This is a genomic window from Sphingomonas sp. UYEF23, assembly GCF_040546165.1.
Classification (GTDB): Bacteria; Pseudomonadota; Alphaproteobacteria; order Sphingomonadales; family Sphingomonadaceae; genus Sphingomonas; species Sphingomonas glacialis.
This window is the reverse complement of sequence record NZ_JBEPNG010000008.1, coordinates 1-55,004: the sequence shown is the minus strand read 5'-3', so window position 1 is coordinate 55,004 and position 55,004 is coordinate 1. Positions and strand designations below refer to the sequence as shown.

Below are 55,004 nucleotides of genomic sequence, written 5' to 3'. Positions count from 1 at the left end.
GCCTTCCTGCAGCGCGGCGTCGGCGATCCGCAGATCCTGCGATTCGAGCCCGCGCGTCGCGTCGAGCAGCAGCACGACGACTTCGGCGAAGTCGATCGCGTGGAGCGCGTCGGCAACCGACAGCTTCTCGAGCTTGTCTTGAACGTTGGCGCGCTTGCGCATGCCCGCGGTATCGATCAGCCTGACCTTGCGCGCATCCTCGCCATGTTCGCGCTCGGGGTCGTGCCAGATCCAGTCGACCGCGATCGAATCGCGCGTAATGCCCGCCTCGGGGCCAGTGATGAGGCGCTGCTCGCCGAGGATCTGGTTGATCAGCGTCGACTTGCCCGCGTTAGGCCGGCCGATGATCGCCAGCTTGAGCGGCGCGTCGGGGGCATATTCCTCATCTTCGTCGAGGCCGTGCGGGATGTCTTCGCCAGCGGCGTTCTTCTCGGGCTCGATATAGGGAAGCAATGCGTCGAACAGTTCGACCAGCCCCTCGCCATGCTCGGCCGACAGTTCGACCGGATCGCCAAAGCCAAGCGACAGCGATTCGAGGATCCCGTCGGCACCCGCCTTGCCCTCGGCCTTGTTGGCGACGAGGATCACCGGGGTTTTCGAGCCGCGCAGCCAGCGCGCAATCTCTTCGTCGAGCGGCACCAGCCCGACGCGCGAATCGAACATGAACAACGCGACGTCGGCCTGCGCCACCGCCGCCTCGGTCTGCTGGCGCATCCGGCCGGGCAAGGACGCGGCGTCCTCGTCCTCGTAGCCGGCGGTGTCGATGATACGGAAATTCAAGCCGACAAGCGTCGCATCGCCCTCACGGCGATCGCGCGTCACGCCGGGGCGATCGTCGACCAGAGCGAGCTTCTTGCCGACAAGGCGATTGAATAGCGTCGATTTGCCGACGTTCGGCCGGCCGATAATCGCGACCACGGGGGTTTTGGACATGCGCGCTCCTTACGGCACGCGCAACGTTTCGTCACCCCCGCCCGGTACTACCGGGTAACAGGTCAGCGATAGGCTGCGACGCGGCCTTTTTGATCGAGCACATAGAGCGTCGAATTCGACACGATCGGCGGCAGCGTGAACGGCGTCTTGTTCTCGATCACCGTACCGACCTTGCCGCTGTCGACCGAGGCCGAGACGATCTGCCCCGCCGAATTGGTCAACACCAGACGCCCACCCGCCAGCACCGGGCCGAACCACGTCACCGGGTTGGCCTTCTTGCCTTCCTTGAGCGTGCCGTCCTTCTTGGTCTTCTCGCTCATGTAATGGCGCAGCTGGCTGATCCACCGCACCTTGCCCGTCGCACGCGCGAGGCAAACCAGCCGCGCGTCGTCGGTGACGATGAACACCCACTCACCCGCGACCCACGGGGTCGAGATGCCTGCGAAATTCTGCTCCCACAGCCGCTGGCCCGAATCGATCTCGATCGCGACCATGCGACCGCCCTGCCCGACCGCATAGACGATCCCGCGGTCGATCACCGGATCGGCATCGACATCGGCGAGCGACGAGACCGAGGTCGAGATCGTCGAGCGCGACAGCGCGTCCTGCCACAGCGTGCGGCCGTTTTCGTAGCGATAGGCATTGAGTTCGCCCGAGGAGAAGCCGGCGACGACCGTCCCCTGGCTGACCGCAGGCGCGGCGACGCCGAACACGCCCTGCGTCTCGACCGAACCCGACTGGTTCCACACCACCGTGCCATCGGCCTGCGACAGCGCGAACAGCTGATTGTCCTGGCTCAGCACATAGACTTGGCCATTGGCGACGGTCGGAGCCCCGCGCAGCGGCGAGCCCGGCTTGACGCGCCACAGCACCTTGCCCGTCGCCGCCTCGAGCGCGACGACGTCGCCGAGGCCGTCGGTTGCGAACACCTTGCCCTCATCGAAGCTCACGCCGCCACCGAAGCGCGCGCCGCGTGCCTTCTTGTCGGCCTTGGCCTTCTCGGTCTTGGCGATGTCGGTCGCCCAGACCTTCGCGCCCGTGGTCGCGGAGAAAGCGTGGATCGTCGCATCGACGTCGATCGTATAAAGCCGCCCACCGGCGACGACGGGCGCCGCACCGAGCCGCTGGCGGTTGCTGCCGCCGTCGATCGCGGCGGTCCAGACGCGCGAAAGATTGGTGCCGAGGGCAACCTGGCCAAGCGCCTTGGACGGATTGCCGCCCGGCTGCGCCCAGGATTCGTTCGCCGTGGCGGGCGGCACGAGCACTTCGACGCCCGCGATCGTCTTGTCGGCAACGACGTCGTTCTCGCTGGCGAGGATTGCGATCCGCTGACCGAGCACCGGGGTCTTCTTCTTGCCCTTGAACGCGGCGCAGCTGCTCAGCGCAACGGCGGAGACGGCGATCAGGAGATAGCGGTTGGTCATCTTCATTGCGATTTTTGTTCCTTAGCCCCGGCCACAGCGTCGACGCCCAATATACCCGCCATCTGAACCGCACGTTGCCGGATCGTTTCGGGCATATCGGGGTTTTGCGCAATCTGTCCGTAGAGCGTCCCCGCCAGATCGCGCCGGCCCATCCGCAGATACGAGATCGCGACGAGCTCGCCCGCGCTGCCGAACCACGGATTGCCCTTGACCGCGATGCCGCGCAGCCGCGCGACGACGACGTCGGGCTTCACCGTATCGAACTCGGCGGTGGTCTGACGGACGAGCGCGAGGTCGCGGAACGGCTGGCCGATCGACGTGTCGCTGGCGACCGCGCCGAACTTGGCGGCGGCACCGCGCAAATCCTTCTTCTGCAGCAGCGCGTCGCCCTGGCTCATCAGCGCGAGCGCGCGATAGCCCTCGCCGCGCGACTGGGCGAGCGCGGTCAGTTCGCCCTGCGCCGCATCGGGCTTGGCGGCGTTGAGATCGTCATACGCCTTGGAGAGCGCCGCGCCTTCATCGGCAGCGACACTTTGTTCGTGCGACTGCCACAGCAGCCAGCCGGCAAAACCGACGAGCGCGAGCACGATCACCGCGATCGCCGCGACGCCGTAACGCCGCGCCGCCTTCGCCATCTGATCGCGGCGCAGTTCCTCGTCGACTTCGCGCAGGAATGCGGCATCGGTATTCGGCGGCACGGCCAAGGGGGAACTCCATCGGATCAGGGCAGGAAGGCGCGGACCTTAGCCGCGCCGCCCGCCAAACAAAAGCGTTCAAAAAACGGGTGCGGACGCTAGTCCTTCGGGGCGTAGATCTGCTCCACGCCGGGGAAGGCCCGCGATCGCACGTCGGTGGCGTACTGGTCTACCGCGGCGGAAATACGACCCGACAGATCGTCGAACTTCTTCACGAAGCGCGCGGTGCGTTCGAACATGCCGAGCATGTCCTCGGTGACGAGCACTTGCCCGTCGCACTGGGCCGAAGCACCGATGCCGATCGTCGGGCAGGCAATGCTGCGCGTGATCTGGATCGCAATCGGCTCGACCACGCCTTCGATCACCACCGCAAAGGCGCCGGCTTCCGCCACCGCTTTGGCATCGGCGACGATCTTGGCGGCCTCGGCAGCACTACGGCCGCGCGCGCCATAGCCGCCGAGCGCGTTGACCGCCTGCGGCGTGAGCCCGACATGCCCCATCACCGGGATGCCGCGCTCGGACAGGAAGGCGACGGTCGGCGCCATCGCCGTGCCGCCTTCGAGCTTCACCGCGGCGGCGCCGGTCTGCTTGAGCAACCACGCCGCGCTCTCGAACGCCTTTTCGGGGCTCGCCTCATAGCTGCCGAACGGCATGTCGATGACGACGACGCTGTGATAGCTCCCACGCACCACTGCGGCGCCATGCGCGGCCATCATCTCGAGCGTGACGGGAATGGTTGAGGGGAGGCCGTAGATCACTTGGCCGAGGCTGTCGCCGACGAGCAGCATATCGCAATGCGGATCGAGCAACTGCGCGGTGCGGACCGTATAGGCGGTGAGCATCACCAGCGGCTCGCCGCCGCCCTGCCCGTCCGCCTTGCGGGCGCGGATCGCGGGCACGGTGAGCCGCTTCATCGGCGCCGGGGTTGGATTGGCGCGACTGGTCGCGGTGTCGATCGTGAAGGTCGTGGACATGGCCAAGGCGAATAGCGCCTCGCGCGATGCGACGCCAGCGCCCCGCATCGGGCGCCGGCGCGGCGTCGTCTTACTTTACCTCAACGCCCTTCCAGAAGGCGAAGCGGTCCTTGATTTCGGCCGCCTTGGGCTTGGGGTCGGGGTAGTACCAGGCGGCATCGGCGTTGCGCTTGCCGTCGACGACGATCGTCTTGTAGCTCGCTTCGCCCTTCCACGGGCAATGCGAATGCGTCGCGCTGTCCTCGAAATATTCGGCGACGATGCTATCGGCGGGGAAATAGTGATTGCCTTCGACCACCACGGTATCGTCGGACTGGGCAATGACGGTGTCGTTCCAGCGTGCAGTCGGCATGGCGGTCTCTCCTAGGCGGTTACAGCCGATAGATAGGTATCGGGCTTGAAGCCTGCCAGCAGCGTCTCGCCCTGCACGAGCACCGGGCGTTTGATCGTCGAGGGGTTGGCAAGCATCAGCGCGATCGCCTTTTCAGCGTCGAGATCGGTCTTGTCGGCGTCGGGCAGCTTGCGAAAGGTCGTCCCCGCCCGGTTGAGCAGCGTCTCCCAGCCGAGCCGATCGACCCAGCCGCGCAAATCGGCCTCGGGCACGCCCGCCTTCTTATAGTCATGGAAATCGTAGGCGACGCCCTGCTCGGCGAGCCAAATGCGCGCCTTCTTTACCGTGTCGCAATTAGGGATGCCGTACACCGTCGTCATGAAGCGTGCCTTCGTTGAAATTCAGGCACGCCAGAGTGCCGCGGGAGACGCCCGCGCGCAACGGCGATATGCCAGCGGCTGCGTGCGGGGATATCCGCGGTGTGTCGCGCCGTGTAGGGCGGAGGCGCTTGGCGGGATAAGGGGATCGGGATGACGGTAGTGGTGACCGGCGCGGCCGGCTTTATCGGCGCGCATGTCGCACGGCGGCTGTTGCAGGACAGCCGCGACGTGATCGGGATCGACAATTTCGAGCCCTATTACAGCGTCGATCTCAAGCACGATCGTCTCGCCTGGGTGCGCGAGGCCGAGGGCGACGCGCGCTTCGCGTTTCACGACGTCGACATCGCCGATGAAGACGCGCTCGAAGCGGCGCTCGCCGGGCATGAAATTACCGGGATTGTCCACCTCGCGGCGCAGGCCGGGGTGCGCTATTCGCTGACGCACCCGCGCAAATACATCCGCGCCAACGTCGCCGGGCATCTCAACATGCTTGAGATCGCGCGCGCGCGGCCGGGCGTGCACATGGTCTACGCCTCCTCCTCCTCGGTGTACGGCGCCAACACATCGGTCCCCTTCCGCCTCGAGGACCGCGTCGATCACCCCGTCTCGCTCTACGCCGCCACCAAGCGCGCCGACGAGTTGATGAGCGAGACCTACGCTCATCTCTACCGCATGCCGCAGACGGGCCTGCGCTTCTTCACCGTCTATGGGCCGTGGGGGCGCCCCGACATGGCGGCGTGGCTGTTCACCGACGCGATCCTCAAGCACGAGCCGATCAAGGTGTTTAACGGCGGCGACATGATGCGCGACTTCACCTTCATCGACGATATCGTCCAGGGTGTGGTCGGCACGCTCGATCGCCCGCCCGCCGATGACGGCCTCGAAAAGCCAGGGGGCAGCTTCGTACCGCATGCGCGCTACAATATCGGCAACAGCCAGGCCGAGCGGCTCGAGGATCTGATCACGACGATCGAGCAAGCCTGCGGCATCGCGGCGATTCGCGACTATCAGCCGATGCAGCCCGGCGACGTGCCCGCGACCTTCGCCGATATCAGCGCGATCGAACGCGACGTGGGGTTTCGCCCGGCGACCTCGATCAAGGACGGCATCCCGCGCTTCGTCGACTGGTTCCGCGCTTATAACGGCGTATGAGGCAAAGCGGGCGAGCCCGTAGCGCTGCTGCAGCACTACGACCGGGCAGCTGCTACACCTGCGCGCAGGTCCAGCGACTGACGGCCGACAACGGCATGACCCGCTCGATGAGGCGATCCGGCAAGGTCTGGGACAATGCTGCAATGCCTGACGAGGATCGCCCCTCGCCACATCCTTCGCAGCTCATCCGAGCCGTCGCTCCCGAACAGACGTTTGCGAGTCCGCGCTCGAGCGAGCCATTACACAGAGCTCGAGAGCAAGCGATCGCGAGAGGGCCGATCTCGAATGATCACAAAACGCCGGACTTCAGAGATTTGATAACGATTTCGGTCCGGTTTCGGGCATCGAGCTTAAGCGCGAGCGAACGCAGATGCAGTTTGACTGTTGTCTCCTGTATCCCGAGCGCTCTGGCGATCTCCTTATTCGCTTCACCCTCGTGCAGCCGCCGCAACACGTCCATCTCGCGATCGGTCAAATTCGTTTCCGCATGCGTCGAAGCGGGCATGTCGGCAGGCGCGAAGCGTTGGCCGGAGAGCATCAACTGGACGGCGGCTATCATCGATTCGGCCGGCATCGCCTTGGGAATGATGCCTGACGCACCATCATTCATCAATTGCACGGCCTCACGCTGGCCGACGAAACCCGACAAGATCGCGTAGCGGCTTGGGTTTCCGTGCATCAACTTCCCAATATCGACGAGGCCATTCACCCCGGGCATGTGCAGATCGAGCAACACCAGGTCGAATGGGCTCTCGCTGACAAGCCTCGTCTTCACGTCGGGCGCGTTCGTCGCGCTTACGACCTGCGCTTCGGGCCAATGCGCCTGCAGCATCGATGCAACGGCATCGAGCACCAGTTCATGATCGTCAGCGATCAGAAATCGCATCGCGCCCTCCCCTACTACCGGGTGAGGTTAAGCCTCACCAATATCGCTTGTAAACGTCCGTCACTTGGCGGCTTGGCGAGCGTTGCGTCAATGTCAGCCGAAATAGCCGATCCCAACGCGTTGGAACAGAGCACGATCGGCAGATCCGGGCGGACTGCCTTGACCCGTTGAGCAAGTTGGTCGCCGCTCATGGTTGGCATGGATCGGTCGGTAACGAGCAGCTGCACAAAATTCGGTACTCTTACTAGAAAGTCCAACGCCTCGCCCGGGCTGGAAAAGCTGACGACTCCCCACCCCCGGGCTTGAAACAAGACCTCTAGGCGGCCGAGTGCGATCGGATCGTCATCGACCAGCAGAACATTGCCAACCGTGTCCTCAGCGAGGCGTGTCGCCTCCTCACCATCCGCCCGACCATGTTCGACACCGTGCGCCGGCAGATCCAGGACAAAGACGCTACCGACACCCGCCGCGCTGAAGATCGCCACGCGGCCGCCAGTCGTCTCGACCAGGTCTTTGACCGACGTCAGCCCGATCCCGCGCCGTCGCCCGCCACATTTGGTCGACACGAACCGTTCGAGTGCGTGATCGAGCACGGTTTGTGGCATACCTTCGCCCTCGTCATGAACGATGATGCGAGCCATCGTTTCGTCGATATCGCTGCCATAGATAAGTCGGGCAGCGGGATCGAACGGGAGCGTCGGGGGCACATATCCAGACAAGCTCTGCACCTCGATTCGCAAGACCGATCCGCTCACGGTCATCGCCTCGATTGCATTCTTGAAAATGTTGGTCATCGAACGCGCGAAGAGGGTTGGGTCGGCGGCAACGAACAGCGGCGCCTCGGGAACCTTGCAATACGATGTCTGCGCGATATCCAGCAACGGCGTCATGACTTCGCATAGCCGCGGCACCAGATCGGTCACGTCGCAAACCTTTTCGGCGGGCGCGGCATAATTGGGTAGCAGCTGATTGAGCACCGATCGCGCCTGACGCAAGGCATCGAAGACTGACATCAACAAGCGGTGCGGCTCGGGCTGGTTGCATTGCTTCTCGAGCAGCGTCGCCGCCGCATCGATCGCGCCCAAGAAATTGGAAAAGTCGTGGGTGACCGTCTCGACCAATTGATCCAAGGCTGCAGCGCGGTCGGCTTCGATGACCCTGCGGCGGAGATCGGCGGTTTCCTTCTCCCGGATCCTGCGTTGGCCGATGTCCCGGGTAGAACAGAGGATGCCGCCATCCTCCAATTGCGTGAGGATGAGATCCTGAAAGACGAGCGTTCCATCGACGCTTCGACCGGTCACCTCGCCGTTCCATCGACCATCGCGCGCGAATTGCGGCATCACTTCCTGGTCGAAGTGAGCCAGGGCATCATTATCATACAAGCACGCCCATGACTGTCCGATCAAATCCTGAGGACGGTCGAATCCGAACATCTGCGCGTGCGCCGTGTTCATATAGGTATAAACGCCGTTGCGATCGGTCATCGCTATGCCTTCGCCGGCAGTATCGATCGCTACCGATAGGCGGCTGACTTGAGCGATCTGGGCAAGCAGTTCGTGGTTCGACGCTTCGAGTTCGGTCGATTTTTGTTCGAGCAAATGTTCTGCGATTTTACGCGCGGCAATTTCTCGCTTCAATTGAAGCTTCAGTAAATCAGCACTGTCGGACATGACGGCGGACCTATGTTACGAGATCGACGACAAACTCCGCGAACCGTTCCGTGCGGGGTTCGGCATCAATACGCTCGATTCGGTAAATATCGCCACATCCGAACGTGTCCATCGTAGCTTCCAGCATCCCTCCGCAAAATGCTGCCATCGGGCGCTGCGACTCATAGCGCAGCACGAGCCGTTGCTCGCCTTGGCGTTCGACCACCTGCACGCTCGGAGGATTGGAATCTTTGTAGAGCTTGCGGACGTCCTGGTGAATCACGCCATGGACTTTTTCGAGGAAATCGAACGGATGCATATCCGGCGGGATGGCGTGACCGGCGACGAGCAAGGGTAATGTTCGACACCCGAACCGGCGGCTGAAATCGTCCCCCGTAATCTGCATCGCCTCCGCAAACGCGCGATGCAGCCGCTCGAACTCGGAAAACGGATACATTCCGACCGACGTGTAGGCAGCACCCGATTCCAGGTTGAGCCGGAGCATCTCTCGCTCGACTGTGGTTTCGCCCAGTTCGCGCTGCGCGAATTCGACCATATGGACGAACAACGCGCCCTTCATCATGTATATATCCATCGGGACAGCATCCCCCACCCGTCGGGTCGATTCAATCTGGCCATCTGGTCAGGTAGGCGAAGCGCTCGACCGTGATGTATACAGTTTCAGCGCGCCACCGTTCCCCCCTCACGGCGCGCAAAAGAGAGGCCTCGGAAAGGAGCCAGCAGTGTTTGCTGGCTCCTTTTTTCATAGTCGAAGCACAACCACTCCATATGGTCAGTATCGCTGACCAAAACGTCACCCAGGTACTGATCTTTTGCGTCATCGGTCATGACCGACTGGCCAATAGTCCATGGTCCGGCCTTTGCGCATCATGCCCCCAGCAGATCGAAACGATGCGAGGGTGGGATGATTAGTCTGTTGATTTTGCAAGTGGCCGCAGCGGGCGTGGTCAGCGACCGCATGCCCAATACGCCGATGGAGTTCCAACGCGACGCCAATTTCAACCGCGTCGTCATCACGGGCTCGGCGTCCGATCGCGGTCAAGCGTTCAACCTGGCCGCGCGAAACGCCGGCCCGGCCGCAGACCGCGCGACTGCCATCGCCAATATGATCAACGTCACGGTTTACGGCAGCAACAACACCGTCGTCGTCCAGGCGCGACAGCAAAATAGCGGGACACAGCAGGCAATCGTCGGCATCAGCCCGTCTACGCTGGGGCAATGATGTCATGAACATCGCTGTCAAACGGCTTCAGGCCCTCGCCCTTCTTGCAACCGCCTCCGCGCTTGGCGCGTGCACGACGATGGCGCCCCCCGCCCCCGCGGTATGTCACCCCGCTCAGCGGCGCGCAGGTCATCGATGATGACACCGCCTATTCGCCGCTGCTGCGTTGCCTGGCCGCGACCTCGGCCAATTCGGTCCGTCCGCGGATCGCCGTGGGCGAGGTGGCGGATTATACCGGGCGGCTCGACGGGCTGAACGGCACCGTCGCCCCGCAGGGTGCCGCGCTGATGGTCATGTCGGCCATTTCCAAGGCCGGATTCCCGCTCGCCGAGCGCCTCGACCTGCGGATCGCGCGGCAGGAGCTCGATTACGCCAACAGCAAGTTGCTCGGGCCCGATGGCAAGCCGACCGACGCCTATCGCCGGATCTATTCCGGGTCGATCGCCGAAGCGGACATGATCGTTCTCGGCGGGATCACCGAGCTCGATTTCAACATCCAGAGCGATGTGGCCGAAATTTCGATCGGACCGGTCGGTGGCGGCGCACGCTCCTACGTCATGTCGGTCGGCGTCGATCTTCGCTTGATCGATGCGCGCAGCTTGCGGGTGATCAAGGTCATCAGCCTGCAAAAGCAGATCCGCGGCCGCGAACTGCGCGCCGGCATTTTTGAATTCATCGGCAACACAACCCTGGATCTCGGCGTCGGACGGCGCCGCCAGGAGCCGGTGCACGGAGCAATCCGGGCGATCATCGAAAAAGCGGTGATCGACCTGATCGCGGGGCAGCGCGGGGCCAATGCGCCCGAGTGCCCCTCTAACGTCCCGACGGTGTCGTACATCGCCGGGTCTCGCCCACAACAAGGTGCTTCAACAGGAGAGAAGAAATGACGAAGTTCAATTTGCTTGCATCGGCTTGCCTTGCCTTTCTCGCGGCGACGCCGGCAATGGCGCAGGTCACCCTGCCGACCCCAACCCCCACGCCGAGCCTGCCGGTCGCCACGCCGGGCCTGCTCAACGTCAACGTCGACCTGTCGACCGGCCAGGCGCTCGGCAGCCAGCAGGTGCTGACGGCGATCGCCAATGTCGGCGGTCCGTCGCTGGTCGACGTCTATCTCGGCCTGCTCAACGGCGCGACGTCGGGTGGCAATACGCAGTTGCTCAATCCGTCCATCATCGCGGCATTGAACACCGTCGGTGGTTCCAGCCTGGTAAACTCGTACCAATCGCTGATCGCCTCGACCGCCCGCAATGTCGATTATGTCACCGGGCAAATCAACAGTGCGAACCAGTCAGCCACGACTAACGTCCGCGCGACGACGGGAACCGCGCTGACCGCCACGGCCGCTGCAATCGGCAACAGCTATTCGATGAATGCGGCGGCCCGCGCCGTTGCCGATCTGACCCAGGGCAATACGGGCACCGGCACCAGCACGCTGAACAGTGTGCTGACCAGCGTTACGACCGCCACCGAGACCGCTGCCTCCATCGGCAACTCGGCCTCGTTCACGTCGCCTCTTTCCGTGCTGGATCTGTCGACCAACCAGAACAACAGCGGCACTCAGACCGCGACGCTGGTCGGCCTTGGAACGACGGTTACCAACGCGACGTCGACTGCCGCCGCGCTCGGCAACTCGCTGTCGGTCGACATGCCAGGCGGCAGCCAGATTGCTGCTGCACAGCGCAACTCCGGCACGATCACCGCGGACCTGACTGGCACACTCACCACCGCGGTCAGCTACACCGGAACCGCGGCGGCGATCGGCAACTCCTCCTCGCTCACCAGCCTAAACAGCGGGCTTGCGGGGAATGTCGGCAGCTCGGTCAACCAGTGGAACACCGCGGGCCAGATCGCAAAGATCGCTGCAACGCTTGGCTCCACGACCAACGCCGCAGTCACCGCAGCCGCAATCGGCAACAGCGTGAGCATCAACGTCAAATTATGCGGTTCCCCACACCGCGCCAAACCGCGGTGTGGGGAATGCTTTTCAGGGGGATTTGCCATGAGCCTGATTCATATTTCAGAAAATGACCCGCTGTTGAGCGCTGTGCTGTGCCAACGCCTCAGTGCACACGGGCATACCATCGTCATGACCCCAGACGGTCATTCGTGCCTGCGCGCGCTGCAATGGATGCGACCCGATCTGGTCATCGCGGACGCCCGGCTCGCCGACATGACCTCGATGGAGTGGCTGGACGCGCTCAACACACGCGGCTTCGGGCAATTGCCCAAGATCATGCTATTTCAGCGGGGCGCAATCCGCGATCGAGTCAGGATCGCCCGGGCAGGTCTGGCTGCCTGCCTTTCCAAGCCGGTGAACTTGGAGAACCTGCTCAGGCAAGTGTTCGTCAGCCTGGACACGCGTCATGCGGCGGCAGCCTGATCATGGCCTTTTGTTTGCGGCTGTGTTGATAGCCGCGAGCGCCCCCCCCGCAGCCGCGCGAGAGCCCACGTCTTGGCGGGCCGATCTCGACGCTGGCGTATCGATCCTCCCCGGGCGCGACACTCAGTGGTCCGACGTCGCGATCTCGCTCGGGCGGGTCGGCCCCGAAAGCGTCACTACGGCGCAGATCCAGCGCGCGCGCCGCTTCGGCCGGAGCGAATATCTGATCGGCGCGCGCCATGAGCACCGGTTCGACGATGCGCTCGACCTGTCCGGTGGCGTTGCGATCGGCACCGGTAACCGGTTCTTGCCAGACTGGCGGGTCGATGCCGGGCTCTCACAACGCGTCAGTCGTACCGCTGCGCACACCGACCTGCTACGGTTCGGCGCGGGGATCGCGCGCTACGGGCAGGGAACGGTCATCACGCTGATGCCCGGCGCGATGCGGTATTTTGCATCGCGCAATGCCTTTATCGGGATCGACGCGATCGCCGTGGACGCGCCCGACGCGCGATGGCGTTTCGGTGCCCGCGGCCAGGCCGGGTTCGACCTCAACCGCCGCCTGGCTGCCCGCGCGTGGCTCGGCATCGCACCGGAAACCGAACGCGGTCGAACGGAAATCGTACGAAGCGCAGCGCTCGGCCTGATCGTCTCCGGAGCCCGACGCCGCAGGTACCGACTGACACTCGCCGGTGAGAATCGCGCAATCGGCCCGGACCGAGTGACGGTCTCGATCGGCATCACACAAGCATTTTGATAGGGAGAGATACCATGATCGTGAGCTCGGTACTCTGGAACTGGGCAGGTTTCCTGATTCTGCTCGGCCTCGTGCTTGTTGCGGTCTCGATCATCGGCCGCCGCATTGGCGACGCCCGACGTCAAAACGCCGCCGATGTCGCCGCCGTCCGGATAGCCTTGTTGATGGGGGGGCTCACCGACGCGGACACCCTTCCACCGCGGCCGTCGCAGAAGGAGCGTCCGGGATGGATCAACGCCGCGCGCGACCTGAGTGACGTCATCGACGGACCTGATCGCAAACGTCTCGAACAAATTTTCACGCGCTGGATGGACGACGCGCAGCGGAACGCCCCGGATCGTCAAGGAGCGCCATCATGACCGAGCCAAGCCTGATCTTTTGGGCGGAGTGCGTCGCCTGGGCCGTATTGATCAGCGTCATGGTTCACGCCGCGCTGTACGTCTTCCTGCTGGTCGTGGCAGCGACCGGCTTTTTCGAGCGGACCAGCGAGCGCGATTCGACTCGGCTCGCGCGCAAGCAGGATGCCGATCTGCCCACCGTGGCGATCATCGCGCCGGCTTTCAACGAGGTGCAGACCGTGGTTGACTCGGTCCGGGCGCTGCTGCGCCAGCACTATCGCGATTATGACGTGATCGTCGTCAATGACGGCTCGACCGACGCCACGCTGGAAGTGTTGCTCGACGCGTTCGATCTTCATCGCCGTGTCGACCAAGTGCCGACGCACCCCCGCATCCGGGCTGTCTTCGTCTCCGACGTCTATGGTCTTACCGTCATCGACAAAGCAAATGGCGGCAAAGGGGATGCGCTCAATGCTGGCATCTCTATTGCCACCGGCAAATTATTTTGTGCGATCGATGTCGATTCCGTGCTGGAGCCTGACGCTCTGCTGCGCGCGGTCCGGCCGTTTCTGGACGACAGCCGGACCGTAGCCGTGGCGGGAACCGTCCGCGTCGGCAACGGCTGTCCGATGCGCAAGGGACACGTGCTCCATGCCGAATTGCCGAGGCAGCTTCTTCCGCTGATCCAGACGGTCGAATATCTGCGCGCCTTCCTGATCGCGCGCTATGCCTGGAGCAGGCTTGGCGCTCTGATGATCGTTTCGGGAGCGTTCGGGGTGTTCGACCGCGAACGCGTGCTGGCAGCCGGTGGCTACCGCACCGACACCGTCGGCGAGGATGCCGAACTGATCGTCCGGCTTCACCGGATTGGACGTGACGAAAAACGGCCGGCGCTCATTCGCTTCGTGCCGGAGCCGGTATGCTGGACGCAAGCGCCGACACGGCTTCGGGATCTGAGTACGCAACGGCGTCGGTGGCAACGCGGCGCACTGGAAACGATCAGCCTGCACCGTGAGATGATCGTGAACCCGCGCTACGGAAATGCTGGGTGGCTCGGCCTGGGTTCGATGGCATTGATCGACGTGCTCGGCCCCGCATTGGAGGTCGCCGGTTATCTCGCAGCCTTTGTTCTCGCTGTACTGGGAGGGATTTCCTGGAGCATCTTCTTCGCGCTGGTCGCTGTCGTATCCGCCTTTGGTTTCCTGCTGAGCGCGGCGGCAATTGCGCTCGAGGAGGTCGAAATTCGTCGCTTCAGCGACCGCTCCGCCTCGCTCCAATTGCTTGGCGCGGCATTCATCGAGAATTTCGGGTATCGCCAAATCAATAACCTGTGGCGCCTTCACGGCTGCTGGGATCACCTCCGCCGGCACCGCGGATGGGGCCAGATGACACGGGCGCCGTTTGCGACATGACTGGGCGAATGCGATTCAGTCTCGGCGCGAGTAGGAGCGTGGATCCGCGTGGTGTCATCGGGTCGTCGCCAGGTCGATGCACTGGCCTGTGAGAGTCCTACGAAGCCGCGCCACGATCGGTTCGTACGATCGGCGGCGAAAGACAGCGGGCGTCAACGTCGCCGACTGCCGTGCTGCGGAACAGAAGCGGTTATCTGGGCGTCAGGGGCGCGACCCTGGCGTCCGAGGCCACCAAGGGTCGGCACCGCGACGCTAGGCGTTGGTTGGCAACGGCATAGGGGCTCTGCAACGGTTCCCGGATACCGAGTCTTGATACAGTGGTGGCCCCGCCGCGCGCTTTGCTGACTGGAACCACGGTTTTCTGCCGTTCCCCGTATCTGCAACAGGTACTTGGCTGGGGCGGCAGGGTTCGAACCTGCGAATGGCGGCATCAAAAGCCGCTGCCTTACCACTTGGCGACGCCCCAATCCGGGAGGGCGGTGCTTTAGGCGGTGAATCCGAGCTTGGAAAGCCCGGATTCGCACGTCACAGCACGCGCTCGAGCCAATTGTGCGGATCGGGCGCGGTGCCGCGCTGCAGATCGATCAGCGCCTGACGCAGACGCACCGTGGTTTGGCCCGGGCCACCGCTGCCGATCTGGAAATCGCCGTCGCGCATTTTCATCGTGCCGATCGGCGTAACGACCGCCGCGGTACCGCAGGCAAACGCCTCGACCAGCCGTCCACTCTCGGCATCCGCGCGGCACTGCTCGATCGCATACGGCGCCTCGCGCACGTCCAGCCCCATATCGCGCGCAAGGATCATCAGCGAATCGCGCGTGATGCCGGGCAGGATCGTACCGGTCAGCGGCGGCGTCGCGATGCTGCCGTCGTCGAACACGAAGAAGATGTTCATCCCCCCCAGTTCCTCGATCCAGCGCCGCTCGATCGCGTCGAGGAACAGCACTTGGTCGCAGCCGTGCCGCGTCGCCTCGGCCTGCGCGATCAGGCTGGAGGCATAATTGCCGCCGCACTTCGCCGCGCCAGTTCCGCCGGGTGCAGCGCGCGTATAGTCCTGCGTCACCCACAGCGTGACTGCCGGCGCGCCGCCCTTGAAATAGGCACCGACCGACGAGGCGATCACGGCGTAGAGATATTCGGTCGATGGCTTCACGCCGAGGAACACCTCGCTCGCGATCATGAACGGCCGCAGGTACAGCGCGCCGCCGTCGATCTCGGGGATCCAGCCAGCTTCCTGGCGGACCAGCGCGCGGACCGATTCGACGAACAGCGCCTCGGGCAACGGGATCATCGCCATCCGCTCGGCCGAGCGGCGAAAGCGCGCGGCGTTCTCGAACGGGCGGAACAGCGCTGCGCCACCGTCAGGCAGGCGATACGCCTTCATCCCCTCAAAAATCTCCTGCGCATAGTGCAGCACCGCCGACGCGCTATCCATCTGGAACGGCGCGCGCGCGACGATCTTGGCATCGTGCCAGCCGTCGCGCTCATTGTAGCGGATAGTGACCATGTGATCGGTAAAGACACGGCCGAAGCCGGGATCGACCAACATCGCACTGCGCTCGTCGAGCGGGATCGGCGTTGCATGCGGTTCGATCGCGAAGACGGGGGCCGAGGTTGCGTCCGAAGGAAGGCTGTGCGCGTCGAGACGATTTTGCTGCATGGAATGCGACATTCTGTTACAATTTGGGGATTGAAGGCGTGTACGGGGTGCGCCAAAGGCGGTCAACAATGGCCACCGCAATCGCCTCCGCCTCACCGCTATTCCTGCGCGAACCCGAAATCCGGCGCGGGATCGAGCTGATGTATTTCGCACAGAGCACGCTTGCGCGCACGACCGAAACCCGCCTTGCGGCGATCGGCCTCGGGCGGGCGCATCATCGCGCGATCTATTTCATCGCACGGCATCCCGATCTCACCGTCAGTGCGTTGCTTGGGCTGCTCGGGATCACCAAGCAATCGCTCGGCCGCGTGCTCAACGAATTGGTCGACCGCGCGATGGTCGAGACGCGCGTCGGCGAACGTGACCGCCGCCAGCGGCTGTTGCGGCTCACCCCCGAAGGCGCCGCGCTCGAGACCGAGCTGTTCGAGACGGTACGCCAACATTGGGCCTCGGCCTATGCGCGCGCCGGGCAGCAATCGGTGTCGGGGTTCTGGTCGGTGCTCGAGGGCATGATCGGCGAGGACGACCTGTCGCGCCTCTCCGGACTGCGCGGCTAAGCACCCCCCACGCGCCGTCGCTTATCCGCGCGCCGCGGCCGCCATTTCGGCGTTACGTCGTGTCGATGCCGCGATCGTTTCCGTAAGCAATGCCTTCAGCGCGTCGCGATCATCGAGCACGTCGAGCCCGCGACGCGTCGAACCGCCCGGACTTGCGACGTGCTCTGCAAGCGCTCCCGGCGCGATCTCGGCCGCTGCGGCGAGCAGCGCCGACCCCTCGACGGTCGCGAGCGCGAGGCGCTCGGCCTGCGCCGCAGGCAAACCATTGGCGACGCCAGCCGCCGCAAGCGCATCGATGAAGCGGTAGAGAAACGCCGGCCCGCTGCCGGCAAGCGCCGTCACCGCGTCGAACTGCGCCGGATCGACCCATTCGACCAGCCCGAGCGGCGCCATCAGCGCGACCACGTCCGCTCGCACAGCGTCGTCGCGGCTCGACGACTCGAGCGCGACCACGCCCTTGCCGATCGCGACGGGCAGATTGGGCATCGCGCGGACGATCGTCTGCGCATCGAACCGCGCCGCCAGCGCGGAGTCCTCGACCCCCGCGAGGATCGAGACGAGTATCGGAACACCCGCAAGCCGCGCGGCAAACCGGCTCGCCACGTCATCGATCTGCTGCGGCTTCATCGCGAGGATGACGGCATCGGGCAAATCGCCACCAGGAAGATCGCGCGACTGCCGCACGCCATCGGGCAAAGCGCGGTCAGCGCGGTTGACGACATCGAACTGGTCGCCGGCGAGCACGCCGCTCGCAATCCAGCGGCGCAGCATCGCGCCGCCCATATTGCCGCACCCGATCATCCAGACGCGACCGAGCGTCACGCTTCGCCTTGCGTCTCGGTCATTGCCGCGGCGAGCGCTTCCTTGGGGGTCTTGCCGCCCCACAGGACGAACTGGAACACCGGATAGAAGCGTTCGCACTCGTCGATCGCGCTTTCGACGAGCAACTCGGCGGCGCCGAGCGACATCGTGCCGCCCTCGCCCTCGATCATTGCAGCGTGGCGATAGAGCAGGATCCCGCTCGACGACCACAATTCGAAATGCCCGACCCAGAGCTGTTCGTTGATCAGCCCGATCGCCTCGTAGATCGCACTCCGCCGGTCATCCGCGACGCGGATGTCGGGGAAAGCGAGGAACTGGATGACGCTGTCTTCCTCGCGCCACAGCGCGCGAAGCTCGTACTGCGTCCAGCTGCCCTTGACCTTGGCGATGACTTCGTCGTCCTGCCGCTCATGCTCCCAGCCGTGCGCTGCGAAATAGCTTTCGAGCATGTCGATCGGTGCGGCATCGTCGCGGTCGAAATCGGCTTCATCGAGCATCACAACACGTCTCCCGCACCCGCATTACAGGATGTAGGGGCCCCGCAACAGGCAACGCACTGGCCCGAGGGCCCAAGCGCCGAGAAATCTGTGGAAAAGATCAGATCAGCCTTCCGCCTTTGGCGCCGTAGCGAGCTTGGCCTCGAGTGCATCGAGCCGGGCGCGCAAGGCATCGGCATCGTCGCGGGCCGCCGCCGCCATCGCCTTGACGGCGTCGAACTCGTCGCGCGAGACGAAATCGAGCCCGCCGATCCACTCCTTGGCGCGCGCGCGTGCGCCGGCTTCGGCTTCACGCCCCACGCCTGCCAGCGTCCCGGCTGCGCCGTTGAGGAGCTTGGCGAAGTCGTCGAAAATCTTGTTGTCGGATTGCATGAGACGAAAATCCAGTCGCGTTAGATCTTGATGATTTGGGTGGTGGACGACGACGGCGCAAGGGTTTCCGCGCCAGGGTTCAAGTCCATGATCCCGTAATTGAGGTAGAAGGCAACAACCAGCCACGCAAGATAGGGCACCAGCAGGACCGCCGCGAGCGGGCGGATTCGCGCGAAGACGAACGCCATTGCGAGCGTCAATGCGAACATCGCGACGACGATGCCGAGCGCGACGGTCACTTGATGCATCCCGAAGAAGATCGGCGACCAAGTGAGGTTGACCGCCAGTTGCACCACGAACAGCAGGATGGCGAGCGTACGCAGCCGCGCGCCGCGCGCATACAGGATCATCGCCAGCGCGAGCCCGAGCAGGATGTAGATCAGCGTCCAGGCGACCGGAAAGGCCCAGTCGGGCGGAGTCAGCCGCGGCTTCACCAACGCACCATACCAGGCGTTCTGCGATCCGCCCGGCGCCAGTCGCGCGGCGGTGAAGCCGAGCAGCAGGACGAGCGGCACCGTCACCACTGCCCAGAGCAGGAACGCCAGCCGCAATTGTTGCTTCGATGCGATCTCTCTCAAGCCCTACGCCCTTCCCGCCTCGATTGCGCCGCGCCGATCCCCGACGTGACGGCCAATCCGGCCATATACGAGATTCTGCCGCATGTAGCTGCTAATTTCAGGGCATTGCGGGCGGAATGTCCCGCGTTGCAGCAATCAGGAATTCGACATTCCCCTCGGGGCCGGTGATCGGGCTCTCGACGATCGTTGCGACCGACCACCCCTGCGCGACGACCCAAGTCGAGACCTCGTCGCAGACGCGCGCATGGATCGCGGGGTCGCGGACCACCCCGCCCTTCCCGACCTCGCCACGCCCGGCCTCGAATTGCGGTTTGATCAGCGCGAGGAGCTTTGCCGCGGGCTTGGCGAAACGCAACGGCGTCTCGAGCACCTTGGCGAGGCCAATAAAGCTCGCGTCGCAGACGATCAGGTCGACCGCCTCGGGGATGTGCACCTCGGTCAAAATCCGCGCGCTGGTCTGTTCGTGCACCACGACGCGTGGGTCCTGCCGCAATTTCCAGGCGAGCTGGTTGGTGCCGCTGTCGACCGCGTAGACCCGCATCGCACCGCGTTGCAGCAAGACGTCGGTAAAGCCACCCGTCGACGAGCCGACATCGATCGCCACCGCGCCCGTGACGTCCCAACCGACGGTATCGAGGCCATGCGCGAGCTTGATCCCGCCGCGCGAGACCCAGGGATGATCGCGCCCGCGCACGTCGAGCAGCACATCGTCGGCGATCGCCTGCCCCGGCTTGTCGATCTTGCGCTCGCCGGCGAAGACCAGGCCGGCCATGATCAGCGCCTGCGCGCGGGTCTTGCTCTCGGCGAGGCCGCGATCGACGAGGAGTTGGTCTGCACGAAGCTTGGGCATTCCCGCTTCCAACGCGAAGTCGCCGCCGACCGCAAGGGGCATCCGAGTCGGAGCGCGCCGGAGACGCGTGATCGCCGCCGCCCGATGCGCCCGATCCGGTCCATCGCAGGACGCCGTCGTTTCGGCGCAAGCCCATTGCCGATCGGATCAGTAGAGATAGCTTTTGCAACAGGGCGTGGCCGCGCGGCGTCCCCCTAGAGCACGGGCGGCCACGTCTCCGATCCTGATCGCTACCGTGCCGCTGCGACGCCCGATTTAATCGAAGAACAGATACGCGGGATCGAACTTCGCGAAGTCCCGCAACGCGTCCCAGTCGAGGATCTCGACCTCGCCCTGTCGGAACGCGACCATCCCGCGTTCGCGCAACTGCCGCAGCATCCGGTTGGCATGGACTGCGGTCAGACCGGTCGCATCGGCCAGATCGACTTGCGTCAGCGGGAGCGGGAACGTCGTCGTCTCGGCCTGCCCGATCCGCTTGAGCCGCGTATACATCTCGCAGAACAGGTGCGCGAGCCGGATCGCCGCGCTGCGCGCGCCGATCGAGACGATCCATTCGCGGTTGATCGCCGCGTCGATCAGCGTCGATCGCCACAGCAATTCGGTGAGCGATGCCGATTCCTTGGTCAGCGCGCGGACGTCGGCATGCGGGAACAGCGCGACGCGCACATCGGTGAGGGCTGCGACCGAATGCTCGAGCCGCTTGAGCGGGTACGAATGCAAGTCGACGAAATCGCCCGGAATGTGGATCGCCAGGATCTGTCGCCGCCCCTCGGGCGTGTCCTTGTAGCGTTCGACAAAGCCTTCGAGCAGCAGCGTGCATTGCGTCAGCGGGGTCTGCTGGCGCACGATGATCTGCTTGGGGCTATAGGTCGCGGTCCGCACGACCGCCTGCTCGAGCGCGGCGCGCTCTTCGGCGGTAATCGTTGGAACACGATGGGTTTTCAGAAACAGATCGGTATACATGGCCCCCTCCGCGGCGCGGGAACATGCGCTGGATGTTTGCGTTTTGTCCAGTCATGGAGACGCGATGTGGCCCGATTACCGTATGACGATCCGATCGAGGCCGCCGCCGAGCATGGCGAAGTGATCCTCGATGGCCCCGACGGGCTCGCAGCGTCGCTAACCCCCACCGCCGCGCGCCGATCGGCCAGAAAGCTCGCCAAGGCGGCCGAGACCGCCGAACGCGACCCCGCCGCCGAAACGCCATAGCCGCGCGCCGGGGTTTTGCGGCGCGTTAACCCGACTGGCGTACACGTTCGGCGATGCCGTTCCGCAAAATCTTCCTGAGTCGATGGAGCGCCTTGTTGTGGGCGGCGGGTATCCTGTGGACAGCGATCGATACGGTCGGGTTCGGTCCTCCGGCAAACCGGGCGGCGACGATGGCGAACGCGTCGGACGATACCGATGCGGCGGGCGTAGCGGTGAACGCGGACGATCTGGCCACACTGGCCAACGCCATGAAGTCCTGAGCGCGCCCAGACCTTGCCGCCGTTAGCGCTTCGGCGCCGGCTTCAAATCGATCGACTGGATGCGCCACGTGCGCTGCGCCGTGGTTGCGCCATCGATATCGCCGCTGCGATGCAACGTGGCCGAGCCGATCTCGTACACCGGGGTTCCACCGCGCTTCAGCCGCGCATAGATCTGGACCGGCACCGTGACATAGCGTTGACCGGCCCCCGCATCGATCGCGCCGGGCGCACCGACATTGGCGTGATATTCACTGTAGCCGTTAAAACCTTCCGCAAAAGCGGCCGCGTCTCCCTTCGGCTCGCGCAGCGCGAGCGCCTGCGCGTACTTCCGTTCGCCGAGGAACGCGTAATAGGTCTGCACGACGTTGGCCGCACCTTGCGCGCTGTCCGGAGTGAAGGGGGCTTCGGAAACCGGCGTCCGGTCGTCGGGCAGTCCGCCCGGCGTTCCCGGCGCCGGCGGATCGAGCGGCGTGCGTTCGGCGCTGTTGCTCCCGGTGGCGGCTGTCACATCGTTTTCGGTCACCGCGTCGGGTTCGGCGATCTCGACCGGCGCGTCCGCGTTATAGGCATCGACGCTTTGCTGCGCGCGGACCGCCGCCGCGTTGATGTCGATGCTATTGGTCTGGCTGGGGGATGTCCCGGAACACGCCGCGACGAACACGAGCGGCAGAGATACGGTCAGCAAACGCTTCATGACTGGTACTCGTCAAACACAAGAGGGTCGGGCCCGATAAACGGCGCGCTCGCGTGCCCGTTCCTCCCGCCCCGTCGCAAAACGGCGAAGCGTGCCAGACACCGGGCATCAGACCCACCCGGGATACAGCCTAAAGAGACCGCGGACGGGAACGCCGATCGGCCCGTCCGCGGCACCCCGTCACGGCCGCAAGGCGGCGTCGTCTCGATCGCTCAACTCGTCGTCATCGTCGGCCGTGTTGCCGTCGAGCTCGTCCTGGACGTCGTCTTCGTCCTCATCGTCGTCGCTCTCATCGGCATCGGGGTCTTCCTCGCCGACTTCATCGTCTTCCATTTCGAGATCGTCGTCATCGTCGTCGCGCGTCCCGATATCGGGGGCGATATCGGTCAACAGCGTGCCGTCGCTCGGCCCGTCGCGGGTTACTTCCAGAATTTCCGCGCGCTGGCTCTCGTCATAGCCTTCTTCGTCGAAACCGTCGTCGCCCGTGCCCTCGCCGGGTACCTGATGTCCACCGATGCTCATCTTCGCTCTCCCGACGCTCCCGCAGGATGCGGGATCGTTTCATCAGCGAACCGTGCAAGCGGGGAACGGTTCCGGCTTTGCCGATTAAACTGCGTCAACTGGGGCGAAATAACCGCCCGCGCTCGACGATCGCTGCGATCACGATACCCGATACGCCCGCCACCAGAAACCCCAGATGGAGCGGCACCGTCGTCCCGTCGAAGCTGCGGCCGATCGCCCAGCCGACGATCGCGCCCATCGTGATGCCGAAGAACCCCTGCACGCTCGACGCGACACCGGCGATCGACCCCATATTCTCCATCGCCATCGCCGACATGTTCGAGGTGGCGAGGCCAAAGCATGCCATCGTGATCGCTTGCAGCAGCACGAAGACGAGCAGCGGTTCGTCGCCGAACCAGCCGACCACCGCGCCAGTGCCCGACGACACGATCATCACTACCAATGCGGTTTGCGAAATGCGGCGCATGCCGAGCGTCATCACGATCCGCGAGTTGAGCAGATTGGCGACCGCCATCGTTCCCGCCGATGCCGCGAACACGCCGCCGAGCCATTCGGGACGGTGGAACACGCGCTCCATGATCGGCTGGATCGACCCGAGATAGCCGAAGATCGCGCCCTGCGCGATCAGTGCGGCGATCGTGTAGCCGACCGAATAGCGGTCCGACAGCGTCTGCCGCCAGCCCGCAAGCGTCGTCTTGATCGACAGCGGCGATCTGTTTTCGGGGCGCAGCGTCTCGGGCATGCGCAAGACGAACCAGATCAAGCACAGCAATGCGCCGCCTGCGATCACCTCGAAGATCAGCCGCCACGATCCGATCAGCAGGATCCCCTGCCCGATGCTCGGCGCGACGATCGGCATCGCCATGAACACCATGAAGGCAAGGCTCGTCACCTGCGCCATCGCACGGCCCGAGAAGCAATCGCGGATCAGCGCGATCGTCACGACGCGGCTCGCGGCAATCGCGAGCCCGCTGAGGAAGCGCACGGTCAGCAGCAGCGGGAAGCTGTTCGCCAGCCCGGCGCAGAGATTACCGATGATGAAGAGGACCAGCCCGACGATCAATACGGGGCGCCGGCCATAGCGATCGGTCAGCGGCCCGTGGATCAGCTGACCGATCCCGAGCCCGATCACGAACACCGTGATGATCAGCGGCGCATCGACGATCGCATCGACGCCGAGCCGGCGGGCGATGTCGGGCTGGGCGGGCAGCATCGTGTCGATACCGAGCGACGCGAGCGCGATCAGCGACGCGATCAGGGGGACGAACTCGACCAGCCGCAGCGGGGGCGAGTCCATCATCGGGCGTTGCGGGGACACAGACATGCCGCGCGCAATGCCCGAGTCGGCCGCGCTGGTCACCCCGCAAAGCGTGCAGCTGGTCCGCACGTCGTTGCAACCGTCGCGGAACGGACATCGAAGCGAGGCATTCTCCAGTCTCCACCTGAGAGGAGCAAGGCAATGAGCATTTTCGGTATGATCAAGGACGCGATCTGGGGCCACAAGCCGGCACCGGTCGAAGCAGCCCCCACCCCGGCTGCAGCTGCGCCTGCCCCCGCCCCTGCGGCTGCCCCGGCTGCGGCTCCCGCGCCCGCAGCGCCTGCTGCAAAGATCGACGTCAACGCCGTCCTGACGCAGAAGGCCGCCGAGAAGGGCCAGCCGCTCAACTGGCAGACCTCGATCGTCGATCTGATGAAGGTGCTCGATCTCGACCCGAGCCACGAAAACCGCGTCTCGCTCGCGCATGAGCTCGGCTATACAGGCGACATCAACGACAGCGCGACGATGAACGTCTGGCTGCACAAGAAGGTGATGGAGAACCTCGCCTCATAAGACGCCTGATCTGACGAAATCATGGCGGATCGCGGTGTTTCCTTTGTGACACCCGCGATCCGCTGCGACCGACTTCCGGCGGTCAGCGACGTTTGCGTTGCGACTTTTTTGCAATGCGCTCCGACACGATTCCCGTGTCCATCGAAACCGCTCTTTCACTCTTCGTCGCCACAAAGCTCTGATGCGCTTACAAAAACCCGTTTGCACGCGATTCACATCGGCGAATACACCCGACCGGGATACGCAACGCGGCGGGGCACTCCCGATGTTGGGCGTTGCGGCCGCGCTTGGCGGAATTGTCGGCGCGGGCTCGCTCGCCTTCAGCGACGATGGGCGCGCCAGAATCGTCGGAGCGGTGAAACCCGTTGCGGTACAGGCCGGCCTCATGCGTGCCCGCGCGCCGCAGCCGGGCGACGCGTGGGGCGGTTGCAACGATGCGCGCGCTGCCGGCACCGCGCCGATCTATGAGGGCGAGCCGGGCTACCGTCCGGAGATGGACGGCGACTCCGATGGCATCGCCTGCGAGCCGATTCGCTAAAGCCGATCCGCGTTTCACGGCACGCAGGAGCGGCCCGCTGATCCCCGCGGGGCTGACGCGGCGGCAAATCGGCGCTATCTTCGCGCTTTGCCAGTATCACGGACGCGTCTCATGCTCGACACCCCCACCGCCGAAGTCCCGCCGCTGTCGCTCGCCGACGAAGCCGCCGATCCTGCTGCCTTTGCCGCGGCGCTGGGCGATTCGTTCGAGCGGTTCGGCTTTGCGGTCGTGTCGGACCACGGCGTCCCCGCCGAGCTGATCGCGCGCGCCTGGGCGATGACCGAGGCGTTCTTCGCGCTGCCCGAGGACACCAAGCGCAGCTATTTCAGCGCGGGCGGCGGCGGCGCGCGCGGTTATACGCCGTTCAAGACCGAGATCGCCAAGGGCGCGACGCATGTCGACCTCAAGGAATTCTGGCATGTCGGCCGCGAACTGGCGAAAGGCCACCGCTTCGAGGCGCAGATGGCGCCCAACGTCTGGCCCGACCAGCCCGAGGGCTTCCGCGAGACCTTCATCGAGCTGTTCGCCGCGCTCGACGTCGCGGGCGACCGGCTGCTGTCGGCGATCGCGCGGCATCTCGGGCTCGCGCCCGATTGGTTCGATCACGCCGTCAAGGACGGCAATTCGGTGCTTCGCCTGTTGCATTATCCGCCCGTCCCCGCCGATGCGGCTGAAGTCCGTGCTGGCGCGCATGAGGACATCAATTTGATCACGCTGCTGCTCGGCGCCGAGGAAGCCGGGCTGCAATTGCTGACCAAGGAAGGCGAATGGCTGCCGATCAAGCCGCCCGAAGGCGCGATGGTGGTCAATGTCGGCGACATGCTCCAGCGCCTCACCAACCACGTCCTGCCCTCGACCACGCACCGTGTCGTCAACCCGGCGCCCGAGCGGCGCGGGCATTCGCGCTATTCGATGCCGTTCTTCCTCCACCCCGCCCCCGATTTCCTGATCGAGACGCTGCCGTCGACGATCACGGCGGAGCGGCCAAACCGCTATCCGACGCCGATCTCCGCGCATGACTATCTGCACGAGCGGCTGGTCGAGATCGGCCTGGTCAAGAAATAGTACGTCACCCCGGACTTGTTCCGGGGCCCACTCCTCCGCTAGCGCAATCGGCGATCGGCGCGCGCTGATCGGGGGATCCCGGAACGAGTCCGGGGAGACGAAGGTGTGATTGCTATGACCAAACCGCTCCGCATCGCGCTCGCCGGGCTCGGCACCGTCGGCGGCGGCGTGATCCGCTTGCTCGACACCAACGGCGCGTTGATCGCGCGCCGCGCCGGGCGGCCGATCGAGATCGTCGCGGTTTCGGCACGCGATCGCAGCAAGGATCGTGGCGTCGATATGAGCCGCTTCGCATGGATCGACGACACGACGGCGCTCGCGCAGGCCGACGTCGACGTCGTGGTCGAGCTCGTCGGCGGGTCGGACGGCCCCGCGCTCACGCTCGCGCGCACCACGCTTGGCGCGGGCAAGAGCTTCGTCACCGCGAACAAGGCGATGCTCGCGCATCACGGGCTCGAGCTCGCGCGCGCTGCCGAAACGGCGGGCGTGGCGCTCAAGTTCGAGGCGGCGGTCGCGGGTGGCGTTCCGGTGATCAAGGGCTTGCGCGAAGGTGCCGCGGCCAACGAGATCGAGCGCGTCTACGGCATCCTCAACGGGACGTGCAATTTCATCCTGTCGAAGATGGAGGCCGAGGGCCGCGACTTCGCCGACGTGCTCGCCGAGGCGCAGGCGCTCGGCTTTGCCGAATCCGATCCGAGCTTCGACATCGACGGCGTCGACGCCGCGCACAAACTCTCGCTGCTCGCCAGCCTCGCCTTCGGAACGCAGCCGGCGTTCGGCGACGTCGCGGCGACCGGCATCCGCCACGTCCTCGCCGCCGACATCGCCGAGGCGGCGGCGCTCGGCTATCGCGTGCGCTTGCTCGGGCTCGCCGAGGCGGGGCCGGCCGGGCTCTTCCAGCGCGTCCATCCGCATCTCGTGCCGGTCAGCCATCCGCTCGCGCACGTCACCGGGGCGACCAATGCCGTCGTCGCCGAGGGCAATTTCGTCGGGCGATTGCTGTTCCAGGGCGCGGGCGCGGGCGATGGGCCGACCGCAAGCGCCGTCGTCGCCGACCTGATCGACATCGCACGGGGCGAATTCGGCCCCGCCTTCGCGATGCCCGCCGATGCCTTGACCGCGCAGGGCCCGGCCGATGCCGGCGAGCGGCGCGGGCGCGCCTATGTCCGCTTCACCGTCGCCGATCGCGTCGGCGTGCTCGCCGAGATCGCCGCGGCGATGCGCGACGCGGGCGTTTCGATCGAGAGCTTGATGCAGCGCGGCGCGCATGCCGATGGTTCGGTGCTGGTCGCGATCGTCACGCACGAGGGGCCAGAGCGCAGCGTGGCGCAAGCGCTCGAGCGGCTGCGCGGGTCGCAGAGCCTGGTCGGGCAGCCGTTGTGGATGCATATCCTGGGGTAAATCCCTCCAGTCCCTGCGCAAGAGACCGTCACCCCGGGCTTGTCCCGGGGTCCACCGTGACGCCAATGCTGTTCTCGTCGTCCGTGCGGCCCGGTGGACTTCGGGACAAGCCCGGGGTGACGACGGTGGTGGGGGCCACTGCCCTCAGGGCAGGATCACCGACTTATGCGGCGTGTCATCGAGCGCGATCGCGACGCGGCCCGATTTGTCGGGCTTCTTCTTGAACACCCGGCCGACCCCGTGCGCAGCGTCGCCGACGAGCATCATGAAATCCTTCGCCTCGCCCGGCCGCTCGCAACAGCTGCCGGGTGCGACGACCTTCTGGATCAGCCGCACGATTTGCGTCCCGCCCTGGAAGAACTGCACGCCGCCGGCACAGCCGCGCTGCATCGTCGCGCACGGCGAACTGTCCTCGACCGCCATCGCGCCGATCCCGGTCATGTCGGGATTCGACGGCTTGGGCCGGTTGAGCACGACTTCTTTGGGATAGGGCAACGTCTGCGACGGCAGCGGCTTGCCGCACACGACGATGTCGTTGGGATCGACCGCCTTGCCGCGCCGCGTGCACGGCTCGCTCGCAACGGGCTGCAGAATCGAGAACGCCGTCGGCGCCGCCGGGGCGGGCACGGCGGGGGTCGCGGCTTGCGCGGCGAGGAGCAGCAGCATCATGAACCCGATACTCCGCTGCAATCATGGCGAATTTCAGGCGATCTTGGCGACCCCCAAGCGCGGCAGCTCGATCGCGGGGCAGCGGTCCATCACGACCTTGAGCCCTGCCGCCTCGGCCCGCGCCGCGGCGGCTTCGTTGACCACGCCCAATTGCATCCACACCGCCTTGGCCCCCGCCGCGATCGCTTCGTCGACCGCGTCGCCCGCGGCGGCGGAATTGCGGAAGATGTCGACCAGATCGATCGGATCGCCGATCTGCGACAGGTCGCGAAACACGAACTCGCCGTGGAGATGCTCGCCGGTGATCTGCGGGTTGACCGGGATCACGCGATAGCCGTGCTCCTGGAGCGTGCGCATCACGCGGTAGGACGGGCGATCGGGCCGGTCCGACGCGCCGACCAGCGCGATCGTGCGGGTTTCTTCGAGCAGGGTGCGAAGCTCGCTATCGCTGGTGATCGGCATCAAGCATGTCCCCCTTGGGCGTTGGCAATCCAGCCGGCGACGTGGCCGGCAATCTGCTTGAACGCCACCGCCTCGGGGCCGTTCCCGGTGACCGGCGGCTGGCCGGCGTCGGAGGCGACGCGCACGCGGATGTCGAGCGGGATGCGCCCCAGGAAGGGCAGCCCCAATTCCTTCGCCGCCGCTTCCGCGCCGCCAGTGCCGAACGGATCGGAGACTTCGCCGCACGACGGGCAGACATAGCCCGCCATATTCTCGATCAGGCCGATGATCGGCACGCCCGCCTTGACGAACAAATCGATCGCCCGCCGCGCGTCGATCAGCGCGAGGTCCTGCGGGGTGGAGACGATCACCGCACCGGTCGGCCGGTATTTCTGGATCATCGTCAGCTGAACGTCGCCGGTGCCGGGCGGCAGATCCATCACCAGCGTGTCGGCCGCGCCCCAATTGGCGTCCATCATCTGCGTCAGCGCGCCCGCCGCCATCGGCCCGCGCCACGCGATCGCCTGATCGGCGGTGACGAGCATCCCCATCGACAGCATCGGCACGCCGAACGGCGTCTGGACGGGGTTGAGCACCTTGTTGTGCGCGGTCGGCTTGAGATCGGCGACGCCCATCAACCGTGGCTGCGATGGCCCGTAGATATCGGCATCGACCAGCCCGACGCGCCGCCCGGCCTGCTGCAAGGCAATCGCGAGGTTGGCCGAGACGGTCGACTTCCCGACCCCGCCCTTGCCGCTGCCGACCGCGATCGTCACGCGCTGCTGCCGCTGGCTGGTCAGCGCGACGCGGACCGTTTCGACCCCCACCACCAAGCCCGCCGCGCGGCGCACCGCGTCTTCGAGCGGGCCGTGATCGGCGGCATCGAGTCCGCTCACATCGACGATCACGCTCGCACGGGCGTCCTCGATTCGGCCCGTCGCGCGGGTGCCCGCGACGAGCGAAAGGGCGGCGTTGAGTGCGGCATCGGGCGAAATCGGATCGGTCATGCGCGCCAGATAGGCGTCATGGACACGCTTGCCACTGTTTTTCGTCGCGAGCCGCCCCTATAAAGGTTGCATGACGATCCTATCGCGCTGGTTTTCACGCCCCTCCCTCCAATCCGCCGATGGCAAGGGCCCGTGGGGCAGCGGCGGCGCTGGTGGCGGCGATGACGACAAGAGCGGCGGTCCGCGCAATCCCTGGGCGCAGCCCCCCGGCGGCAAACCGCGCGGCACCACGGCTGCGCCAAGCGCGCTCGACGAATTCCTCAAGCGTGCGCGCGGCGGCGGCAACGGACCCGGCGGCTTCGGCGGTGGCGGGCGTCCGCGCATCCCCGGCGCGCCGAGCGCGACCAATCTGTGGCTGATCGCAGTCGGCGTGATCGTCGTCGCTTGGATCATCCTCACAAGCTTCCATTCGATCGGGCCGCAACAGCGCGGCGTGGTGACCTTCCTCGGCCGCTATTCCGAGACGCTCGACCCCGGCATCCGCATGACGCTCCCCGCGCCGTTCGTCGATGTCGCCAAGGTCGATGTCGCGGCGATCAACACCGAGACCTTCCCCGATGAAGGCGATGGCGGCTCCGAAAGCGACAAATTGATGCTGACGAGCGACCAGAACATCGTCGATCTCGATTATTCGGTGCGATGGCAGATTTCGAACCCGCAGGACTTCGCCTTCCAGATCGCCGATCCGCGCGGCACGCTGCGCGCGACCGCGATGAGTGCGATGCGGGCGGCGGTCGCCACCGCGACGCTCGACGACGCGATCGGCAGCGGGCGCAACGCGATCGAGGTCAAGGTCCAGCAATCGATGCAGGAGATCCTCGACGGCTATAATGCGGGCATCCGCATCCAGGGCGTCGCGATCCGCGGCGCGCAGGCGCCGGCGCAGGTGTCGGACGCGTTCAAGGAAGTCTCCGCCGCCCAGCAGCAGGCGCAGAGCGACATCAGCAAGGCGCGTGGCTATGCCCAGCAGGTGCTCGCCAAGGCGCAGGGCGAGGCCGCGGCGTTCGACGTGATCTACGCCCAGTACAAGCTCGCCCCCGACGTGACGCGCAAGCGCATGTATTACGACACGATGGAGCAGGTTCTGTCCAAATCCGATAAGACGATCATCCAGGCTCCCGGCGTCGTGCCGTATCTGCCGCTGCCCGGGATTGCCAAGCGCCTGCCCGACGCCGTGCCCGCCGCGCCAGCCCAGGGAGCAGCCCAGTGAGCCGCACTTTGCTCCGCAATCCGATCACGCTTGGCATCGTTGCGCTGCTGCTGCTGATCGTCGCTGCCAGCTCGGTCGCGATCGTTCCCGAGACGCGCCAGGCGGTGATCCTGCGCTTCCAGCAGCCGGTCGCGACGATCAACGAATACCGCCCGAATGAGGTGTTCGGTCGCACCGGCGCGGGGATCAACTTCCGCGTGCCGTTCATCGACCGGCTCGTCTGGGTCGACAAGCGCGTGCTCGACGTCGAGCTCGACAATCAGCCCGTGCTGTCGACCGACCAGACCCGGCTCGAGGTCGACGCCTATGCGCGCTTCCGCATCGTCGATCCGCTCAAGGCGGTGATCTCGACCGGCAGCACTTCGGTCACCGAGCAGCGCATCAAGGATCAGCTCCAGCCGCTGTTCAGCTCGTCGCTGCGCAACGAACTCGGCCGCCGGCCCTTCGCCGCGCTGCTCAGCCCCGAGCGCACGCAGGTGATGGGCAACATCCGCGCCGGGCTGCAGCGACTCGCCTCGCAATATGGCGTGCAGATCGTCGACGTCCGCATCAAGCATGCCGATCTGCCGACCGGAACGCCGTTCGACAGCGCGCTCAACCGGATGCGCACCGCGCGCCACCAGCAGGCGCTGACGATCCAGGCACAGGGCGCCCAGACCGCACAGATCATCTCGGCGCAGGCCGATGCGCAGGCGGCGCAGATCTATGCGGCGGCGTTCAACAAGGATGCCGAGTTCTACGACTTCTACCGTGCGATGCAGTCGTATCGCTACACCTTCGCGCAGGACGGCAAGGGCTCGACGAGCTTGGTCCTGTCGCCCGACAATGCCTATTTGAAGGAATTCCAGGGTCGCCGGTGATTCGACGGTCCCGTAACGGCCCGCCAGCCGTTGATATTCAATCGCCGTTCAGCAACCATGGCTAACAGCTATCGCGTTGCTGCCAATTGGTAGACGAGAGGAAACGACCCTAGTGCGCTACGCCTACGCCATCACCGCCGCCCTGCTGCTCAGCGGGACCGCCACTGCCATCGCGTTGCCATCCGCCGGGGGCGCGCAGACCGCCCAGAACGAACCCGCCGTGATGGCCGCCGCCGCGCCCCGCCCCGGCGCGCCGATGAGCTTTGCCGATCTTGTCGCCAAGCTCCAGCCCGCGGTCGTCAACATCTCGACGAGCCAGCACATCACCCAGGCGCAGCCCGCCAATCCGTTCGCCGGCACCCCGTTCGAGGGTCTGTTCGGCCAGCAGCAGGGCCAGGGCGGCGCTGCTCCCACGACCCGCGAGGCGACTTCGCTCGGTTCGGGCTTCATCATCTCGCCCGACGGCTATGTCGTCACCAACAACCACGTCGTCGCCGCGGGCGCGAAGGGCGCGACGGTCGACTCGATCACCGTCACGATGACCGACCGCAAGGAATATGTCGCCAAGCTGATCGGCCGCGATCCGACTTCGGATCTGGCGCTGCTCAAGATCGACGCGAAGAACCTCCCGTTCGTCAAGTTCGGCGATTCGGATGCGGCGCGCGTCGGCGACTGGATCGTCGCGATCGGCAATCCGTTTGGCCTCGGCGGCACGGTGACCGCGGGGATCGTCTCGTCGCTCCACCGCGTGACCGGCGCGGGTGCCTATGACCGCTTCATCCAGACCGATGCGGCGATCAACCAAGGCAATTCGGGCGGCCCGATGTTCGATCTCAACGGCAACGTGATCGGCATCAACTCGCAGATCCTCGGCAGCACCGGCGGCGGCAATATCGGCATCGGCTTCGCGATCCCCGCGACCGACGCCAAGCCCGTCATCGAAAAACTGATGAAGGGCACCAAGATCGCGCGCGGCTATCTCGGCGTCGGTCCGCAGCCGATCGACGACGATCTCGCGTCGTCGTTCGGCCTTGCCAAGAACAAGGGCGAACTGCTGCGCAGCATCGAGCCGGGCCAGCCGGCCGACAAGGCGGGCCTCAAGGTCGGCGACATCGTGCTGCGCGTCGGCGGCAAGGACGTTAACCCCGACCAGTCGCTCAGCTATCTCGTCGCCAACGTGACGCCGGGCACGCGCGTCCCGCTCGACATCGTGCGTCAGGGTCGCCCGCAGACGATCATCGCGACGATCGGTACGCGTCCGTCCGAGGATGCGCTGCTCGCCAAGGCGAATGCCGATGCCGATAGCGACATGTCGGACGACAGCGACACCCCGACCGCTGGCCAGGCGGCGTCGAACCCGCTCGGCGTGACGGTGGCGACGCTGACCCCGCAGATCGCGCGGACGTTCGGCATCGATTCGTCGGTGTCGGGCGTGGTGATCGGCATGGTCGATCCGGCGAGCGATGCCGGCGCCAAGGGCCTCAAGCGCGGCGACGTGATCGTCTCGGCCAACGGCGTGCCCGTCGCGACTCCGGCGGCGCTGGGGTCGATCGTAATGCAGGCCAAGGCCGCAGGCCGCTCGCAGGTCGCGCTGTATGTGGTGCGCGGGCGTCAGCCGGCGTTCTTCATCGGCGTGAAGCTCAAGAAGTAAGGTAGCGGGACGCGCCCCTCCCCTGATGGGGAGGGGCTAAAGGCGCTTCCGTTGGCCCGCTTTTCGCGCGATAGTTCGCGCAGAATTTCCGCGAGGCTGCATGACCGACACCACCAGCATTTTCATCGGCGCCGGTCCCGGCGGCGCGAACCCGCAGCAGCTCGAACTCAAGCGCGCCAACCGCCACGGCCTGATCGCGGGCGCGACCGGTACCGGCAAGACCGTCACCGTCCAGGGCATCATCGAAGGCTTTTCGCGCGCCGGTGTCCCGTGCTTCGTCGCCGACGTGAAGGGCGACCTGTCGGGCCTCGCGATGGCCGGCTCCCCCACTGCCAAGAACCACGACATTTTCGCCGCGCGCGCCAAGGAGATCGGCGACGACGCCTGGGCCTATGCCGACACGCCAGTGCAGTTCTGGGACCTGTACGGCGAACAGGGCCACCCGATCCGCACCACCATCTCCGAGATGGGCCCGCTGCTGCTGTCGCGCCTGATGGACCTCAACGAAGTCCAGGAAGGCGTGCTGACGATCGCCTTCCACGTCGCCGACAAGGACGGACTGCTGCTGATCGACTTGGACGATCTCCAGGCGATGCTGGTCGATTGCGCCGGGCGCGCCGACGAGCTCACCACCACCTACGGCAACGTGTCGAAGCAATCGATCGGCACGATCCAGCGCGCCTTGCTCCAGCTGCGCAGCCAGGGCGGCGAGCATTTCTTCGGCGAGCCCGCGCTCGATCTCGACGATTTCATCGGGGTCGACGAGAAGGGCCGCGGCATCGTCAACGTGCTGGCCGCCGACAAATTGATGGCGAGCCCGAAGCTCTATTCGACCTTCCTGCTGTGGCTGATGAGCGAATTGTTCGAGCATCTCCCCGAGGTCGGCGATCCCGACAAGCCCAAGCTCTGCTTCTTCTTCGACGAAGCGCACCTCCTGTTCGACGCTGCCCCCAAGGCGCTGCTCGAGAAGATCGAGCAAGTCGTTCGGCTGATCCGGTCGAAGGGCGTCGGCATCTATTTCATCACGCAGAACCCGATCGACATTCCCGATACCGTCGCGGGGCAGCTCGGCAACCGCGTCCAGCACGCGCTGCGCGCCTTCACCCCACGGGACCAGGCGGCGGTGCGTTCGGCGGCGACGACCTTTCGCGCCAACCCCGGCGTCGATGTCGAGACTGCGATCACCGAATTGAAGGTCGGCGAGGCGCTCGTCTCGCTGCTGCTCCCTGATGGATCCCCCTCCCCCGTCCAGCGCACGCTGATCGCCCCGCCCGCGTCGCGCGTCGGGCCGGTCACCGCGGTCGAGCGCGGCGTGATGGTCTCGACCGATCCGGTCGGCAACAAATACGACACGCTGGTCGATCGGCAATCGGCCGAGGAAATGCTCGGCGCCAAGACGCAGGAGGCTGCCGCGGCGGCCGCCGAAGCCAAGGCGAAGACCGAAGCCGACAAGGCGGCTGCAGCACAGGCCAAGGCCGACGCGGTCGCCGCGAAGGAGGCTGAGCGTCAGCGCGTCGCCGATCAGCGCGAGGCGGATCGTCAGGCCAAATTGGCCACGCAACAGGCCGCCGCCGAGGCGAAAGCCGCCGCCAACTCACCCTGGAACCGCGCGATCACCTCGGCGACGCGCTCGGCGAGCTCGGCGGTTGGGCGTCAGGTCGCCAACGAAGTGTCGAAGGCGGTGTTCGGCTCCTCGCGCGGTGCCGCGGGCGGAATCGTTGGCAGCTTGGTGCGCGGCGTGCTCGGCGGGTTGTTCAAGGGCCGCTAAGCGCTGACCGACACCCCTCGTTCCCACCACCCCGGCGAAGGCCGGGGCCCAAGAGCGAGGCGCTGATACCGAAGTGCTGCGCGCGACACTTCCGACCTGCCCTTCTGGGCCCCGGCCTTCGCCGGGGAACAGCGTCGGTTATGCGATAACGCCCGCTGCCGCCAACGCGTCAAGCGCGTCCTCGGACAGCCCCAAAGCCCCCGCCAGCGCTTCGCGCGTATCCGCCCCGGCGCGCGGCGGCGCACGGTCGTAGCTGGCGGGCGTCTCCGACAGCTTTGCCGGGAAGCCGACGACTTGCAGCCGGGTGCCATCGGCACGCGCCATCGCCTGGACGCTCTCGCGATGCGCGACCTGGGGATCGGCGAAAATCTCGGGCAACCCCGCGACCTTGCCCGCAGGGAGCTTGGCCGCCTCCATCGCCGCGACAAGATCGTCCGAGCCCCACTGCGCCACCGCAGGGGCGAGATGCGCGTGGAGCGCCACACGATGCTCGCTGCGCAACGCCACGCTGGCGAACCGCGGATCGTCGCCCAGATCGCTCAGGCCCAGCACGCGCAGGAAATCGCGGAACTGCCGGTCATTCCCCAGCGCGACCACGATCGCGCCATCGGCGGTCTCGTAATCGCGATACGGCACGATATTGGGATGATCGTTGCCGCGCCGCACCGGCACCGTCCCGCCGTTGAGCCAGTTCGACGCCTGGTTCGACAGCATCGCCAGCTGCGTGTCGAGCAACGCACAATCGACATGCTGCCCCTGCCCAGTCGCATCGCGGTGGCGCAGCGCGGCAAGGATCGCGACGGTTGCATAGGTGCCGGTGAACAGATCGACGATCGGCACGCCGACCTTCATCGGCGGACCATCGGCCTCGCCGGTGACGCTCATCAGCCCGCCCATCGCCTGGATCAGGAAGTCGTAGCCGCCTTTGTCCTTGTACGGCCCGTCCTGCCCGAAGCCGGTGATCGAGCAATAGACCAGCCGCGGATTGATCGCGGCGAGGCTCGCATAATCGAGCCCGTATTTGGCGAGCCCGCCGACGCGGAAATTCTCGACCAGCACGTCGCTCTGCGCGGCGAGCCGGCGGATCAGCTCGGCGCCCGCGGGCTGCGCGAGATCGATCGCGAGCGAGCGCTTGTTGCGATTGGCGCAGAGAAAATAGGCCGAATCGCCCGAATCATCGGCGAGCGCGGGCGGCCCCCAGCGGCGCGTATCGTCGCCTTGCCCGGGCTGCTCGATCTTGAGCACCTCGGCGCCGAGATCGCCCAGCATCTGCGTCGCCCACGGCCCGGCGAGCACGCGCGACAGATCGAGCACCTTGACCCCGGCGAGCGCGCCTTGTGTCTCAGGCATCGGCACGCGTCAGCCGCGCGAGCACGACGCCTTCCTGCGTCTGTCCGCCGACCTCGACGTTGAGTTCGGCGACGGTGCCGTCGAACGGCGCGGTCAGGCTGTGCTCCATCTTCATCGCCTCGAGCGTGACGAGCTTCTGGCCCTTGGTGACGCTGTCGCCCGCCGCGACATCGACCGCGATGATGCGGCCGGGCATCGGCGAGAGGATCGCACCATCGGCTGCGGCGCCGGTCGCCGTGCCCCGCGGCTGGTCGAGGCGATAGCTGCGGCCCTCGCCGAGGTAGAAGCTGACGACCTCCTCCTGCGGCGGACCGTCATCGATCATCAGGTCGGCGACGACATGGACGCCCCCGGCATCATCGACGATCCGCGTCTCGGAGCGCGACGGCGCGTTGAGCCGCAGCCCGATCGCGTCGTCCCACACGCCGTGCGCGGGACGCGCGGCAAGCGCCGCCGCCGCATCGCGCAGATGTGCCGGCTGCGGCGCGGGCGGGATCGTCAGCGAGTCGCCGCGCCGCTCGATCAGCCCGGTGTCGATCGTGCCATCGCGGAAGTCCGCGTCCTGGCAGATGCGCGCAAGGAAACCCGCGTTGGTGCGGACCGGCCACACCTCGACATCGCTCGTCGCGTCCCACAAGGCGGCGATCGCTTCCGACCGATCTTCGGCATGGACGACGATCTTGGCAATCATCGGATCGTAGAAGGGCGACACCTCGCCCGCTTCCTCGACCCCTGTTTCAATCCGAGCAAAGCGCGGCAGCCGCAAATGCTCGAGCGTGCCAGTCGACGGCAGAAACCCGGTCGCCGGGTTCTCCGCATACAACCGCGCTTCCATCGCCCAGCCATTGATCGAAAGCTCGTCCTGCCGCTTCGGCAACGCCTCCCCGCTCGCCACGCGCAGCTGCCATTCGACCAGATCGACCCCGGTGATCTCCTCGGTCACCGGATGCTCGACCTGCAAACGCGTGTTCATTTCCATGAACCAGATACGGTCGGCGCGCAGGCCCTCGCTCGCATCGGCGATGAACTCGATGGTCCCCGCCCCGACATAATCGACCGCCTTGGCCGCCTTGACCGCCGCGGCGCAGATCGCCTCGCGCGTGACCGCGTCCATCCCCGGCGCGGGGGCTTCCTCGATCACCTTCTGGTGGCGGCGCTGAAGCGAGCAGTCGCGCTCGAACAGATGGACAACATTGCCGTGGGTGTCGCCGAACACCTGCACCTCGATGTGGCGCGGCGAGAGTATGTATTTCTCGATCAGCACGTCGGTGTTGCCGAACGACGACGCCGCCTCACGCTGGCACGAGACGAGTGCATCGGCGAAATCGGCGGGATCGTCGACGCGCCGCATCCCCTTGCCGCCACCGCCCGCGACCGCCTTGATCAGCACGGGATAGCCGACCGCCGCCGCTTCCGCCGCCAGCCGATCGGGCGACTGGTCGGCGCCGAGATAGCCCGGCGTCACCGGCACGCCCGCCGCGATCATCCGCTCCTTGGCGGCATCCTTGAGCCCCATCGCGCGGATACTGTCGGGGTTGGGTCCGACCCACACGATCCCGGCATCGATCACGGCTTGCGCGAAATCGGCATTTTCCGAGAGGAAGCCGTAGCCCGGATGGATCGCCTCCGCCCCGCTCGCCTTCGCGGCGGCGATGATCTTCTCGCCCACCAGATAGCTTTCGCGCGCCGGCGACGGGCCGATATGCACCGCCTCATCGGCCTGCCGGACGTGGAGCGCAGTGGCGTCGGCATCCGAATAGACCGCAATCGTCCGCACCCCCATCGCGCGCGCGGTGCGGATGATGCGGCAGGCGATCTCGCCGCGGTTGGCGATGAGCAGAGACTGGATCATGCGTGTCTATCCGTCGCCCCGGCGCAGGCCGGGGCCGTTACGATGAGAGGACCGCCGCGCGCCCACGCACAGCGGCTCCGGCCTGCGCCGGGGCGACGGGGGTAGGTCATCCCTCGCAGCCCGTCGTGCGCGACGACCAGGTCAAATTCTGGACCTTCCAGCTGCCGTCCTCGCGCACCAGGTCGAAATGGTCGTAGCCGCAATGGTGGAGCTTGCCGTCGATGCGGAAGGTGTAGGGGCTCCACACCATCGCGATGTCGCCGTCGATCTCGACCGCGGGCGTGCCGAGCCGCTCGTCATAGCGCTCGGGCCCGGGGGCGAAGCGCGCGAGCAACTGCTCGCGAGTTGAGTGCGTAATCTTGCGCGTGCCGTCGGCCTGCTCGGCGATCGCGGTGGCGGTGGCGTCGGTGCGCAGCGCCTGGCCGATCGCCGCCGCATCGCGCGCGGCGATGCCGGCGAGCAGCGCGTTGACCGGCGCCATCACCTGCGCCTCCTCGGTGCCGGGGGGCGGCAGGCCGGTGCCCTTGACGATCGGCTGAACTGGGGTCGTCTGCGACCCCATCTGGGCGGCGAGCAGGAGAGCGAAGATCAGGGACATAAAGGTTCCTTAAGGTCTCGCGAAATGGGGAAGGATGAGGGTCGGATCGGCCATCACATCCGGAACACGCCGAACGCCGGGCGCTCGGGGATCGGCGCGTTGAGCGTCGCGGCGAAGGCGAGGCCGAGCACGTCACGCGTCTGCGCCGGGTCGATGATGCCGTCGTCCCACAGCCGTGCCGTCGCGTACCAGGGATTGCCCTCGTCTTCGTATTTCTGGCGGATCGGGGCCTTGAACGCCTCGGCCTGCTCGTCGCTCCAGCCATCGGCATCGCGGTGGACGGTCGCCAGCACCGACGCCGCCTGCTCGCCGCCCATCACCGAGATGCGGCTGTTGGGCCAGCTGAACAGGAAGCGCGGCGAATAGGCGCGCCCGCACATGCCGTAATTGCCAGCGCCGAAGCTGCCGCCGATCAGCACGGTGATCTTCGGCACGCTCGCCGTCGCCACCGCGGTGACGAGCTTGGCACCATGCTTGGCGATCCCCTCGGCCTCGTATTTGCCGCCGACCATGAAGCCAGAGATGTTCTGCAGGAACAGCAACGGGATCCGCCGCTGGCACGCGAGCTCGATGAAATGCGCGCCCTTTTGCGCGCTTTCCGAAAACAGCACGCCGTTATTGGCGAGGATCGCGACCGGCATCCCCCAGATATGCGCGAAACCGCAGACCAGCGACGTGCCGTAAAGCGCCTTGAACTCATGAAACTCCGACCCGTCGACCAACCGCGCGATGATCTCGTGCACGTCGTACGGCGCGCGCACGTCGCTCGGCACGATGCCGTACAGCTCCTCGGCATCGAACTTCGGCGGCCGCGGCTCCTTCACGTTCGCGGCAGCGCCCGTTTGCGGCTGCAAAGTCGAGACGATATCGCGCACGATCGTCAGCGCATGCTCGTCATTCTCGGCGACGTGATCAACTACGCCAGAGCGCCGCCCATGCGTATCCGCGCCGCCCAGTTCCTCAGCCGAGATCACCTCGCCCGTCGCCGCCTTCACCAGCGGCGGCCCGGCGAGGAAGATCGTCCCCTGCCCGCGCACGATGATCGTCTCGTCCGACATCGCCGGCACATAGGCGCCGCCTGCGGTGCACGAGCCCATCACGCACGCGATCTGAGGGATACCCTTGGCGCTCATGTTCGCCTGGTTGAAGAAGATCCGCCCGAAATGGTCGCGGTCGGGGAAGACGTCGGCCTGGTGCGGCAAGTTCGCGCCGCCCGAATCGACGAGGTAGATGCACGGCAGCATGTTCGCCTCCGCGATCTCCTGCGCGCGGAGGTGCTTCTTGACGGTCAGCGGGTAATAGGTCCCGCCCTTCACCGTCGCATCGTTGCAGACGATCATGCACTGCCGCCCCGAGACGCGCCCGATCCCGGCGATCACGCCCGCGCCCGGCACCTCGTCTTCATACAGCCCGTTGGCCACCAACTGGCCGATCTCGAGGAAGGGCGAGCCCGGATCAAGCAGCCGCTCGACGCGCTCGCGCGGGAGCAGCTTGCCGCGTGCGGTATGGCGCTCGCGGCTCTTCTCGGTTCCCCCGAGCGCGGCTCGGGCGACGTCGCCGCGCAAGCGCTCGACCAGGGCGTGATTGTGCGCCGCATTGGCGCGGAAGGTCTCGCCATCGGCGCTGAGCTTGGTGTCGAGGACGGGGGCGCTCAAAGCGGGCTTCCTGCTTGCGGTATCCGTTGCATATGAAACTGCCTAGCGATCCGCGCCGACGAAGGAAAGCCGATTGGCAGACGCGACGGAGCGCGTATACCGCGACGCAAAGCCGATAGTTGCAGAGGAAACATCCTGATGAAACGCTTCTCCGTCCTTTCGATCGCATTGCTCGCCAGCTCGGCGATCGCCACCGGCGTCGCGGCGCAGATGATCGGCACGCAATCGGGCGTCGACCCAGCGCTGATCGACAAGAGCGTCAAGCCGGGCGACAATTTCGACGATTACGCCAATGGCACGTGGCGCAAGACCGCCGAGATCGAGCCAGCCCGCTCGTCGACCGGCGGCGGCGTCGAGGTCTCCAAGGTCGCCGAGGCGCGCAACGCGACGATCATCCAGGACGCCGCCAAGGCGAACGCCGCACCCGGCAGCAGCCAGCGCCTGATCGCCGACTATTACGCCGCCTATAACGACACCGCCGCGATCGAGGCGCGGGGGATCGCACCGCTCAAGGCGCTCATCGCGCCGTATTATGCACTGCGCGACAAGGCCGCGCTGGCCAAGGTGATGGGCGCGCAGATGCGTGCCGATACCGACCCGTTCAACAACAACAATTACGCCAGCACGACCAATCTGTTCGGCCTGTTCGTCTCGCAGGATCTCAACCAGCCCAAGCGCAACACGCCGTATCTGATGCAGGGCGGCCTCGGCCTCGCCGACCGCGACTATTATCTGTCGCAGACCCCGCAAATGGCCGAGCTGCGCGAGGGCTACCAAGCCTATCTGACGCAGATCTTCGGCCTCGCGGGCCTGAGCGATCCGGCGGCCCGCGCCGCGCGCGTCTTCGCGCTCGAAATGAAGATCGCCGCTGCGCAGACCGACATCGAGGCAAGCCAGGACGCGAGCAAGGGCGACAATCCGTGGGCCCGCGCCGACTTCGCGCGGAAAGCCCCGGGGCTCGACTGGACGGCGTACTGGGCAGCGGCGGGTATTCCCGCGGGCCAGCAGGACTTCATCGCCTGGCAGCCCGATGCGATCACCAAGCTTTCGGGCCTCGTCGCAAGCGAGCCGCTCGCGGACTGGCAGGACTGGCTGACCGCGCACCGCATCACCGCGACAGCCTCGGTGCTCCCCAAGGCGTTCGACGATGCGCGCTTCGCCTTCTACGGCAAGCAGCTCAACGGCACCCCCGCGCAACAGACGCGCGACAAGCGCAGCATCGCGGCGGTCAATGCGGCACTCGGTGACGAGGTCGGTCGGCTCTACGCCGCGCGCTATTTCTCGGCGCAGTCGAAGGCCGAGATCCAGACGATGGTCAAGAACATCGTCGGCGCGTTCGACCAGCGCATCCAGAAGCTCGACTGGATGACCCCGGGGACCAAGGCCGAGGCGCGGCGCAAGCTGTCGGTGCTCTATGTCGGCGTCGGCTATCCCGACCATTGGCGCGCCTTCCCCAAGTTCGCGGTCGACGCGAAGGACCCGATCGGCAATCTGGAGCGCGCCGATCTCGCGATCTATCGCTACCAGATCGGCAAGCTCGGCAAGGCGCCCGACCGCACCGAATGGTGGATGACCCCGCAGACGGTGAACGCGGTCAATCTGCCGCTGCAGAACGCGCTCAACTTCCCCGCCGCGATCCTGCAGGCGCCGTATTTCGACGCGAAATACGATGCCGCGGCCAATTACGGCGCGATCGGCGCGGTGATCGGGCACGAGATCAGCCACAGCTTCGACAATCTCGGCGCCGATTTCGATTCGACCGGCAAGTATCGCAACTGGTGGACCCCGGCCGATCTCGCGCGCTTCGAACAGGCCGGCTCGGCGCTCGCGGCGCAATACGATGCCTATGAGGCGCTGCCCGGGCTCAAGCTCAAGGGCAAGCAGGAGCTCGGCGAGAACATCGCCGACACCGCCGGCCTCACCGCAGCGTACGAAGCGTATCGCGCGTCGTACGGCGGCAAGGAGCCGCCGGTGATCGACGGGATGACCGGCGACCAGCGCTTCTTCCTGGCGTTCGCGCAGAGCTGGCGGACCAAGATGCGCGACAAGGCGCTGCGTGCGCGGATCGCGACCGACGTCCATGCGCCGGCGATGTTCCGCGTGCTGACGGTGCGCAATCTCGATGCCTGGTATCCGGCGTACAAGGTACAGCCGAGCGACAAGCTGTACCTCGCGCCGGGTGCGCGGGTTCACGTCTGGTAAAAGGGGGGGGCTTCTCCCCCCCCAACCCCGTCATGCCGGGCTCGTCCCGGCATCCACCGTGCTACATAGCTGGCGATTGTAACGCCAACGCCACGGTGGATCCCGACACAAGGCCGGGATGACGGATATAGGTTACTGCGCGGCGGGCGCGTCGTTGCCGATCAGCTCGCGGCCGATCAGCATCCGGCGGATCTCGTTGGTCCCCGCGCCGATATCGAGCAGCTTGGCGTCGCGATAGTAGCGCTCGACCGGCCAGTCCTTGGTATAGCCCGCCCCGCCCAGCGCCTGCACCGCCTCGTTGGCGACCTTCACGGCATTCTCGCTCGCGAGCAGGATCGCGCCCGCCGCATCGAAGCGCGTCGTCCGCCCGTCATCGCAGCTGCGCGCCACCGCATAGACATAGGCTCGCGCCGAATTGAGCGCGACGTACATGTCGGCGACCTTCGCCTGCATCAGCTGGAAACTGCCGATCGCCTTGCCGAACTGCCGCCGCTCGCGGACGTACGGCACGACCACGTCGAGGCACGCCTGCATGATCCCGAGCTGGATTCCCGCAAGCACGGTGCGCTCGTAATCGAGCCCAGACATCAGCACGCCGACGCCGCCATTCTCCGGGCCCATGATATTTTCTTCCGGAACCTCGCAATCGGTGAAGACGAGCTCAGCGGTCGGCGAACCGCGCATCCCCATCTTGTCGATCTTCTGCCCGATCGCGAAACCCGGCATGTCCTTCTCGATCAGGAACGTCGTGATCCCGCGCGAGCCCTCGCCCGTCTTGGCATAGACGACGAGCGTGTCGGCATAAGCCGCGTTGGTGATCCAGAATTTGGTGCCGTTGAGCACATAGCCGCCCTGCACCTTGTCGGCCTTGAGCTTCATCCCGACGACGTCCGATCCCGCGCCCGCCTCCGACATGGCAAGGCTGCCGACATGCTCGCCCGAGATCAGCTTGGGGAGATATTTTGCTTTCTGCTCAGGGTTCGCCCAGCGCGCGATCTGGTTGACGCACAGGTTCGAATGCGCGCCATAGCTCAGGCCGACCGACGCCGACGCGCGCGACACTTCCTCGCACGCGATGACATGCTCGAGATAGCCAAGCCCGAGCCCGCCATCCTCTTCGGCAACCGTCACGCCGTGCAACCCGAGCGCACCCATTTCGGGCCACAAGCTCCGCGGAAACCAGTCCTCGGCATCGACCTTTGCCGCGATCGGCGCGATCCGGTCGGTCGCGAAGCGCTGTGTCGTGTCGCGGATCATGTCCGCCGTCTCGCCCAGCGCGAAATCCATCTGGTTCATGATCGACCTCTCTTAGTTTCTCGTGTTACCACCGCGCATAGCGTGGCTCGTTGCAAAGCGGTAGCTGCGCGATTGTCCAATCGATGCCGATCGACCCCTACCAAGCGGAACCAGCAAAACCCGCCACGGGTTAGACCCGCGCCGATCCTGGATCGTTGCTCTACTGTCACGAGGACTCCCGAATGCCCGTAAAATCGATTTTCGCTGCCGCGCTCGCCTTGCTCGGCGCCAGCTCCGCCATTGCCGGCCCAGTCCCGATCGGCCCCGCGGCCACCGCCTTCAAGGTCGGCAGCATTCGAGTCGTCGCGCTGCGCGACATGATCAACGCCGTGCCCAACGATGCGAGCGTGTTCGGCCCGCAAGTCGGCGTCCCCGCCGTCTCGGCGGTGCTGCGCCAGGCGGGCGCCCCCACCGATACGCTGCCGCTCGGTGTCGACGCGCTGCTCGTCGAGCTGCCGGGGCACACCGTGCTGATCGACACCGGGCTCGGCCCCAAGGTCGGTGGCGCGCTGCCCAGGAGCTTTGCCGCGGCGGGCGTCGATCCCGCCAAGGTCACCGACGTGCTGATCACGCATTCGCACGGCGACCATGTCGGCGGCATCCTCACCGCAGACGGCGCACTCGCCTTCCCCAATGCGACGATCCGCATGGCTGCGGCCGAATGGGCGTTCCTCAAGAGCAAGCCCGACAATGCCGCGCTGGCCGCCGCGATCACGCCCAAGGTGCAGACCTTCACCCCCGGCGCGTCGGTCGTGCCCGGCATCCGCGCGATCGCGCTGCCCGGTCACACCCCCGGCCATTCGGGCTATGAGATCAGCTCGGGCAAGGAGCGCCTGCTCGACATCGGCGACAGCGCGCACAGCGCGATCGTCTCGCTTGCCAAGCCCGAATGGGTGATCGCGTACGACACCGACGCCAAGCAGGGCGTGATCCGCCGCGAAGCGACGCTCGCGCAGCTTGCCGCAAGCCATGAGCGCGTGTTCTCCCCGCACTTCCCCTTCCCCGGCGTCGGGCAGATCGTGAAGCGCGGCACCGGCTATGTCTGGCAGCCCGCGCGCCGCTGACCCCTGCCCGGCTGGCGCAGACCGACCAAGTCCAAGACGACGCTCGCAGATCTTTTCGCCAAAACGCTCGAACTCGCCGGCGTCGAGGGATCTACGGCGTCGTCGGGGATAGCCTGCACGGACTCACCACGCCCTGCGCGGTAGCGGCAAGTTCGCGGCCTGCGCCGGAGCGTGCGGCTCAGGCTACAGGCTCCCCATCAGCGGCCCGTACGATGACGGACCTCACGCTCGACATGGCGAGAGCGGGGATTCGATGATCGACCTCTTCAAGACCAATGGCGGGCTGCTGAAGCGGCTGTCCTGGCTTCAGCGCGCCAAATGGCGCGCGTGCCAGGCGACATGTTCGGCAAGGAAGGTCGAGATAAAGTAGTAACTGTGGTCATACCCCGGCTGCATCCGCAGTTCGAGCGGGATCCCGGCGGCAGCGCAGGCGGCCTCGAGCAATTCGGGCCGCAACTGGGTTTCGAGAAACGCATCGGCATCGCCCTGATCGACGAGCAGCGCCGCCACGCGCGCGCCATCCTCGATCAACGCCACCGCGTCATGCTTGCGCCACACCTCACGATCCTCACCGAGATACCCAGCCAGCGCCTTCTGCCCCCACGGCACCTGGCTCGGCGCGCCGATCGGCGCGAACGCCGAGACCGAGCGATACTGCCCCGGCCGCGCCAGCGCGAGCGTCAGCGCGCCATGCCCGCCCATCGAATGCCCGGTGATCGACTGCCGGTCGAGGTCGACCGGGAAATTGGCGGCGACAAGCGCTGGCAACTCGTCGGTAACATAGCTCGCCATGCGGTAATGCTGCGCGAACGGCGCCTGCGTCGCGTCGACATAGAAGCCCGCGCCGAGCCCGAAATCGTACGCCCCCTCGGCATCATCGGGAACGCCCTCCCCGCGCGGCGAGGTATCGGGCGCGACGAAGATGATCCCCGCCTCGCGACAGGCCGCACGATACTCACCCTTTTCGGTGACGTTCGCCTGGGTGCAGGTCAGCCCCGAGAGATACCACAAGACCGCAAGCCGATCGCCCGGTGCGTGATCGGGGACGAACACGCTGAACGTCATCGGCGTCCCGGTCTGCGTCGAATCGTGGCGATAGACGCCCTGCGTCCCACCATGCGCGCGTGTTTCGGATACCGTCTCGAGGGGCATTTCGACCATCCCGTATGTGCTGCAACACGGTCGTACCGACCGCGCGAGGGGACATAGCCGCGATCGACCCACGATGGAAAGCCGAGCCGGTACCGCGCATGATTGTCAGGAAAACCGTGGAGCGGGTGAAGGGAATCGAACCCTCGTCGTAAGCTTGGGAAGCTTCTGCTCTACCATTGAGCTACACCCGCAATGCAACACCGTTGCCGACGAACCCGACGTGCCGTTGCACGTGGTCCTGAAGCAAGTCCGTTGATGGACGCGTCCCTGCCACATTACGAACCCGCTCGTCAACGGAACGATCCTCGCCGCCAGCGCTGGCGTCCGACGAAGTGATGCGGCGACGCGATCGGGGCGGGCCGCGAGTCCGGAAACCTTGGTCACACGTCGGCAATGCCACCGTTTTTGGAAGGAATCCTGGCCGCCGTGTCGCCGCTGCCCGGCTCTACCCGCAGCGCTGTCACCCGCTCACGCAAGCGACGCGCGATTGCCGTCGAGCACGATGCGGAACGGAGCTGCGGGCGTTCCGCCGAAGGCGCGGCGCGCTTCCGCCACATCGACCGGGTCGCCCGTCAGCCCCGGCCGATCGACGAAGCTGATCACGCTGAGGTCGCCCAGCACGAGCCAGCTATACGCCTGGATCGGCGCATCGGGCGGATTGCCGCAGACCAGCCCCGTTCCGTTGAGTGGCGTCCACGGCCCGGCAAGGTGCTCGGCGACCATGCCGTACAGCCCGGTCGGACCCGATGGGCCGCCATCCGCGAACACCTTACGCTGCGTCGACCAGAAGCAATAATAGCGCTGGTCGGAGTGGACGAGGTGCGGCCGTTCGAGCTCGTTATTCACTCCGTCGGCGGTGATCAGCGGGGGCTCGAGCGTCCACTGTCCGCCCCCGCCCCGCGCCACCCCGATCGCGCCGTTCCATGGGGAGGAAGACTGCGCGAGCGAGGCGGCGAAGACGAGATATTCGGCACCATCGGCCGGATCGCAGAACCACGCCGGATCACGGAACGCCTTGATCGTGCCGATCGCGCCGCCGCCGGTCATGTCGCGCGAATAGATCTGCCCGTCGGCCACGACCGATTCGACCGGAACCGACCAATCCGCCAGCCGTGGCACGCCGTCTGCAATCGACAGCGTCGCGCTGGTCTCGAACAAGCGCTGGTCGAAGCTCGGCTCGGCCTCGCCGCGATGCCCGGCGGCGGTGAAATAGAGCGTCACGCGGTCATGCTGCGGCGTGACGATCGCCGAGCCCGACCATTCGCGGCTGCCCGGCGCAAACCCGTCGGGCAGCAGATCGCCGAGATCGCGCCAGCCGTGCGGCGTCTCGTGCATCAACCGGATGCGCGCGAGCCCGTGACGCGATTCGGGATCGGGCAGGACGGGCGCGGACAGCAGCATCTGGAGCGCCCCGCCGGCAATCGCGGCCGTCCGCCCGTCGCGCTCCTGCACCGGCCAGTAATCCCACAGGTCATGGCCCGGGAGCACCGGTGCCATGCTCTGCGCCGCGATGTGCGGGACTTCGGGAATCGGGCGGTGCGCGATCGCCGCCACGGCATCGCGAGACCAGATCGTTGTCATACAGGGCTACCCATCAGGTCCGTCAGAAAAACGCCCCGGGGCGCACGTCGCGCGCCCGGGGCGGTCGGTTCAGAAGTCGAGCTTGACCGCCGCCGAGATCGTACGGCCGTTGATCGAACGCGCCCGGACGATCCCGTTCGCGGGGATCGCGGCTTCTTCGGCCTCGGTGAAGCCCTTGGTGTTGAACACATTGTTGGCGTTGATCGAGACCTGCACGCGCGCGACCGGACGCACGCTGAGGAACGCGTTGACTTGCGTGAAGCCCGGCAGCTTCAGCTGATTGGTGTCCTGCGCATAGCTCGACGTCGTCCCGATCGCGCTCGCGCCGAGCGTGAACAGCTCGGTCGTGTATTGCGGGGTGATCTTGTAGACGAACTCGGCCTGGCGGCGCGGACGGTTGCCGATGACCGCGGGCGTGACGTTGTCGCTAGTGATCTTCGCCTTGGTGAAGGTCCCGTTCGCCGCGAGGCTGAACCCGCCGACGCGATAATTGCCCTCGAGCTCGAGGCCGTACGCGCGGTAGGTACGGTCGAAGAACTTCTGGCTGGTCGCTTCGAAATTCTGCTCGGCGGTCTTGGCCCAGAACGCCGTGCCGTACAGGTTCAACCCGCCATTGCTGTACTTCACGCCGGCCTCGGCCTGGCGGACGAAGTCGACCGGCCGTGCGCCTGGCTGGAGCAGACCCGAGGTCGGGCTGACGTTGTTCGAATTGAACAAGAAGCGATCCGCATTGGCGCGACCCCCGCGGCTGTAGCGCGCGAAGATCGAGAGATCGCTCGCCAGCCGGTAGTTCGCGCCGAACGAATAGGACGCATAGTGGAAGTTGTAGTTGACCGGCTGCGGACGGTTGACGGGGATCACCGTGGTCTGCGTCTCGGGGTAGGAAATCGTCCCGTTGCCATCGACGTCGAAGCTCGTCGTCGGACCATCGCCGACGACGAAGCCGCGTGCGCTGCCGCTGTCGTAGCGAATGCTCGCATCGACGTTCAAGCCGCCACCGGTATAGCCGATCGAGGCGAACGGCGCGTTGGTGTCGTAATCGACATTGTAGCTGCGGCGGCAGCAATTGCCGAAGTACGATGCGCCATAAGCGACGAGGCCATTGTCGGTGCGCGATGCGCCCGCCGCCGTGCGGACGTTGAGCAGCGCGGCGTTATCGCCCTTCGCGTCGAGCAGGTACGACGACCAGGTCCAGTCGACATTGATCGTCTGGCGCGACTTGTAGAAGCCGGCCGAGAAATCGATCGTCCCATCACCCGTGTTGAAGCGACGATTGACGCGCAGATCGTTGGTAATGTTGTTGAGGCTGTTGAGCTTGGTGTTGAACAGCACCACGCCGATCGCGTTCGACGTTGTCGGGTTGGCATAGAGCTGGCCGGCATTCGGGCCATTGGCATAGCTCACAATCGCCCCTGGGCCACCGATCGCGTTGGCGAGGTTCTGCGCCGTGTCGACGGTTGCCGGGAACGGCGAGATGAAGCGCCCAGAAATGTCCGAATAGCGGAACTTGTCGCTGACCTTCCAGCCGTCGGCGACTTCGAACTCGGTCTCGAACCCGATCGCCTTGACCACCGGATGCATGCCGTCGCGAATGTCGTCGACCTCGCGATTGTTGGCACCGTCGAGCGTCACTGCGCGCGTGAAGTAGATGCTGTGGATCGTGTCGTTGTTGGCGCTGAGACCGGGCAGCGAGCTATATTTCGGGTCGCTGTTGGTGCCGCTCACGCGGACCGGGCTCGGCAGATAGGCGATCGCGCGGTCGTCGAGATATTTGACGTTGAGGCGGAAGAAGCCGCGATCGAACGTCCTGGTGATGTTGCCGCGGATCTGCCCGCCCTTGTTGCCGTCATAGCCGGCGCGACGCGGGCCTTCACCGACGCGGTAGAAGCCGCCGACGTTGAAGCGCAGCGTGTCGCTCAGCTTGCCGCCATAATCGGCATCGAGGCGATATTCGCCGTAATCGAGCCCGACGGTGCCCTGGATCGAGCCGCCTTCCTGCTCGCCGGTCTTGGAAATGAGGTTGATGACGCCGCCGGGCGAGTTCGACGCGAAGGTCGAGGCCGAACCGCCGCGAACCGCCTCGACGCGCGCGACGTTGAAGTCGGTGCGCAGGAAGATGTCGGTGTTGGCAAAGGCGATGTCGCCATATTCGAGGATCGGCAAGCCGTCTTCCTGCAGCTGCAGGAACTTGGCGCCGCCCGATGCGACCGGCAGGCCGCGCACGGCGATGTTGGCATTGCCCTCGCCGCCCGACGATTCCGAACGGATGCCCGGCAGGCTGCGGAACAGTTCGGCGGCGGAGCGCGGCGCGGCGTTGGCGATCGCGTCGGCATTGAGCGAGCTGACCGAGACCGAGCTGTTGAGGCGGTTCTGCCCGCGCGCCACGGCGGTGACGATGATGTCGTCCTTGTTCGACGCTTCGGCGTCGCTCTGGACGGGGGCCGGTGCATCAGCCGCTGGCGCCGCCTGCTGCGCGAATGCCGGGGTGCCGATCATTATTGCGGTGGTGGCGAGAAAAAGGGTGCGCCCTTTCAACATATCACTCTCCTGAAACGGTAAGGCCGTTTATTCGGCTCGCACCGGCCCTAAACTTTTCGCGCAAACGATTGCAAGCGGAAATTGCAAACGATTGCGCAAACAGCTACAGCGCGTTGCAGGGCGGCAACAGTCCGCCCACGGGGAGAGAGAATGTGACGAGAGGATCGGTCGGCAAGGTGCATTTGTCGTTCGCGCGCATCCTGCAGATGAACCTCGGGTTCCTCGGGCTGCAATTCAGTTTCGGGCTGCAACAAAGCAATATGGGCCCGATCTACAGCTATCTCGGCGCCGACGAGGGCAGCATGCCGCTGCTGTGGCTGGCGGGCCCGATGACCGGGCTCATCATCCAGCCGCTGATCGGATCGATGAGCGACCGCACGCGCACCCGGCTCGGGCGCCGCACCCCGTATTTCCTGATCGGCGCGATCCTGTGCAGCCTGTCGCTGTTCGCGATGCCGTACAGCCGCACGCTGTGGATGGCGGCGAGCCTGCTATGGGTGCTCGACGCGGCCAACAACGTGACGATGGAGCCCTACCGCGCCTATGTCAGCGACCGGCTCGCCGAGCAGCAGCGCCCGCTCGGCTTCCTGACGCAGAGCGCGTTTACCGGGCTCGCGCAGACGCTGTCGTATCTCGCGCCCTCGTTGCTGGTGTGGTGGGGCATCAACAAGGATGCGCTCGACAGCAACGGCATTCCCGAAATCACGCGAATCAGCTTCCTGATCGGGGCGATCCTGTCGATCACGACGATCCTGTGGTCGGTATGGCGCGTCCCCGAATTGCCGCTGACGCCGGAGGAAGACGCCGCGATCACCGCCGATCCGCTGTCGGTGCGCTCGACGATCACCGGGCTGGTCGACGCGATCCGCGACATGCCGCCGACGATGCGGCAGCTTGCGGTGGCGATGCTTTTCCAGTGGTTCGGGATGTTCTGCTACTGGCAATATGTCGTGCTCGCGCTTGCCCGCGGGGTGTTCCACACCAGCGACCCGGCGAGCGTCGGCTTCCGCGATGCGGGGCTGCTCAACGGGCAGCTCGGCGCGTTCTACAATTTCGTCGCGTGCGTCTCGGCCTTTGCGATGGTGCCGTTCGCACGGCGCTTCGGCGCCAAGCCGATCCATGCGGTCGCGATGGTGGCATCGGGCGCGGCCATGCTGACGATCGCGTCGACCGGGTCGATCCCGCTGCTGATCGTCGCGATGGTCGGCATCGGCATCGGCTGGGGCAGCTTGATGGGCAACCCCTATCTGATGCTCGCCAACGCGATCCCGCCCGAGCGGACCGGGGTCTATATGGGCATCTTCAACATGTTCATCGTCATCCCGATGATGGTCGAGATCCTGTTCGTGTGGCTCGCCTACCGCCCGCTGCTCGGCGGCGATCCGCGCCATGTCCTCATGCTGGGCGGCGCGATGATGCTTGCAGCCGCCGTGGCGACGTGGCGGATCCGCACGCCGGCCCGCCCCGCGGGCGCCTGATCAGGCCGAGCCGCGCAGGATCAGTTCGGGCGCCATCGTCACCGACTCGACGTCGGCGCCCTCGATCCGGCGGAACAGCAGATCGACGAGCACCCCCGCCCCGCGCGCGACATCCTGCCGCACCGTGGTGAGCGGCGGCGTGGTGTGCATCGCGATCACGACGTCGTCATAGCCGACCACGCTGACGTCCTGCGGCACGCGCTTGCCGTGCGCCGCGAGTGCGCGCAGCGCGCTCATCGCGATGACGTCCGACGCGGCGACGATGCCGTCGGGCGACGAATGCCCGGCGAGATAGGCTTCGATCGCGGCGTACGACGCCTCGCTCGTCAAATGCATCGGCAGCAGCGTCGCCTGCCCGCTCCCCGACGCGGCGAGCGCTTGCTGGAACCCGACATAGCGCGCGGCGAATTCGGGCACTTCGATATTGCCGAAGAACGCGAGCCGTCGCCGCCCCTGCGCGAGCAGATGCTCGGCGGCGAGTCGCCCGCCCGCGACATTGTCGGTCCCGACGGTGGTCTGCGTCTTGTCGGGCACGTCCGCGCCCCACACGACGATCGGGCGGTAGCGCGCGGCGACGCGCTCGATCGCGTCGATCTGGTTCGACTGGCCGACGACGACGACGCCGTCGACGCGCCCGGCATCGACGATCGCGTCGAGCCAGCGATCGTTCGCCGGGATCACGCGCGACAGCAGCAAATCGTGCCCGCGGTCGGCGATCGCGTCTGCCAGCGGCCCGAGCAAGCTCATGAAGAACGGATCTGACAGATGCTGCTCGGCTTCGTGGCCGAGCGGCAGCACCACGCCGATCGCCCCCGTTCGCCCGAGGCGGAGGTTGCGCGCGGCCTGGTTGACCTTGAAGCCATGCTCGCTCGCCAAGCCGACGATCCGATCGCGCGTCGCCTTGGCGATCACGGGGTTCCCCGCGAGCGATCGCGAAACCGTGGCGACGGAAACGCCCGCCAGTTCGGCAAGTTCGGCCAGGGTCGTCACGGTCGTGGTCACAGGCATCCCCGACCTTTGCCGTGTCCGGCGCGAATCGCCAACCGCTAACGCGAACCCCCGACGCGTTACGCACGGCTGCACGCCGAACGCGATCGAATTTTCACGGAATATCCGCCGCTATGCGGTATCTTGCGCCTGCGCGCGCACCGCGATTTGCGGTCGCGTGGGCGCGTGCGGGGGAACATACCGGCGTCTCCCGACGCTGTACGTCTCGAGCCTGCGGGCATTCCTAGCAAAAAGGCGAACGATCATGGTTGAAGCTACCTGGGGCAAAGACACCAAGACGCCCCCCATCGAATGGCGGATGAGCGCGTCGCTCGAAGACGTGCCGCGCGGCGCGGAGGACGTGGCCGAAGTCACCAGCCTCGAAGGCGCGGTGCGCGCGTGGCGCGCGCTCGACCCCGCGCACCAATCCGCAGCGACGTTGACGCTCGAGCGCGCGATCCAGCTCGACGGCGTGTCGCTGACCACCTTTACCGGGAACAGCATCGCCGCCCTGGTCGAGAAGCTACCCGACTGACCCGCCCGCGCGATCGCGATAAAGTTACACGTTGAATTATGCCGCCCGACCGGAGTAACGGGTGCGCGATTATGTCGATCGCCCGGGCGCCGCGCTGTATGCGGCCCCATGTCGCGCTGGTCGGGCCCGCAACGGCACCGACTCGCGCGGTCAGGCGTTCATTCTGCAGGAAGAGGTGCGATGGGCAGCCGCGCCAAGATCGGGAGCATACCCGGTGGCATGGCGTGGCGGCGAACTTGCATTGAAGGACGATCTATCGATGAGTGATGTGGTGACGAGCATGCCCAGTAGCGAACCGACCTCGCTCGAACCGACTTCGGCGCTGAGCGTCGAGACCGTGCTCAGCGTGCGGATGTGGAACGAGCATCTGTTCAGCTTCATGATCACGCGCCCCGCGAGCTTCCGCTTCCGCTCGGGCGAATTCGTGATGCTCGGCTTGGCCGGCGAGCAGCGCCCGTTGCTGCGCGCTTACTCGATCGCGAGCCCGGCCTACGCCGAGGAACTCGAATTCCTCTCGATCCGCGTGCCCGACGGCCCGCTCACCTCGCGCCTGTCGCAGATCCAGCCGGGCGACCAGGTCTATCTCGGTCGCAAGCCGACCGGCACGCTCGTCGCCGACGCGCTGCTGCCGGGCAAGCGGCTGTTCATGCTGTCGACCGGCACCGGCCTCGCGCCGTTCCTCAGCGTCGCGCGCGATCCTGAGATCTACGATCGCTTCGACCAGATCCAGATCGTCCACAGCGTGCGTCGCGTGACCGACCTTGCCTACCGCGAGCCGCTCGAGGCGAAGCTGGCGGACGATCCGCTCGTCGACGAGCAGGCGGCGACGCAATTCTCCTACGTGCCCACCGTGACGCGCGAGCCGTTCCACACCAGCGGGCGGATCGACAAACTGATCGACGACGGCACGCTGTTCGCCGACATGCCCGGCGAGAAGCGGCTCGACCCCGCGACCGACCGGATCATGCTGTGCGGCAGCATGGAGATGATCAAGGACCTCGCGGCGAAGCTCGAGGCGATGGGCTTCGTCGAGGGTTCGAACTCGCATCCCGGCCAATATGTGATCGAGCGCGCGTTCGTCGGCTGACGGGCGGCTGATTCCCGACATTGCGTAGCCCCCGTCACCTTCGCGAAAGCGAGGGTGACGCTTCTGCATCGGGCCGCGGGCCAGGCAGCGGGGTCCCCGCTTTTGCGGGGATGACGGAGCTGGGCGGGTCCCCGCCGTGTGGCCTCGTCCACGCGCAGTTTCGTCCATCGCAAGACGCTTCGTCTCATGGAAGACTCGAATTCGCGCCCCGCAGCTCAAAAGCCCCTCCCCTTCAGGGGAGGGGTTGGGGTGGGGAAGTCACAACGCTAGCTCTCTGCGATGCATCCCCCACCCCCATCCCCTCCCCTGAAGGGGAGGGGCGGAGCCAGGTCATCCCTTCCCGTCAGGCGTCGTCTAAACCCTGAAGTCTGGTCACGCCGTCCGAAGTTCGCGGAGCGGCCCACACCGATAACCGTCGCCCCGGCGAAGGCCGGGGCCCCCCCTTTTGTGTCCGGCCCCACGCCAAGCCATCCCGAGGCCCCGGCCTCCGCCGGGGCGACGCCAGTGGCTATGTCCGACTTTGGTGGTGGGTTCAACGGGTGGTCGCAACGCATCATTCTCATGATGAGAAGGAGTGGTGCGATGAAGCAGCGTCGTCGGATATATTACTCGGC

Annotated in this window: 55 protein-coding genes and 2 tRNA genes (1 of these 57 running past the window's edge); 23 read left to right on the top strand and 34 right to left on the bottom strand. The window is 66.0% G+C overall.

All coding sequences use genetic code 11. The annotated features are described in order from the left end of the window. The 6 genes from der to ABIB28_RS14515 form a co-directional block, all read right to left on the bottom strand. On the bottom strand, nucleotides 1-933 hold the 5' portion of the coding sequence (gene der / locus ABIB28_RS14540; protein WP_189676783.1) for a ribosome biogenesis GTPase Der. It extends 468 nt beyond the left edge of the window; only the first 933 of its 1,401 coding nucleotides appear in the window; the start codon lies at nucleotides 931-933; the stop codon falls past the left edge of the window. Between the two features lie 62 nt (nucleotides 934-995). Next, nucleotides 996-2,363, bottom strand: a complete 1,368-nt coding sequence (locus ABIB28_RS14535) for a PQQ-binding-like beta-propeller repeat protein (protein ID WP_189676782.1) — start codon at nucleotides 2,361-2,363, stop codon at nucleotides 996-998. Further along, on the bottom strand, nucleotides 2,360-3,061 hold the full coding sequence (locus ABIB28_RS14530) for a tetratricopeptide repeat protein (protein WP_354288833.1): 702 nt from the start codon (nucleotides 3,059-3,061) through the stop codon (nucleotides 2,360-2,362). Before ABIB28_RS14530 ends, ABIB28_RS14535 begins: the two co-directional genes overlap by 4 nt. Nucleotides 3,062-3,150: 89 nt before the next feature. Continuing rightward, complete coding sequence (gene panB / locus ABIB28_RS14525) at nucleotides 3,151-4,026, bottom strand: 3-methyl-2-oxobutanoate hydroxymethyltransferase (protein WP_133187181.1); 876 nt, start codon at nucleotides 4,024-4,026, stop codon at nucleotides 3,151-3,153. Nucleotides 4,027-4,096: 70 nt separating this feature from the next. Next, a complete protein-coding gene (locus tag ABIB28_RS14520) occupies nucleotides 4,097-4,378 on the bottom strand; it encodes a DUF427 domain-containing protein (RefSeq protein WP_133187179.1) in 282 nt (93 codons plus the stop codon). 11 nt (nucleotides 4,379-4,389) lie between these two features. Beyond that, nucleotides 4,390-4,737 (bottom strand): ArsC family reductase, encoded by a 348-nt coding sequence (locus ABIB28_RS14515; RefSeq protein WP_354288831.1) that lies wholly within the window; start codon nucleotides 4,735-4,737, stop codon nucleotides 4,390-4,392. A gap of 150 nt (nucleotides 4,738-4,887) precedes the next feature. Between ABIB28_RS14515 and ABIB28_RS14510 the strand changes: the two genes are divergently transcribed. Next, entirely contained in the window at nucleotides 4,888-5,889 is a 1,002-nt protein-coding gene (locus tag ABIB28_RS14510; RefSeq protein ID WP_354288830.1) for a GDP-mannose 4,6-dehydratase, read from the top strand. Between the two features lie 289 nt (nucleotides 5,890-6,178). On the opposite strand, the gene ABIB28_RS14500 is transcribed toward ABIB28_RS14510, so the two are convergent. From ABIB28_RS14500 to ABIB28_RS14485, 4 genes are all read right to left on the bottom strand, one after another. Continuing rightward, nucleotides 6,179-6,775, bottom strand: coding sequence for a response regulator transcription factor (locus tag ABIB28_RS14500; RefSeq protein ID WP_133187173.1), 597 nt, complete (start codon nucleotides 6,773-6,775; stop codon nucleotides 6,179-6,181). Nucleotides 6,776-6,789: 14 nt separating this feature from the next. Next, a complete protein-coding gene (locus tag ABIB28_RS14495; RefSeq protein WP_354288829.1) occupies nucleotides 6,790-8,445 on the bottom strand; it encodes an ATP-binding protein in 1,656 nt (551 codons plus the stop codon). Nucleotides 8,446-8,455: 10 nt separating this feature from the next. After that, nucleotides 8,456-9,019, bottom strand: coding sequence for a heme NO-binding domain-containing protein (locus ABIB28_RS14490; protein ID WP_354288827.1), 564 nt, complete (start codon nucleotides 9,017-9,019; stop codon nucleotides 8,456-8,458). Between the two features lie 86 nt (nucleotides 9,020-9,105). Beyond that, nucleotides 9,106-9,273: a hypothetical protein gene (locus tag ABIB28_RS14485; RefSeq protein ID WP_354288825.1), complete on the bottom strand. Its 168-nt coding sequence runs from the start codon at nucleotides 9,271-9,273 to the stop codon at nucleotides 9,106-9,108. Between ABIB28_RS14485 and ABIB28_RS14480 the strand changes: the two genes are divergently transcribed. From ABIB28_RS14480 to ABIB28_RS14455, 6 genes are read left to right on the top strand one after another with little or no spacing between them, the layout of a single operon-like run. Beyond that, nucleotides 9,272-9,667: a hypothetical protein gene (locus tag ABIB28_RS14480; RefSeq protein ID WP_354288824.1), complete on the top strand. Its 396-nt coding sequence runs from the start codon at nucleotides 9,272-9,274 to the stop codon at nucleotides 9,665-9,667. The two genes, ABIB28_RS14485 and ABIB28_RS14480, sit on opposite strands and share 2 nt — an antisense overlap. 44 nt (nucleotides 9,668-9,711) lie before the next feature. Continuing rightward, nucleotides 9,712-10,554, top strand: coding sequence for a CsgG/HfaB family protein (locus ABIB28_RS14475; protein WP_354288823.1), 843 nt, complete (start codon nucleotides 9,712-9,714; stop codon nucleotides 10,552-10,554). Beyond that, nucleotides 10,551-12,047, top strand: coding sequence for a response regulator (locus tag ABIB28_RS14470; RefSeq protein ID WP_354288822.1), 1,497 nt, complete (start codon nucleotides 10,551-10,553; stop codon nucleotides 12,045-12,047). The genes ABIB28_RS14475 and ABIB28_RS14470 overlap by 4 nt, the downstream gene beginning before the upstream one ends. Beyond that, a complete protein-coding gene (locus tag ABIB28_RS14465; RefSeq protein ID WP_354288820.1) occupies nucleotides 12,031-12,804 on the top strand; it encodes a YaiO family outer membrane beta-barrel protein in 774 nt (257 codons plus the stop codon). The genes ABIB28_RS14470 and ABIB28_RS14465 overlap by 17 nt, the downstream gene beginning before the upstream one ends. Nucleotides 12,805-12,818: 14 nt before the next feature. Continuing rightward, nucleotides 12,819-13,163: a hypothetical protein gene (locus tag ABIB28_RS14460; RefSeq protein ID WP_354288819.1), complete on the top strand. Its 345-nt coding sequence runs from the start codon at nucleotides 12,819-12,821 to the stop codon at nucleotides 13,161-13,163. Continuing rightward, the gene (locus ABIB28_RS14455) at nucleotides 13,160-14,554 is read left to right on the top strand and encodes a glycosyltransferase family 2 protein (protein ID WP_354288818.1); all 1,395 of its coding nucleotides are present in this window, start codon (nucleotides 13,160-13,162) and stop codon (nucleotides 14,552-14,554) included. The genes ABIB28_RS14460 and ABIB28_RS14455 overlap by 4 nt, the downstream gene beginning before the upstream one ends. A gap of 391 nt (nucleotides 14,555-14,945) precedes the next feature. Here the strand turns inward: ABIB28_RS14455 and ABIB28_RS14450 are convergent. Then, nucleotides 14,946-15,020: transfer RNA gene (locus ABIB28_RS14450), tRNA-Gln, on the bottom strand. 59 nt (nucleotides 15,021-15,079) lie between these two features. Then, nucleotides 15,080-16,213 (bottom strand): branched-chain amino acid aminotransferase, encoded by a 1,134-nt coding sequence (locus tag ABIB28_RS14445; RefSeq protein WP_133191899.1) that lies wholly within the window; start codon nucleotides 16,211-16,213, stop codon nucleotides 15,080-15,082. A gap of 68 nt (nucleotides 16,214-16,281) precedes the next feature. Here ABIB28_RS14445 and ABIB28_RS14440 point away from each other — a divergent pair, with 68 nt between their 5' ends. Further along, complete coding sequence (locus tag ABIB28_RS14440) at nucleotides 16,282-16,770, top strand: MarR family winged helix-turn-helix transcriptional regulator (protein ID WP_133187121.1); 489 nt, start codon at nucleotides 16,282-16,284, stop codon at nucleotides 16,768-16,770. Nucleotides 16,771-16,791: 21 nt separating this feature from the next. On the opposite strand, the gene proC is transcribed toward ABIB28_RS14440, so the two are convergent. The 6 genes from proC to ABIB28_RS14410 form a co-directional block, all read right to left on the bottom strand. After that, the gene (gene proC / locus ABIB28_RS14435; protein WP_133191898.1) at nucleotides 16,792-17,571 is read right to left on the bottom strand and encodes a pyrroline-5-carboxylate reductase; all 780 of its coding nucleotides are present in this window, start codon (nucleotides 17,569-17,571) and stop codon (nucleotides 16,792-16,794) included. Nucleotides 17,572-17,588: 17 nt separating this feature from the next. Continuing rightward, nucleotides 17,589-18,089, bottom strand: a complete 501-nt coding sequence (locus tag ABIB28_RS14430; protein WP_133191897.1) for a type III secretion system chaperone family protein — start codon at nucleotides 18,087-18,089, stop codon at nucleotides 17,589-17,591. A 105-nt stretch (nucleotides 18,090-18,194) separates the two neighbouring features. Then, complete coding sequence (locus tag ABIB28_RS14425; protein WP_133187119.1) at nucleotides 18,195-18,461, bottom strand: accessory factor UbiK family protein; 267 nt, start codon at nucleotides 18,459-18,461, stop codon at nucleotides 18,195-18,197. A 20-nt stretch (nucleotides 18,462-18,481) separates the two neighbouring features. Further along, on the bottom strand, nucleotides 18,482-19,039 hold the full coding sequence (locus ABIB28_RS14420; protein WP_354288816.1) for a TspO/MBR family protein: 558 nt from the start codon (nucleotides 19,037-19,039) through the stop codon (nucleotides 18,482-18,484). Nucleotides 19,040-19,136: 97 nt separating this feature from the next. Then, nucleotides 19,137-19,889, bottom strand: a complete 753-nt coding sequence (locus ABIB28_RS14415) for a TlyA family RNA methyltransferase (protein ID WP_133187115.1) — start codon at nucleotides 19,887-19,889, stop codon at nucleotides 19,137-19,139. A gap of 255 nt (nucleotides 19,890-20,144) precedes the next feature. Next, nucleotides 20,145-20,852 (bottom strand): Crp/Fnr family transcriptional regulator, encoded by a 708-nt coding sequence (locus ABIB28_RS14410; RefSeq protein ID WP_354288815.1) that lies wholly within the window; start codon nucleotides 20,850-20,852, stop codon nucleotides 20,145-20,147. A gap of 66 nt (nucleotides 20,853-20,918) precedes the next feature. Here ABIB28_RS14410 and ABIB28_RS14405 point away from each other — a divergent pair, with 66 nt between their 5' ends. After that, nucleotides 20,919-21,098, top strand: a complete 180-nt coding sequence (locus ABIB28_RS14405; protein ID WP_133187111.1) for a hypothetical protein — start codon at nucleotides 20,919-20,921, stop codon at nucleotides 21,096-21,098. Nucleotides 21,099-21,151: 53 nt separating this feature from the next. Then, a complete protein-coding gene (locus ABIB28_RS14400; protein ID WP_133187109.1) occupies nucleotides 21,152-21,358 on the top strand; it encodes a hypothetical protein in 207 nt (68 codons plus the stop codon). 22 nt (nucleotides 21,359-21,380) lie between these two features. Here the strand turns inward: ABIB28_RS14400 and ABIB28_RS14395 are convergent, their stop codons facing one another. The 3 genes from ABIB28_RS14395 to ABIB28_RS14385 form a co-directional block, all read right to left on the bottom strand. Further along, complete coding sequence (locus ABIB28_RS14395; protein ID WP_354288813.1) at nucleotides 21,381-22,052, bottom strand: hypothetical protein; 672 nt, start codon at nucleotides 22,050-22,052, stop codon at nucleotides 21,381-21,383. 180 nt (nucleotides 22,053-22,232) lie between these two features. Beyond that, the gene (locus tag ABIB28_RS14390; protein WP_133187105.1) at nucleotides 22,233-22,574 is read right to left on the bottom strand and encodes a DNA primase; all 342 of its coding nucleotides are present in this window, start codon (nucleotides 22,572-22,574) and stop codon (nucleotides 22,233-22,235) included. A gap of 94 nt (nucleotides 22,575-22,668) precedes the next feature. Beyond that, nucleotides 22,669-23,874, bottom strand: a complete 1,206-nt coding sequence (locus ABIB28_RS14385; RefSeq protein WP_354288812.1) for a multidrug effflux MFS transporter — start codon at nucleotides 23,872-23,874, stop codon at nucleotides 22,669-22,671. Nucleotides 23,875-24,033: 159 nt separating this feature from the next. Between ABIB28_RS14385 and ABIB28_RS14380 the strand changes: the two genes are divergently transcribed. From ABIB28_RS14380 to ABIB28_RS14365, 4 genes are all read left to right on the top strand, one after another. Then, a complete protein-coding gene (locus ABIB28_RS14380) occupies nucleotides 24,034-24,405 on the top strand; it encodes a DUF3597 domain-containing protein (protein ID WP_354288811.1) in 372 nt (123 codons plus the stop codon). Between the two features lie 265 nt (nucleotides 24,406-24,670). After that, the gene (locus ABIB28_RS14375; RefSeq protein WP_354288810.1) at nucleotides 24,671-24,943 is read left to right on the top strand and encodes an excalibur calcium-binding domain-containing protein; all 273 of its coding nucleotides are present in this window, start codon (nucleotides 24,671-24,673) and stop codon (nucleotides 24,941-24,943) included. A 111-nt stretch (nucleotides 24,944-25,054) separates the two neighbouring features. Further along, nucleotides 25,055-26,008, top strand: a complete 954-nt coding sequence (locus tag ABIB28_RS14370; RefSeq protein ID WP_354288809.1) for an isopenicillin N synthase family dioxygenase — start codon at nucleotides 25,055-25,057, stop codon at nucleotides 26,006-26,008. Between the two features lie 114 nt (nucleotides 26,009-26,122). Continuing rightward, nucleotides 26,123-27,409, top strand: coding sequence for a homoserine dehydrogenase (locus tag ABIB28_RS14365; protein ID WP_354288808.1), 1,287 nt, complete (start codon nucleotides 26,123-26,125; stop codon nucleotides 27,407-27,409). A 144-nt stretch (nucleotides 27,410-27,553) separates the two neighbouring features. On the opposite strand, the gene ABIB28_RS14360 is transcribed toward ABIB28_RS14365, so the two are convergent. The 3 genes from ABIB28_RS14360 to ABIB28_RS14350 are packed head-to-tail and all read right to left on the bottom strand — an operon-like array spanning nucleotide 27,554 to nucleotide 29,526. After that, nucleotides 27,554-28,078: a hypothetical protein gene (locus tag ABIB28_RS14360; RefSeq protein WP_354288807.1), complete on the bottom strand. Its 525-nt coding sequence runs from the start codon at nucleotides 28,076-28,078 to the stop codon at nucleotides 27,554-27,556. 33 nt (nucleotides 28,079-28,111) lie between these two features. Then, entirely contained in the window at nucleotides 28,112-28,540 is a 429-nt protein-coding gene (locus ABIB28_RS14355; protein ID WP_133187091.1) for a CoA-binding protein, read from the bottom strand. After that, complete coding sequence (locus ABIB28_RS14350; RefSeq protein WP_322159802.1) at nucleotides 28,540-29,526, bottom strand: Mrp/NBP35 family ATP-binding protein; 987 nt, start codon at nucleotides 29,524-29,526, stop codon at nucleotides 28,540-28,542. Before ABIB28_RS14350 ends, ABIB28_RS14355 begins: the two co-directional genes overlap by 1 nt. Nucleotides 29,527-29,596: 70 nt before the next feature. Between ABIB28_RS14350 and hflK the strand changes: the two genes are divergently transcribed. The 4 genes from hflK (at nucleotide 29,597) to ABIB28_RS14330 (ending at nucleotide 35,015) form a co-directional block, all read left to right on the top strand. Beyond that, on the top strand, nucleotides 29,597-30,736 hold the full coding sequence (gene hflK / locus ABIB28_RS14345; protein WP_133187087.1) for a protease modulator HflK: 1,140 nt from the start codon (nucleotides 29,597-29,599) through the stop codon (nucleotides 30,734-30,736). Next, entirely contained in the window at nucleotides 30,733-31,596 is an 864-nt protein-coding gene (gene hflC, locus ABIB28_RS14340; RefSeq protein WP_133187085.1) for a protease modulator HflC, read from the top strand. Before hflK ends, hflC begins: the two co-directional genes overlap by 4 nt. A 112-nt stretch (nucleotides 31,597-31,708) precedes the next feature. After that, the gene (locus ABIB28_RS14335; protein ID WP_133187083.1) at nucleotides 31,709-33,247 is read left to right on the top strand and encodes a Do family serine endopeptidase; all 1,539 of its coding nucleotides are present in this window, start codon (nucleotides 31,709-31,711) and stop codon (nucleotides 33,245-33,247) included. 100 nt (nucleotides 33,248-33,347) lie between these two features. Beyond that, complete coding sequence (locus ABIB28_RS14330; protein WP_354288805.1) at nucleotides 33,348-35,015, top strand: helicase HerA-like domain-containing protein; 1,668 nt, start codon at nucleotides 33,348-33,350, stop codon at nucleotides 35,013-35,015. 138 nt (nucleotides 35,016-35,153) lie between these two features. On the opposite strand, the gene ABIB28_RS14325 is transcribed toward ABIB28_RS14330, so the two are convergent. The 4 genes from ABIB28_RS14325 to ABIB28_RS14310 form a co-directional block, all read right to left on the bottom strand. Then, nucleotides 35,154-36,365: a CaiB/BaiF CoA transferase family protein gene (locus ABIB28_RS14325; RefSeq protein ID WP_354288804.1), complete on the bottom strand. Its 1,212-nt coding sequence runs from the start codon at nucleotides 36,363-36,365 to the stop codon at nucleotides 35,154-35,156. Continuing rightward, complete coding sequence (locus tag ABIB28_RS14320; RefSeq protein ID WP_354288803.1) at nucleotides 36,358-38,217, bottom strand: acetyl/propionyl/methylcrotonyl-CoA carboxylase subunit alpha; 1,860 nt, start codon at nucleotides 38,215-38,217, stop codon at nucleotides 36,358-36,360. The genes ABIB28_RS14325 and ABIB28_RS14320 overlap by 8 nt, the downstream gene beginning before the upstream one ends. A 106-nt stretch (nucleotides 38,218-38,323) precedes the next feature. Next, nucleotides 38,324-38,815, bottom strand: a complete 492-nt coding sequence (locus ABIB28_RS14315) for a nuclear transport factor 2 family protein (protein ID WP_354288802.1) — start codon at nucleotides 38,813-38,815, stop codon at nucleotides 38,324-38,326. A 53-nt stretch (nucleotides 38,816-38,868) separates the two neighbouring features. Continuing rightward, nucleotides 38,869-40,470, bottom strand: a complete 1,602-nt coding sequence (locus ABIB28_RS14310) for a carboxyl transferase domain-containing protein (RefSeq protein WP_354288800.1) — start codon at nucleotides 40,468-40,470, stop codon at nucleotides 38,869-38,871. A gap of 138 nt (nucleotides 40,471-40,608) precedes the next feature. On the opposite strand from ABIB28_RS14310, the gene ABIB28_RS14305 reads away from it, so the two are divergent. Continuing rightward, nucleotides 40,609-42,672 carry a M13 family metallopeptidase gene (locus ABIB28_RS14305; RefSeq protein ID WP_354288799.1) on the top strand — a complete coding sequence of 688 codons (2,064 nt, stop codon included), beginning with the start codon at nucleotides 40,609-40,611 and terminating at the stop codon, nucleotides 42,670-42,672. 132 nt (nucleotides 42,673-42,804) lie between these two features. Here ABIB28_RS14305 and ABIB28_RS14300 read toward each other — a convergent pair whose 3' ends face one another. After that, nucleotides 42,805-43,968: an isovaleryl-CoA dehydrogenase gene (locus ABIB28_RS14300; RefSeq protein WP_322159813.1), complete on the bottom strand. Its 1,164-nt coding sequence runs from the start codon at nucleotides 43,966-43,968 to the stop codon at nucleotides 42,805-42,807. 182 nt (nucleotides 43,969-44,150) lie between these two features. On the opposite strand from ABIB28_RS14300, the gene ABIB28_RS14295 reads away from it, so the two are divergent. After that, on the top strand, nucleotides 44,151-45,032 hold the full coding sequence (locus ABIB28_RS14295) for an MBL fold metallo-hydrolase (RefSeq protein WP_354288798.1): 882 nt from the start codon (nucleotides 44,151-44,153) through the stop codon (nucleotides 45,030-45,032). Nucleotides 45,033-45,338: 306 nt separating this feature from the next. On the opposite strand, the gene fghA is transcribed toward ABIB28_RS14295, so the two are convergent. From fghA to ABIB28_RS14275, 4 genes are all read right to left on the bottom strand, one after another. After that, nucleotides 45,339-46,184: an S-formylglutathione hydrolase gene (gene fghA, locus ABIB28_RS14290; RefSeq protein ID WP_354288924.1), complete on the bottom strand. Its 846-nt coding sequence runs from the start codon at nucleotides 46,182-46,184 to the stop codon at nucleotides 45,339-45,341. Nucleotides 46,185-46,301: 117 nt separating this feature from the next. Then, a tRNA-Gly gene (locus ABIB28_RS14285) sits at nucleotides 46,302-46,375 on the bottom strand. Nucleotides 46,376-46,652: 277 nt separating this feature from the next. Beyond that, entirely contained in the window at nucleotides 46,653-47,765 is a 1,113-nt protein-coding gene (locus ABIB28_RS14280; RefSeq protein ID WP_354288797.1) for a glycoside hydrolase family 68 protein, read from the bottom strand. A 69-nt stretch (nucleotides 47,766-47,834) separates the two neighbouring features. Next, on the bottom strand, nucleotides 47,835-50,303 hold the full coding sequence (locus tag ABIB28_RS14275) for a TonB-dependent receptor domain-containing protein (RefSeq protein WP_354288796.1): 2,469 nt from the start codon (nucleotides 50,301-50,303) through the stop codon (nucleotides 47,835-47,837). 152 nt (nucleotides 50,304-50,455) lie between these two features. Here ABIB28_RS14275 and ABIB28_RS14270 point away from each other — a divergent pair, with 152 nt between their 5' ends. Continuing rightward, nucleotides 50,456-51,781 (top strand): MFS transporter, encoded by a 1,326-nt coding sequence (locus tag ABIB28_RS14270; protein WP_354288794.1) that lies wholly within the window; start codon nucleotides 50,456-50,458, stop codon nucleotides 51,779-51,781. Here the strand turns inward: ABIB28_RS14270 and ABIB28_RS14265 are convergent, their stop codons facing one another. Continuing rightward, complete coding sequence (locus tag ABIB28_RS14265) at nucleotides 51,782-52,789, bottom strand: LacI family DNA-binding transcriptional regulator (protein WP_133187057.1); 1,008 nt, start codon at nucleotides 52,787-52,789, stop codon at nucleotides 51,782-51,784. It abuts the gene before it with no gap. Between the two features lie 244 nt (nucleotides 52,790-53,033). Between ABIB28_RS14265 and ABIB28_RS14260 the strand changes: the two genes are divergently transcribed. Beyond that, nucleotides 53,034-53,303, top strand: a complete 270-nt coding sequence (locus ABIB28_RS14260; RefSeq protein WP_133187055.1) for a hypothetical protein — start codon at nucleotides 53,034-53,036, stop codon at nucleotides 53,301-53,303. A 280-nt stretch (nucleotides 53,304-53,583) separates the two neighbouring features. After that, the gene (locus tag ABIB28_RS14255) at nucleotides 53,584-54,390 is read left to right on the top strand and encodes a ferredoxin--NADP reductase (protein ID WP_354288923.1); all 807 of its coding nucleotides are present in this window, start codon (nucleotides 53,584-53,586) and stop codon (nucleotides 54,388-54,390) included. Nucleotides 54,391-55,004: the final 614 nt, after the last annotated feature.

Excerpts from the sequence above, each read along its gene's own strand:
- ABIB28_RS14375 (WP_354288810.1), top strand. The coding sequence starts at position 24,671 with ATGTTGGGCGTTGCGGCCGCGCTTGGCGGAATTGTCGGCGCGGGCTCG.
- ABIB28_RS14350 (WP_322159802.1), bottom strand. The coding sequence starts at position 29,526 with ATGACCGATCCGATTTCGCCCGATGCCGCACTCAACGCCGCCCTTTCG.
- ABIB28_RS14365 (WP_354288808.1), top strand. The coding sequence starts at position 26,123 with ATGACCAAACCGCTCCGCATCGCGCTCGCCGGGCTCGGCACCGTCGGC.
- ABIB28_RS14430 (WP_133191897.1), bottom strand. The coding sequence starts at position 18,089 with ATGCTCGATGAAGCCGATTTCGACCGCGACGATGCCGCACCGATCGAC.
- panB (WP_133187181.1), bottom strand. The coding sequence starts at position 4,026 with ATGTCCACGACCTTCACGATCGACACCGCGACCAGTCGCGCCAATCCA.
- ABIB28_RS14265 (WP_133187057.1), bottom strand. The coding sequence starts at position 52,789 with ATGCCTGTGACCACGACCGTGACGACCCTGGCCGAACTTGCCGAACTG.
- ABIB28_RS14465 (WP_354288820.1), top strand. The coding sequence starts at position 12,031 with ATGCGGCGGCAGCCTGATCATGGCCTTTTGTTTGCGGCTGTGTTGATA.
- ABIB28_RS14275 (WP_354288796.1), bottom strand. The coding sequence starts at position 50,303 with ATGTTGAAAGGGCGCACCCTTTTTCTCGCCACCACCGCAATAATGATC.
- ABIB28_RS14320 (WP_354288803.1), bottom strand. The coding sequence starts at position 38,217 with ATGATCCAGTCTCTGCTCATCGCCAACCGCGGCGAGATCGCCTGCCGC.
- ABIB28_RS14355 (WP_133187091.1), bottom strand. The coding sequence starts at position 28,540 with ATGCCGATCACCAGCGATAGCGAGCTTCGCACCCTGCTCGAAGAAACC.
- ABIB28_RS14455 (WP_354288818.1), top strand. The coding sequence starts at position 13,160 with ATGACCGAGCCAAGCCTGATCTTTTGGGCGGAGTGCGTCGCCTGGGCC.
- ABIB28_RS14370 (WP_354288809.1), top strand. The coding sequence starts at position 25,055 with ATGCTCGACACCCCCACCGCCGAAGTCCCGCCGCTGTCGCTCGCCGAC.
- fghA (WP_354288924.1), bottom strand. The coding sequence starts at position 46,184 with ATGCCCCTCGAGACGGTATCCGAAACACGCGCGCATGGTGGGACGCAG.
- ABIB28_RS14380 (WP_354288811.1), top strand. The coding sequence starts at position 24,034 with ATGAGCATTTTCGGTATGATCAAGGACGCGATCTGGGGCCACAAGCCG.
- ABIB28_RS14510 (WP_354288830.1), top strand. The coding sequence starts at position 4,888 with ATGACGGTAGTGGTGACCGGCGCGGCCGGCTTTATCGGCGCGCATGTC.
- ABIB28_RS14440 (WP_133187121.1), top strand. The coding sequence starts at position 16,282 with ATGGCCACCGCAATCGCCTCCGCCTCACCGCTATTCCTGCGCGAACCC.
- ABIB28_RS14515 (WP_354288831.1), bottom strand. The coding sequence starts at position 4,737 with ATGACGACGGTGTACGGCATCCCTAATTGCGACACGGTAAAGAAGGCG.
- ABIB28_RS14255 (WP_354288923.1), top strand. The coding sequence starts at position 53,584 with ATGCCCAGTAGCGAACCGACCTCGCTCGAACCGACTTCGGCGCTGAGC.
- ABIB28_RS14395 (WP_354288813.1), bottom strand. The coding sequence starts at position 22,052 with ATGAAGCGTTTGCTGACCGTATCTCTGCCGCTCGTGTTCGTCGCGGCG.
- ABIB28_RS14520 (WP_133187179.1), bottom strand. The coding sequence starts at position 4,378 with ATGCCGACTGCACGCTGGAACGACACCGTCATTGCCCAGTCCGACGAT.
- ABIB28_RS14260 (WP_133187055.1), top strand. The coding sequence starts at position 53,034 with ATGGTTGAAGCTACCTGGGGCAAAGACACCAAGACGCCCCCCATCGAA.
- ABIB28_RS14485 (WP_354288825.1), bottom strand. The coding sequence starts at position 9,273 with ATGACCGATGACGCAAAAGATCAGTACCTGGGTGACGTTTTGGTCAGC.
- ABIB28_RS14425 (WP_133187119.1), bottom strand. The coding sequence starts at position 18,461 with ATGCAATCCGACAACAAGATTTTCGACGACTTCGCCAAGCTCCTCAAC.
- hflK (WP_133187087.1), top strand. The coding sequence starts at position 29,597 with ATGACGATCCTATCGCGCTGGTTTTCACGCCCCTCCCTCCAATCCGCC.
- ABIB28_RS14415 (WP_133187115.1), bottom strand. The coding sequence starts at position 19,889 with ATGCCCAAGCTTCGTGCAGACCAACTCCTCGTCGATCGCGGCCTCGCC.
- ABIB28_RS14280 (WP_354288797.1), bottom strand. The coding sequence starts at position 47,765 with ATGACAACGATCTGGTCTCGCGATGCCGTGGCGGCGATCGCGCACCGC.
- ABIB28_RS14480 (WP_354288824.1), top strand. The coding sequence starts at position 9,272 with ATGACCGACTGGCCAATAGTCCATGGTCCGGCCTTTGCGCATCATGCC.
- ABIB28_RS14390 (WP_133187105.1), bottom strand. The coding sequence starts at position 22,574 with ATGAGCATCGGTGGACATCAGGTACCCGGCGAGGGCACGGGCGACGAC.
- ABIB28_RS14490 (WP_354288827.1), bottom strand. The coding sequence starts at position 9,019 with ATGGATATATACATGATGAAGGGCGCGTTGTTCGTCCATATGGTCGAA.
- ABIB28_RS14445 (WP_133191899.1), bottom strand. The coding sequence starts at position 16,213 with ATGCAGCAAAATCGTCTCGACGCGCACAGCCTTCCTTCGGACGCAACC.
- ABIB28_RS14495 (WP_354288829.1), bottom strand. The coding sequence starts at position 8,445 with ATGTCCGACAGTGCTGATTTACTGAAGCTTCAATTGAAGCGAGAAATT.
- ABIB28_RS14295 (WP_354288798.1), top strand. The coding sequence starts at position 44,151 with ATGCCCGTAAAATCGATTTTCGCTGCCGCGCTCGCCTTGCTCGGCGCC.
- ABIB28_RS14325 (WP_354288804.1), bottom strand. The coding sequence starts at position 36,365 with ATGCCTGAGACACAAGGCGCGCTCGCCGGGGTCAAGGTGCTCGATCTG.
- proC (WP_133191898.1), bottom strand. The coding sequence starts at position 17,571 with ATGATCGGGTGCGGCAATATGGGCGGCGCGATGCTGCGCCGCTGGATT.
- ABIB28_RS14305 (WP_354288799.1), top strand. The coding sequence starts at position 40,609 with ATGAAACGCTTCTCCGTCCTTTCGATCGCATTGCTCGCCAGCTCGGCG.
- ABIB28_RS14410 (WP_354288815.1), bottom strand. The coding sequence starts at position 20,852 with ATGTATACCGATCTGTTTCTGAAAACCCATCGTGTTCCAACGATTACC.
- ABIB28_RS14300 (WP_322159813.1), bottom strand. The coding sequence starts at position 43,968 with ATGAACCAGATGGATTTCGCGCTGGGCGAGACGGCGGACATGATCCGC.
- ABIB28_RS14470 (WP_354288822.1), top strand. The coding sequence starts at position 10,551 with ATGACGAAGTTCAATTTGCTTGCATCGGCTTGCCTTGCCTTTCTCGCG.
- ABIB28_RS14460 (WP_354288819.1), top strand. The coding sequence starts at position 12,819 with ATGATCGTGAGCTCGGTACTCTGGAACTGGGCAGGTTTCCTGATTCTG.
- ABIB28_RS14330 (WP_354288805.1), top strand. The coding sequence starts at position 33,348 with ATGACCGACACCACCAGCATTTTCATCGGCGCCGGTCCCGGCGGCGCG.
- ABIB28_RS14500 (WP_133187173.1), bottom strand. The coding sequence starts at position 6,775 with ATGCGATTTCTGATCGCTGACGATCATGAACTGGTGCTCGATGCCGTT.
- ABIB28_RS14315 (WP_354288802.1), bottom strand. The coding sequence starts at position 38,815 with ATGTCCCTGATCTTCGCTCTCCTGCTCGCCGCCCAGATGGGGTCGCAG.
- ABIB28_RS14360 (WP_354288807.1), bottom strand. The coding sequence starts at position 28,078 with ATGATGCTGCTGCTCCTCGCCGCGCAAGCCGCGACCCCCGCCGTGCCC.
- ABIB28_RS14535 (WP_189676782.1), bottom strand. The coding sequence starts at position 2,363 with ATGAAGATGACCAACCGCTATCTCCTGATCGCCGTCTCCGCCGTTGCG.
- ABIB28_RS14385 (WP_354288812.1), bottom strand. The coding sequence starts at position 23,874 with ATGATGGACTCGCCCCCGCTGCGGCTGGTCGAGTTCGTCCCCCTGATC.
- ABIB28_RS14400 (WP_133187109.1), top strand. The coding sequence starts at position 21,152 with ATGCCGTTCCGCAAAATCTTCCTGAGTCGATGGAGCGCCTTGTTGTGG.